General features: G+C 27.1%; 50 protein-coding genes, 5 tRNA genes, 1 other RNA gene and 2 pseudogenes (1 of these 58 running past the window's edge). 41 read left to right on the plus strand and 17 right to left on the minus strand.

Going from position 1 to position 57,671, the window contains the following annotated elements:
- The 6 genes and pseudogenes from dnaA to CCANL266_RS00030 all read left to right on the plus strand — a co-directional run.
- Nucleotides 1-1,332 carry a chromosomal replication initiator protein DnaA gene (gene dnaA, locus CCANL266_RS00005; RefSeq protein ID WP_224316211.1) on the plus strand — a complete coding sequence of 444 codons (1,332 nt, stop codon included), beginning with the start codon at nucleotides 1-3 and terminating at the stop codon, nucleotides 1,330-1,332.
- A 34-nt stretch (nucleotides 1,333-1,366) separates the two neighbouring features.
- Nucleotides 1,367-2,455, plus strand: coding sequence for a DNA polymerase III subunit beta (gene dnaN / locus CCANL266_RS00010; RefSeq protein ID WP_172229577.1), 1,089 nt, complete (start codon nucleotides 1,367-1,369; stop codon nucleotides 2,453-2,455).
- A 9-nt stretch (nucleotides 2,456-2,464) separates the two neighbouring features.
- A complete protein-coding gene (gene gyrB / locus CCANL266_RS00015) occupies nucleotides 2,465-4,780 on the plus strand; it encodes a DNA topoisomerase (ATP-hydrolyzing) subunit B (RefSeq protein WP_172229579.1) in 2,316 nt (771 codons plus the stop codon).
- Nucleotides 4,781-4,784: 4 nt separating this feature from the next.
- Nucleotides 4,785-6,119 (plus strand): EAL domain-containing protein, encoded by a 1,335-nt coding sequence (locus CCANL266_RS00020; protein WP_172229581.1) that lies wholly within the window; start codon nucleotides 4,785-4,787, stop codon nucleotides 6,117-6,119.
- Nucleotides 6,116-6,538 carry a preQ(1) synthase gene (queF, locus tag CCANL266_RS00025; RefSeq protein ID WP_172229583.1) on the plus strand — a complete coding sequence of 141 codons (423 nt, stop codon included), beginning with the start codon at nucleotides 6,116-6,118 and terminating at the stop codon, nucleotides 6,536-6,538. The genes CCANL266_RS00020 and queF overlap by 4 nt, the downstream gene beginning before the upstream one ends.
- Nucleotides 6,538-7,725: pseudogene (locus CCANL266_RS00030) on the plus strand (HD domain-containing protein); the annotation flags it as partial. The gene queF and the pseudogene CCANL266_RS00030, both read left to right, overlap by 1 nt.
- A 6-nt stretch (nucleotides 7,726-7,731) precedes the next feature.
- On the opposite strand, the gene ffs reads toward CCANL266_RS00030, so the two are convergent.
- Nucleotides 7,732-7,828: signal recognition particle sRNA small type (gene ffs / locus CCANL266_RS09745), an RNA gene on the minus strand.
- Between the two features lie 36 nt (nucleotides 7,829-7,864).
- On the opposite strand from ffs, the gene CCANL266_RS00035 reads away from it, so the two are divergent.
- The 4 genes from CCANL266_RS00035 to CCANL266_RS00050 are packed head-to-tail and all read left to right on the plus strand — an operon-like array spanning nucleotide 7,865 to nucleotide 12,136.
- Nucleotides 7,865-8,290, plus strand: a complete 426-nt coding sequence (locus CCANL266_RS00035; protein ID WP_172229587.1) for a hypothetical protein — start codon at nucleotides 7,865-7,867, stop codon at nucleotides 8,288-8,290.
- Nucleotides 8,291-8,331: 41 nt separating this feature from the next.
- Nucleotides 8,332-9,930: a CTP synthase gene (locus CCANL266_RS00040; protein WP_280525487.1), complete on the plus strand. Its 1,599-nt coding sequence runs from the start codon at nucleotides 8,332-8,334 to the stop codon at nucleotides 9,928-9,930.
- Nucleotides 9,918-11,474, plus strand: a complete 1,557-nt coding sequence (gene recJ / locus CCANL266_RS00045) for a single-stranded-DNA-specific exonuclease RecJ (RefSeq protein WP_172229591.1) — start codon at nucleotides 9,918-9,920, stop codon at nucleotides 11,472-11,474. The genes CCANL266_RS00040 and recJ overlap by 13 nt, the downstream gene beginning before the upstream one ends.
- Nucleotides 11,475-11,482: 8 nt before the next feature.
- Nucleotides 11,483-12,136, plus strand: a complete 654-nt coding sequence (locus CCANL266_RS00050; protein WP_172229593.1) for a tRNA threonylcarbamoyladenosine dehydratase — start codon at nucleotides 11,483-11,485, stop codon at nucleotides 12,134-12,136.
- A 474-nt stretch (nucleotides 12,137-12,610) separates the two neighbouring features.
- Here the strand turns inward: CCANL266_RS00050 and CCANL266_RS00055 are convergent, their stop codons facing one another.
- Complete coding sequence (locus tag CCANL266_RS00055; protein ID WP_224316207.1) at nucleotides 12,611-13,540, minus strand: RluA family pseudouridine synthase; 930 nt, start codon at nucleotides 13,538-13,540, stop codon at nucleotides 12,611-12,613.
- Between the two features lie 82 nt (nucleotides 13,541-13,622).
- Here CCANL266_RS00055 and CCANL266_RS00060 point away from each other — a divergent pair, with 82 nt between their 5' ends.
- Together CCANL266_RS00060 and CCANL266_RS00065 are read left to right on the plus strand one after the other, a co-directional pair.
- On the plus strand, nucleotides 13,623-15,998 hold the full coding sequence (locus CCANL266_RS00060; protein ID WP_172229595.1) for a ribonucleoside-diphosphate reductase subunit alpha: 2,376 nt from the start codon (nucleotides 13,623-13,625) through the stop codon (nucleotides 15,996-15,998).
- A gap of 94 nt (nucleotides 15,999-16,092) precedes the next feature.
- A complete protein-coding gene (locus CCANL266_RS00065; RefSeq protein ID WP_172229598.1) occupies nucleotides 16,093-21,330 on the plus strand; it encodes a hypothetical protein in 5,238 nt (1,745 codons plus the stop codon).
- A gap of 34 nt (nucleotides 21,331-21,364) precedes the next feature.
- Here CCANL266_RS00065 and CCANL266_RS00070 read toward each other — a convergent pair whose 3' ends face one another.
- Together CCANL266_RS00070 and CCANL266_RS00075 are read right to left on the minus strand one after the other, a co-directional pair.
- Nucleotides 21,365-22,156 carry a ferritin-like domain-containing protein gene (locus CCANL266_RS00070; protein ID WP_172229601.1) on the minus strand — a complete coding sequence of 264 codons (792 nt, stop codon included), beginning with the start codon at nucleotides 22,154-22,156 and terminating at the stop codon, nucleotides 21,365-21,367.
- A 30-nt stretch (nucleotides 22,157-22,186) separates the two neighbouring features.
- Nucleotides 22,187-23,377: a saccharopine dehydrogenase family protein gene (locus CCANL266_RS00075; protein WP_172229604.1), complete on the minus strand. Its 1,191-nt coding sequence runs from the start codon at nucleotides 23,375-23,377 to the stop codon at nucleotides 22,187-22,189.
- Between the two features lie 135 nt (nucleotides 23,378-23,512).
- On the opposite strand from CCANL266_RS00075, the pseudogene CCANL266_RS00080 reads away from it, so the two are divergent.
- The 3 genes and pseudogenes from CCANL266_RS00080 to CCANL266_RS00090 form a co-directional block, all read left to right on the plus strand.
- A pseudogene (locus CCANL266_RS00080) lies at nucleotides 23,513-25,288 on the plus strand (ribonucleoside triphosphate reductase); the annotation flags it as partial.
- Nucleotides 25,285-25,407, plus strand: a complete 123-nt coding sequence (nrdD, locus tag CCANL266_RS09635) for an anaerobic ribonucleoside-triphosphate reductase (RefSeq protein WP_172229610.1) — start codon at nucleotides 25,285-25,287, stop codon at nucleotides 25,405-25,407. The pseudogene CCANL266_RS00080 and the gene nrdD, both read left to right, overlap by 4 nt.
- Nucleotides 25,404-26,069 (plus strand): anaerobic ribonucleoside-triphosphate reductase activating protein, encoded by a 666-nt coding sequence (locus tag CCANL266_RS00090; RefSeq protein ID WP_172229613.1) that lies wholly within the window; start codon nucleotides 25,404-25,406, stop codon nucleotides 26,067-26,069. Before nrdD ends, CCANL266_RS00090 begins: the two co-directional genes overlap by 4 nt.
- 27 nt (nucleotides 26,070-26,096) lie before the next feature.
- Here CCANL266_RS00090 and CCANL266_RS00095 read toward each other — a convergent pair whose 3' ends face one another.
- From CCANL266_RS00095 to edd, 5 genes are all read right to left on the minus strand, one after another.
- Complete coding sequence (locus CCANL266_RS00095) at nucleotides 26,097-26,729, minus strand: PDDEXK family nuclease (protein ID WP_224315988.1); 633 nt, start codon at nucleotides 26,727-26,729, stop codon at nucleotides 26,097-26,099.
- Between the two features lie 211 nt (nucleotides 26,730-26,940).
- Nucleotides 26,941-27,015: a hypothetical protein gene (locus CCANL266_RS09750; RefSeq protein WP_396021580.1), complete on the minus strand. Its 75-nt coding sequence runs from the start codon at nucleotides 27,013-27,015 to the stop codon at nucleotides 26,941-26,943.
- Nucleotides 27,016-27,020: 5 nt separating this feature from the next.
- On the minus strand, nucleotides 27,021-27,305 hold the full coding sequence (locus CCANL266_RS00100; protein ID WP_263450545.1) for a DNA cytosine methyltransferase: 285 nt from the start codon (nucleotides 27,303-27,305) through the stop codon (nucleotides 27,021-27,023).
- Entirely contained in the window at nucleotides 27,305-27,925 is a 621-nt protein-coding gene (eda, locus tag CCANL266_RS00105) for a bifunctional 4-hydroxy-2-oxoglutarate aldolase/2-dehydro-3-deoxy-phosphogluconate aldolase (RefSeq protein ID WP_172229616.1), read from the minus strand. The genes CCANL266_RS00100 and eda overlap by 1 nt, the downstream gene beginning before the upstream one ends.
- Nucleotides 27,925-29,721 carry a phosphogluconate dehydratase gene (gene edd, locus CCANL266_RS00110; RefSeq protein WP_172229619.1) on the minus strand — a complete coding sequence of 599 codons (1,797 nt, stop codon included), beginning with the start codon at nucleotides 29,719-29,721 and terminating at the stop codon, nucleotides 27,925-27,927. The genes eda and edd overlap by 1 nt, the downstream gene beginning before the upstream one ends.
- Nucleotides 29,722-29,804: 83 nt before the next feature.
- Between edd and CCANL266_RS00115 the strand changes: the two genes are divergently transcribed.
- The 11 genes from CCANL266_RS00115 to corA all read left to right on the plus strand — a co-directional run bounded on the left by CCANL266_RS00115 (nucleotide 29,805) and on the right by corA (nucleotide 42,508).
- Nucleotides 29,805-31,079: a glucose-6-phosphate dehydrogenase gene (locus tag CCANL266_RS00115; protein ID WP_172229622.1), complete on the plus strand. Its 1,275-nt coding sequence runs from the start codon at nucleotides 29,805-29,807 to the stop codon at nucleotides 31,077-31,079.
- Nucleotides 31,076-31,732 carry a 6-phosphogluconolactonase gene (gene pgl / locus CCANL266_RS00120; RefSeq protein ID WP_172229625.1) on the plus strand — a complete coding sequence of 219 codons (657 nt, stop codon included), beginning with the start codon at nucleotides 31,076-31,078 and terminating at the stop codon, nucleotides 31,730-31,732. The genes CCANL266_RS00115 and pgl overlap by 4 nt, the downstream gene beginning before the upstream one ends.
- The gene (locus CCANL266_RS00125; protein WP_172229628.1) at nucleotides 31,713-32,645 is read left to right on the plus strand and encodes a glucokinase; all 933 of its coding nucleotides are present in this window, start codon (nucleotides 31,713-31,715) and stop codon (nucleotides 32,643-32,645) included. Before pgl ends, CCANL266_RS00125 begins: the two co-directional genes overlap by 20 nt.
- Complete coding sequence (pgi, locus tag CCANL266_RS00130) at nucleotides 32,642-34,279, plus strand: glucose-6-phosphate isomerase (protein ID WP_172229631.1); 1,638 nt, start codon at nucleotides 32,642-32,644, stop codon at nucleotides 34,277-34,279. Before CCANL266_RS00125 ends, pgi begins: the two co-directional genes overlap by 4 nt.
- Before the next feature lie 165 nt (nucleotides 34,280-34,444).
- Nucleotides 34,445-34,954: a PAS domain-containing protein gene (locus tag CCANL266_RS00135; protein WP_172229634.1), complete on the plus strand. Its 510-nt coding sequence runs from the start codon at nucleotides 34,445-34,447 to the stop codon at nucleotides 34,952-34,954.
- The gene (locus tag CCANL266_RS00140; protein ID WP_172229637.1) at nucleotides 34,941-36,116 is read left to right on the plus strand and encodes a methyl-accepting chemotaxis protein; all 1,176 of its coding nucleotides are present in this window, start codon (nucleotides 34,941-34,943) and stop codon (nucleotides 36,114-36,116) included. Before CCANL266_RS00135 ends, CCANL266_RS00140 begins: the two co-directional genes overlap by 14 nt.
- 56 nt (nucleotides 36,117-36,172) lie before the next feature.
- The gene (locus CCANL266_RS00145; protein ID WP_172229640.1) at nucleotides 36,173-37,546 is read left to right on the plus strand and encodes an L-serine ammonia-lyase; all 1,374 of its coding nucleotides are present in this window, start codon (nucleotides 36,173-36,175) and stop codon (nucleotides 37,544-37,546) included.
- A gap of 104 nt (nucleotides 37,547-37,650) precedes the next feature.
- Nucleotides 37,651-40,386, plus strand: a complete 2,736-nt coding sequence (locus CCANL266_RS00150; RefSeq protein WP_172229656.1) for a cytochrome c biogenesis protein — start codon at nucleotides 37,651-37,653, stop codon at nucleotides 40,384-40,386.
- A complete protein-coding gene (locus CCANL266_RS00155; RefSeq protein WP_172229658.1) occupies nucleotides 40,374-40,766 on the plus strand; it encodes a hypothetical protein in 393 nt (130 codons plus the stop codon). Before CCANL266_RS00150 ends, CCANL266_RS00155 begins: the two co-directional genes overlap by 13 nt.
- 3 nt (nucleotides 40,767-40,769) lie before the next feature.
- The gene (gene surE, locus CCANL266_RS00160; RefSeq protein WP_172229660.1) at nucleotides 40,770-41,540 is read left to right on the plus strand and encodes a 5'/3'-nucleotidase SurE; all 771 of its coding nucleotides are present in this window, start codon (nucleotides 40,770-40,772) and stop codon (nucleotides 41,538-41,540) included.
- Nucleotides 41,541-41,548: 8 nt separating this feature from the next.
- Nucleotides 41,549-42,508: a magnesium/cobalt transporter CorA gene (gene corA, locus CCANL266_RS00165; protein ID WP_172229662.1), complete on the plus strand. Its 960-nt coding sequence runs from the start codon at nucleotides 41,549-41,551 to the stop codon at nucleotides 42,506-42,508.
- 17 nt (nucleotides 42,509-42,525) lie between these two features.
- On the opposite strand, the gene CCANL266_RS00170 is transcribed toward corA, so the two are convergent.
- From CCANL266_RS00170 to yaaA, 8 genes are all read right to left on the minus strand, one after another.
- Nucleotides 42,526-42,786 (minus strand): EscU/YscU/HrcU family type III secretion system export apparatus switch protein, encoded by a 261-nt coding sequence (locus tag CCANL266_RS00170; protein WP_172229664.1) that lies wholly within the window; start codon nucleotides 42,784-42,786, stop codon nucleotides 42,526-42,528.
- On the minus strand, nucleotides 42,783-44,558 hold the full coding sequence (gene fliK, locus CCANL266_RS00175; protein WP_172229667.1) for a flagellar hook-length control protein FliK: 1,776 nt from the start codon (nucleotides 44,556-44,558) through the stop codon (nucleotides 42,783-42,785). The genes CCANL266_RS00170 and fliK overlap by 4 nt, the downstream gene beginning before the upstream one ends.
- A complete protein-coding gene (locus tag CCANL266_RS00180; protein WP_172229670.1) occupies nucleotides 44,551-45,729 on the minus strand; it encodes an MFS transporter in 1,179 nt (392 codons plus the stop codon). The genes fliK and CCANL266_RS00180 overlap by 8 nt, the downstream gene beginning before the upstream one ends.
- A gap of 8 nt (nucleotides 45,730-45,737) precedes the next feature.
- Nucleotides 45,738-46,157, minus strand: a complete 420-nt coding sequence (locus CCANL266_RS00185; RefSeq protein WP_172229673.1) for a hypothetical protein — start codon at nucleotides 46,155-46,157, stop codon at nucleotides 45,738-45,740.
- Complete coding sequence (locus CCANL266_RS00190; RefSeq protein ID WP_172229676.1) at nucleotides 46,154-46,594, minus strand: copper resistance protein CopD; 441 nt, start codon at nucleotides 46,592-46,594, stop codon at nucleotides 46,154-46,156. Before CCANL266_RS00190 ends, CCANL266_RS00185 begins: the two co-directional genes overlap by 4 nt.
- Nucleotides 46,595-46,669: 75 nt before the next feature.
- Complete coding sequence (locus CCANL266_RS00195; RefSeq protein ID WP_172229679.1) at nucleotides 46,670-47,266, minus strand: nitroreductase family protein; 597 nt, start codon at nucleotides 47,264-47,266, stop codon at nucleotides 46,670-46,672.
- Nucleotides 47,263-47,481, minus strand: coding sequence for a hypothetical protein (locus tag CCANL266_RS00200; RefSeq protein ID WP_172229682.1), 219 nt, complete (start codon nucleotides 47,479-47,481; stop codon nucleotides 47,263-47,265). Before CCANL266_RS00200 ends, CCANL266_RS00195 begins: the two co-directional genes overlap by 4 nt.
- Before the next feature lie 9 nt (nucleotides 47,482-47,490).
- Entirely contained in the window at nucleotides 47,491-48,207 is a 717-nt protein-coding gene (gene yaaA, locus CCANL266_RS00205; RefSeq protein ID WP_172229685.1) for a peroxide stress protein YaaA, read from the minus strand.
- Nucleotides 48,208-48,391: 184 nt separating this feature from the next.
- Here yaaA and CCANL266_RS00210 point away from each other — a divergent pair.
- The 15 genes from CCANL266_RS00210 to rpoC all read left to right on the plus strand — a co-directional run.
- Nucleotides 48,392-48,467: transfer RNA gene (locus tag CCANL266_RS00210), tRNA-Thr, on the plus strand.
- 46 nt (nucleotides 48,468-48,513) lie between these two features.
- Nucleotides 48,514-48,598 (plus strand) — tRNA-Tyr (locus tag CCANL266_RS00215).
- Between the two features lie 3 nt (nucleotides 48,599-48,601).
- Nucleotides 48,602-48,678, plus strand: a tRNA-Gly gene (locus CCANL266_RS00220).
- A 97-nt stretch (nucleotides 48,679-48,775) separates the two neighbouring features.
- Nucleotides 48,776-48,850 (plus strand) — tRNA-Thr (locus CCANL266_RS00225).
- A 68-nt stretch (nucleotides 48,851-48,918) separates the two neighbouring features.
- Nucleotides 48,919-50,118, plus strand: a complete 1,200-nt coding sequence (tuf, locus tag CCANL266_RS00230; protein WP_172229688.1) for an elongation factor Tu — start codon at nucleotides 48,919-48,921, stop codon at nucleotides 50,116-50,118.
- Nucleotides 50,119-50,166: 48 nt separating this feature from the next.
- Nucleotides 50,167-50,325: a 50S ribosomal protein L33 gene (gene rpmG, locus CCANL266_RS00235; RefSeq protein ID WP_172229690.1), complete on the plus strand. Its 159-nt coding sequence runs from the start codon at nucleotides 50,167-50,169 to the stop codon at nucleotides 50,323-50,325.
- A 3-nt stretch (nucleotides 50,326-50,328) separates the two neighbouring features.
- Nucleotides 50,329-50,404: transfer RNA gene (locus CCANL266_RS00240), tRNA-Trp, on the plus strand.
- Between the two features lie 15 nt (nucleotides 50,405-50,419).
- The gene (gene secE / locus CCANL266_RS00245) at nucleotides 50,420-50,599 is read left to right on the plus strand and encodes a preprotein translocase subunit SecE (RefSeq protein ID WP_172229692.1); all 180 of its coding nucleotides are present in this window, start codon (nucleotides 50,420-50,422) and stop codon (nucleotides 50,597-50,599) included.
- 12 nt (nucleotides 50,600-50,611) lie between these two features.
- Nucleotides 50,612-51,145, plus strand: a complete 534-nt coding sequence (nusG, locus tag CCANL266_RS00250; protein WP_172229694.1) for a transcription termination/antitermination protein NusG — start codon at nucleotides 50,612-50,614, stop codon at nucleotides 51,143-51,145.
- Between the two features lie 15 nt (nucleotides 51,146-51,160).
- On the plus strand, nucleotides 51,161-51,586 hold the full coding sequence (gene rplK / locus CCANL266_RS00255) for a 50S ribosomal protein L11 (protein ID WP_172229696.1): 426 nt from the start codon (nucleotides 51,161-51,163) through the stop codon (nucleotides 51,584-51,586).
- A 61-nt stretch (nucleotides 51,587-51,647) separates the two neighbouring features.
- Complete coding sequence (rplA, locus tag CCANL266_RS00260) at nucleotides 51,648-52,349, plus strand: 50S ribosomal protein L1 (RefSeq protein WP_172229698.1); 702 nt, start codon at nucleotides 51,648-51,650, stop codon at nucleotides 52,347-52,349.
- A gap of 179 nt (nucleotides 52,350-52,528) precedes the next feature.
- The gene (rplJ, locus tag CCANL266_RS00265) at nucleotides 52,529-53,011 is read left to right on the plus strand and encodes a 50S ribosomal protein L10 (protein WP_172229700.1); all 483 of its coding nucleotides are present in this window, start codon (nucleotides 52,529-52,531) and stop codon (nucleotides 53,009-53,011) included.
- 3 nt (nucleotides 53,012-53,014) lie between these two features.
- Entirely contained in the window at nucleotides 53,015-53,389 is a 375-nt protein-coding gene (gene rplL / locus CCANL266_RS00270) for a 50S ribosomal protein L7/L12 (protein ID WP_172229702.1), read from the plus strand.
- Nucleotides 53,390-53,480: 91 nt separating this feature from the next.
- Complete coding sequence (gene rpoB / locus CCANL266_RS00275) at nucleotides 53,481-57,611, plus strand: DNA-directed RNA polymerase subunit beta (protein WP_172229704.1); 4,131 nt, start codon at nucleotides 53,481-53,483, stop codon at nucleotides 57,609-57,611.
- Nucleotides 57,604-57,671: the 5' end (the start) of a DNA-directed RNA polymerase subunit beta' gene (gene rpoC, locus CCANL266_RS00280; RefSeq protein WP_172229706.1), read on the plus strand. 4,471 nt of this gene lie beyond the right edge of the window; only the first 68 of its 4,539 coding nucleotides appear in the window; it begins with the start codon at nucleotides 57,604-57,606; its stop codon lies beyond the right edge, outside the window. The genes rpoB and rpoC overlap by 8 nt, the downstream gene beginning before the upstream one ends.

A 57,671-nucleotide genomic window follows, 5' to 3' on the forward strand; every position in this document is an offset into this window, starting at 1 on the left:
ATGGATTTTATAAATGAATTATTAAAAAAAGTAAAAGAAGAAATAGGAGAAAATAATTATAAAAACTATTTTGAAAATATAGAATTTGATAAAGAACAAAATGATATTTTATATTTTAAAGTACCAAATCAATTTTTAGCAAAACATATTCAAACAAAATATTCATCAATAATAGAAAATATTTTAAAAAACATAACAGAAAAAAAGTATAAAATTTCTTTTTTTGAAAAAAAACAAAATACAAAAAGACTAAATTTAAAAGAAAAAGAATTAAATAAAAACTTAAAAGAAATAATCCATTCTTTAAATCCATCTTATACTTTTGATAATTTTATAATTGGAGAAAGTAATAAATTTACATATCAAGCTTGTAAAAATTCAACTTTAGAAAAAAATTTTGGTAAATCTTTTAACCCTATTTTTATTTATTCTAAAACAGGTTTAGGTAAAACTCATTTACTTCAAGCTTGTGGTCATGAATGTTTAGAACTTGGTAAAAAAGTAATTTATAAAACAGCAAAAGATTTTATGAAAGATTATCAAACAGCTTTATTAAATAATAAATTTGAAAGTTTTAATAACGACTATAAAGACTGCAATTTATTATTAATTGATGATATACAATTTTTAGGAAATACAGAAAAAATTCAAGAAGAATTCTTTCATATTTTTAATGATATTATTCAAAAAAATGGGCAAATAATTATGACTTCTGATGTTGCTCCAAAAGATTTAAATGGTATTGAAGATAGATTAAAATCAAGATTTTCTAATGGAATAATAGCAAATATTAGTGTGCCTGATTTAGATACAAGAAAGGCAATTATTAAGAAAAAATGTGAAGTTCATGAAATAGATTTAAATAATGAAATTTTAAATACAATTGCAAATTATATAGGAGAAAGTATTAGAGAAATAGAAGGCATAATAACAAGAATTAATGCAATGAAATTACTTTCTGGTCAAATGATAACCTTAGAATTAGTAAAAAATCTAATAAAAGAATATATAAATGAAGAAAAGCAAAATATAGATATTGATGATATCTTTCAAATGATTAGCAAAGAATTTAATATAAAAATATCTGAAATAAAATCAAATTCTAAAAAGCAAGAAATTGTAAAAGCAAAAAGAATAGTAATATATTTAGCTAAAGAATTAATTTCAAATTCAACAACAGAATTAGCTAAAAATTTTCAAATGAAAGACCATAGTTCAATATCTCATAATATTAAAAAAACCCAAGAATTAATAAAAAAAGATAATGAATTTAAAAACTTAATAGAAAATATAAAAAATAAGATAATTAATCTAAAAAGTAAAGATTTTTAAATATAATTATTCAAATAACAAGTAAAGGATTAAAATGAAATTATTAATTGACAGAAAAAAAGTAGAAAATATTATTTCAATTCTTACAAATTATGTTGAAAAAAAAGATTTAACAAGTATAAATTCAAATATTCAAATTAAAACTTTAGATGATTCATTATTACTAAGAGCTAGTGATACAGAAATTGGAATAGAATATAAAATTAAAGATTGTCAAATAATTGAAAATGGAGAAATTTTTATAAATCCAAAACAATTTAATGATATTTTAAAAGTTCTTAAAAATGATGTTTTAATTAAAATTGAAAAAGATAACAACTGTATAAATATAACTCAAGAAAAAACTAATTTTACCTTAGCACTTTTTCAAGAAGATAGACAATTTAATTTTATAGAAAATGAAAATAATAAAAGTGAAATTAAATTAAGCAATAGTGAATTTAGCAAAGGTATTAAAATGGTAAATAATGCTATTGATAATAGTTCTTTGTCAATGCAATTTAATTGTTGTTATATTGAAATTGCTAAGGATAAATGTTCTTTTGTAGGTTCTGATACAAAAAGATTAAATGTTTTTGATATTTATGTAAATAATAATGAAGAAAGTAAAATTATAATTACAAAAAGAGCTGTTAGTGAAATATCAAAATTATTAAATGAAAATGTAAAATTTTATAAAAATAATGATTATTTTATAATTGAAAATGATAATTTTAAATTCTTTACAAAAAATATTAATTTAGATTTTTTAAGATATAAAGAAATTTTACCACCTCAAGAAGCATCAATTAAAGTTAGTTTAAATACTAAACAAATATTAAATGAATTAAAAAAATTAAATGTAGTTTCAAGTAGGGCAAATATTGTTTTTGATAATAATAAAATTATTTTTTCTTCAATTAAAGAAATAAATCAATTAAGTCAAAGTTCAGTAAAAACTGAAATTGAAAATAATATAAATATTAATAATAATTTTGAAATTAATATTACAAATAAACATATAATTGATTATTTAAATGAAAATGATGAAGAAAATTTTGTTATTGAATATTTTGCTCAAAATAGCCCAATTATTTTAAAATCAACAAACTATTACGCTTTAATAGCAGTAAATAAAAATTAAGGATAAAAAATGCAAGAAAATTATGCTGAAAGTAAAATTAAAGTTCTTAAAGGTTTAGAAGCTGTTAGAAAACGCCCAGGAATGTACATTGGAGATACAAGTTTTAATGGTCTTCATCATATGGTTTATGAAGTTGTTGATAACTCTATTGATGAAGCTATGGCGGGATTTTGTAATACCATTGACATAGAAATTACAAATTATGGTTCTTGTATTGTTAGCGATAATGGTCGTGGAATTCCTGTTGGACTTCACCCAACTGAAAATATTTCAACATTAACAGTAGTTTTAACAGTTCTTCACGCTGGTGGAAAATTTGATAAAGATACTTATAAAGTTAGTGGTGGTTTGCACGGTGTTGGTGTATCAGTTGTAAATGCACTTTCATCTAAATTAATAGCAACTGTTAAAAGAGATGGAAACATTCACAAACAAGAATTTGCTCAAGGAAAACCATTAAGTGATATTGAAATAATTAAAAGTACAAATCGCACAGGAACTACTATTGAATTTTTCCCTGACCCTGAAATTTTTGAAGTTGTTGAATTTGATTATGAAACTTTAGCAAAAAGATTTAAAGAACTTGCATATTTAAATCCACAAATTACTATTAATTTTAAAGATAGCAGAACAAATAAAGCTCAAAGTTATCATTTTGATGGTGGAATTAGCGAATTTGTTAGTGATTTAAATAAAAAAGAAGCATTAACTAATGTAATTCATTTTTCAGATGAAAGTGAAGATGTAATTACAGAAATTGCACTTATGTATAATAATACTTATTCAGAAACTTTATTTTCTTTTGTAAATAATATTAAAACTATTGATGGTGGTACTCACGAGGCTGGTTTTAGAATGGCACTTACTCGTGTTGTTTCAAATTATATTGAAGCAAATGCTAATGCTAGAGAAAAAGATGTAAAAATAACAGGAGATGATACTAAAGAAGGCTTAATTGCTATCGTTAGTGTAAAGGTACCTGACCCACAATTTGAAGGACAAACAAAAGGAAAATTAGGTTCAAGCTATGTAAAAGGCATTGTAAATAAAGCTACAGGTGAAGCTTTAAGTAAATTCTTTGAAGAAAATCCAAACGATGCAAGAGCTATTATGAATAAAGCTTTAACAGCAGCAAGAGGTAGAGAAGCTGCTAAAAAAGCAAGAGAATTAACTCGTAAAAAAGAAAGCATTAGTGTAGGAACCTTACCAGGAAAATTAGCTGATTGTCAAAGTAAAGACCCTGAAAATAGCGAAATTTACTTAGTAGAAGGTGATAGTGCGGGTGGCTCTGCAAAGCAAGGTAGAGATAGAGCTTTTCAAGCTATTTTACCACTTCGTGGAAAGATTTTAAATGTTGAAAAATCAAGACTAGATAAAATTTTAAAATCCGATGAAATTAAAAATATGATTACAGCCTTTGGTTGTGGAATTGCAGAAGAATTTGATTATTCAAAATTAAGATATCATAAAATTATTATTATGACTGATGCTGATGTTGATGGTTCTCATATTCAGACTTTAATTTTAACTTTCTTTTTTAGATTTATGAATGATTTAGTTAAAAACGGAAATATTTATTTAGCTCAACCACCTTTATATCGTTATAGTAAAAAAGGTCAGAAAAAAGAAAAATATTTAAAAGATGAAAAAGCCTTAAATGATTATTTAATTGAAATTGGTATTGAAAATTATGATTTTAAAGATATCGGTGCAAATGATTTAAAAGACTTCTTAAAAATTGTTTCTATTTATCGTAGTATTTTAAATGAGCTTAAAAAGAGATTTAATGTTATTGACTTAATTAGATATTTTATTGAAAATCCAGATATTTTAGCTAAAGATATAAAAGCTATTTTTGATGTTTCTTGTAAATATTTAGAAGAAAAAGGATTTAATATTTTAAATTCTTTTGTAAATGATGAAGAAGCAAGAATTTATATTCAAACTACAAATGGTTTAGAAGAAATAAATATTAATAATGATTTATTCTTAAATCCATATTTTGAAGAAGCATCTTATATTTATAAAAAAATTGAAGAAAGAAATATTTTTACAGATAAAGATTTCTTAGATGTTTTAGAAGAAGTAGAAAAAAATGCTAAAAAAGGTGCAAATATTCAGCGTTATAAAGGTTTAGGTGAAATGAATCCTGAACAACTTTGGGAAACAACTATGAATCCTGAAAATAGACGCTTAATACAAATTAATGTAAATGATTTTGATAGTGCTAGTGGAGTGTTTAACCTATTTATGGGTGATGAAGTTGAGCCTAGAAGAGAATATATTCAAGCTCATGCAAAAGATGTAAAACATTTAGATATATAAATATATGAAGACAATTAAAAAAATTGAAAATAGAAAAAAAATAGATGTTGCATTAAAATTTATAATTCCGATTTTATTATTATTTTTTATATTCATCTATTTTTTTAACAAATCAGAAAATAATATAAGTGATAAGAGTATTTTTTTCTCTTTAATAGCAATATTTTTTTATTTTTATTATTTTATTTTTGTAATTTATAAAGAAGCAAGACAAAATGTTGTTGATGAAAGAACAGGCTGTTTATTAAAAGCTGAATTTGAAAAGCAAATACCAAAATATGAAAATTTATTATTTTTTACAATTTTGAATTTAAATGAATTAAAAATTAGATATGGTTTTGAAAAGATTGATTTTTTAATATCAAAAATTGTTGAAAAATTTGATGCTTTAAACGATGAAATAATAATAGGTAGAATTACAACAAATGATTTTATGATTTTGTCTAATTTAAATCAAAAAATCTTGCAACACGAAAGTAAAAAGATTTTTTTAGAAATAAAAAGAAATAGAATAGATGATATTGATTTTAACATTGAATATTCAATTATTAAAGCTAATAGTGATTTTTCATCTTTGTATTTAGATGCACAAAATAAATTACAAAATTCTATTGATACAAAAACAGAAAATCTTTATGCAACAAGCATTATGCAAGCTATAAAAGATAATAAATATATCTTTAAAATACAAGAATTAAAAGGCAATGAAAAAATTTATTATTTAAATTATAAACTTGAATATGATTATCCTAGCAAAATTAATCAAAGCCAAATTGAAGATATTATTATTAAAAATAATTTAGAATTTTTATATTATAAAAATCTTTTTGAAACTTTAATTAATACTTATGATTTTAAAAATAGACTTATTATAAAAATTAATCCAGATTTTATAAGAAATATGAGTTTTTTATTTTTTATGAAAAATTTTATTGAAAATAATGAAATTATTAAAAATAAAATTATTTTTGAATTTTATGAAAATACTATTTATTATAATATTTCAAGATTTGATGAAATAATAAAAGAATTTAAAAAATTAGGCATTTCTTTTTCTTTAAATCGCATTGGAAGTTCAAGTTCTTTTGAATATTTAAAGAAATTTGATATTGAATTTGGAGTTTTTGATATTGAACTTACAAAAAGTCTAAATAACGAAAAAATAGTTTCAATATACAAACAATTATTACAATTATGTAAGCTTATTAATATTAAAACAGTGATTAGATTTGTAGATAATCAAAAGACTAAAGATAAAATTAGTGAATTTAATTTTGATTTTTTTCAAGGTGATATGTATTACAAAGAAGAAATTTTAGAAAGAAAGGAAAATAAATGAAATACGGTGAAAAAGAAATAAAAAAAATAAAGGGTAAAAAGCTTGAAAGATGGGAAAATAAGCAAAAAAACGATTATGTTATAAAAATTACTTTACCTGAATTTGCTTGTTTATGTCCTAGAAGTGGATATCCTGATTTTGCTACTTTATATTTAGAATATATTCCAAATAAGTGGGTAGTTGAGCTTAAAGCAATTAAACTTTATATTAATTCATTTTATAATAAAAATATAAGCCACGAAGATAGTATAAATAAAATTTATCGCACTTTAAAAAAGCGTTTAAAACCAAAATATATAAAATTAGTAGGTGATTTTAACCCTCGTGGAAATGTACATACTGTGATTGAATGTTGTTCTGATAATGAAATAAAAGAAAGTAAAAAAGAAAAGAAAGAAAAAAATAAAAAGGATAAATAATGATTAGTGCGGAGCTTGTTTTACATATTTTTAAGGCTGCTTCAATTTCAAGATGGAATGATTTTGCAAGAATTAGTAATCTTGTAGAACTTGATAAACAAGCTCATAAAGCAGTAATTGCATATTTTTTAGCAAAGAGTGAAAAAAATATTGATATGAGATTTTTACTTGATGCTATTGTGGTTGAGTTTATTTCTCGTGTAATTGTTACTGATATTCGTCCTGATGTTTTAAATGAAATTAAAAAAACAAAGCAAAAAGAATTAAATCATTGGATTATAAAACAATTTGAAAATATGAAAACTTCTAAGGAATTTTCTGATATTTTTAAAAATTATTATTTAGATACAAGTCATGAAAGAGAAAAATTTATTTTAAAAGCAGCTGGCTTTTTATCAACTAAATATGAGTTTAATTTTATTTATCCAAATGTAAGTAATTATGAAGAAATTAAAAACAAATTAGATGAAGAATTAGAAGATTATTTAGAAATTTTAGCAGTACAAAAAATTGCTTTAAATCAAAAATTAGCAAAGGTAATTGATTTAAGCGGTAGATTAAGATTTCAAAAAAGATGGGCGCAAACTCCAAGAATTCCTGAAACAAGTGTTTTAGGACATATGCTTGTGGTTGCAATTTTAAGTTATTTTTATTGCTTAAAAATAAAAGCTTGTGATGAAAGAATAATAAATAATTTCTTTTGTGCTTTATTTCACGATTTGCCTGAAAGTCTTACAAGAGATATAATTACTCCTGTAAAATATGGAGTTCAGGGTTTAGATGAAATTTTAAGCGATTATGAAGTAAAATTAATTGATGAAAAAATTTTACCAAATGTACCTTATGCTTTACAAAAAGAATTTTCATATTTATTAGGTTTATATAACGATGAAAATAAAATTAAAAAGAATGAATTTACTAATAGAATTTTAGTGGATAATGAAATAAAAATTAATATAGATTTAGATAAATATAATGAAAATAAATATATGGCTATTGATGGAAAGGTTTTAAAAGCTTGTGATAAAACAGCAGCATTTTTAGAAGCTTTAATATCAATTTATTATGGTGTAAAATCAAAAGATTTACTAGATGGAATAAATAAAATAAAAGATTCATTTTTGCAAAATCAAGTTATAGGAAATATTAATTTTTATGATTTAATTTGTGGATTTGAAAATTATTTTTTAGACCCAAGCCAAGACACTTGCGGCACACAAAGTTAAAAAGTGCTCTGCTATGTTCCCATCCTGAAGCTCTGCTTTTTAATTCATTGCACAAGGCTTGACTTGAGAAAAAATATTTTAAATAATAAAGGTTAATAACTTGAATTTTTTTTACAAATTTATTACAAATTTAAGAAATGCGTTTTCAACTACAAATAATTCTTTAAATTTTAGAGCAAAATTATTTGCATGTATGATTTTAGTTTTAAAAGAACCTAAAAATGAAATTTATTTAATCTTAAAACAATTATGTAAAGAAATTTATTCAAAAAAAATAAGACAAGAAATGTTATATTATACAACATTGCAATATATAAATATGAATAAAAATGACCCTTTAGCAGTGGATAAATTACTAAAGGATTTAAGTAAAAATTATTTAAAAATACCAAAATATAGAGCAAAACTTAATTTTGTAAGATTAGAAAAAATGGTTTTAAAAAAAAATATAAAGGAAAATGAAAGCGAAATTGAAGATTATGGGCAAATTCGTGTAATTGAATTTATAAAAAAAGAAATAATTTAGGTTTATTTATGCAAAATAAACTAAAATTAAAAAAACAAAGGATTAAAATGGCTAAATTTATATTTATTACTGGTGGTGTTTTATCTTCTTTAGGAAAAGGTATTGCAGCAGCTTCTATTGCTAATTTATTAAAAGAAAGCGGACTTAAGGTTAATATTTTAAAAGCTGACCCTTATATAAATGTTGACCCAGGTACTATGAGTCCGCTTGAGCACGGAGAAGTATTTGTAACCGATGATGGAGCAGAAACTGACCTTGATTTAGGACATTATGAAAGATTTTTAGATGAAAATCTTAAACAAGTTAATAATTTTACAACAGGAAAGGTCTATCAAAGTGTAATTGAAAAAGAACGCCGTGGAGAATATCTTGGTCAAACAATTCAAGTAATTCCACACATAGTTGGTGAAATTGCACAAAGAATGGAAAATGCTGCTTTAAATCAAGATGTTTTAATAGTAGAAATTGGTGGTACAGTTGGAGATATTGAAGGTTTACCATTTTTAGAAGCAATTAGGTCATTAGGATTAAAATATGGAAAACAAAATACCTTTTTTGCACATTTAACCTTAGTTCCATTTATAAAGGTTGCAGGAGAATTAAAAACTAAGCCAACTCAACATTCAGTAGGAGAATTACGCCGCATAGGAATTAGTCCTGATATGATTATTGCTAGAAGTGAAATTGCATTAGGTGAAGAAATAAAAGAAAAAATTGCTAGAAGTTGTGGAGTTGAGATTGATTGTGTTATTGAAAGTATTGATGCACAAAGTATTTATCAAATTCCGCTTAAATTTAATGAACAAAATATACTTTTACCTATTGCAAAACATTTAAATTTAAAGCTTAAAAATCCAAATTTAAAAAATTATGAAAATTTAGTAGAAAAAATAATTAATCCAAGTAAAAAAACAAAAATTGCCTTTGTTGGAAAATATATTGGCTTAAAAGAAAGTTATAAATCTTTAACAGAAGCTATTATTCACGCTGGTGCAAACCTTGATACAAAGGTAGAAATAAAGTGGATTGATAGCGAAGAAATTACAATTGATGATTTACAAGATTGTAGTGGAATTTTAGTTCCTGGTGGTTTTGGAAGTAGGGGAATTGATGGTAAATTATTAGCAATAAAATACGCAAGAGAAAATAATATTCCTTTTTTAGGAATTTGTTTAGGAATGCAGCTTAGTTTGATTGAATTTTCACGCAATGTTTTAAATATTCAAGATGCAAATTCAAGTGAATTTGATGAAAAAGCTGATACGATTTATTTAATTGATAATTTTATAAATCAAAATGGAAATCAACAAATAAGAACTATAAAAACTCCATTAGGTGGTACTTTAAGACTTGGTGCTTATGCTTGCAATATCAAAAAAGGCTCTTTATTGCATAAAATTTATAATAGTGATTTAATTTATGAAAGACATCGCCACAGATACGAAGCAAATCCAAAATATCGTGAATTATACGAAAAAAATGGGTTAATTATTAGCGGTGAGAGTAATGGACTTATTGAATGTATTGAAAATACTAATAATGATTTTTTTGTTGCTGTTCAATATCATCCTGAATTTACATCAAGACTTAAAAAGCCTAATCCTGTAATTTTATCCTTTATTGAAAAATGCGTAAAATAAATAAAGCTGATATAAATAATTTATTAAGTCAAAGATTTAAAGATGATATTCATAATTGTCTAAAGACTATTCCCCAGCCTGAAGTATTTAAAGATATGCAAAAGGCTACAAAAAGAATAGCACAGGCAATTAAAAATAACGAAAAAATCGCAGTAATTGGAGATTATGATGTAGATGGCATAATCTCTAGCATTATTATGAGTGAATTTTTTGATAAAATTAATAAAAATATTATTATAAAAATTCCAAATCGTTTTTGTGATGGTTATGGAATTAATGAAAATATTGTAAGAGAAATTGATGCTAGTTTAATTATTACTGTTGATAATGGTATAACAGCCTTTGAAGCTGCAAATTTGTGTGAGAAATTAGGTAAAACTTTAATAATAACAGACCACCACGAGGCTTTAGAAGAATTACCAAATGCCTATGCAATTATAAATCCAAAGCAAAAAGATTGTGAATTTAAAAAATATGTAAATTGTGAAATTTGTGGCGCTCAAGTTGCTTGGTATTTATGCGTTGCATTAAAAAAAGAATTAAATTTAAATATTGATATGAGTGAATTTTTAGATATTTTAGCTATTGCTATTATATCTGATATGATGCCTTTACTTGATATAAATAGAAATTTAGTAAAAGTTGGTATGAATAAAATTAATAATTTAAATAGACAAGCCTTTAAAATAATAGCAAATCATTATAAAAAACAAAATTTTACTTATGAAAATATATCTTTTATGATTGCACCTTTATTGAATTCTAGTGGAAGAATGGATGATGCTAGTATTTCATTTAATTTTTTAAAACATAAAAATTATGATGATGCTTATAATGAATTTTTAAAAATTCAGCAATTTAATACAGAAAGAAAAGAAGAAGAAATAAGAGGTTTTGAACAAGCAAAAGAATTTAATACAAATGATAATTTTATCGTTGCTTATTCAAATGATTGGCACAAAGGTGTTTTAGGGATTATTGCATCAAGATTAGCAAAAGAATTTAATAAACCATCATTTGTTTTTAATATTGAAAATAATGTAGCACAAGGAAGTGCAAGAAGTGTTGCAAATATTGATTTATTAGAGATTTTAAATGATGCTGAATATTTATTTGATAATTTTGGTGGGCATAAGGGTGCTTGTGGAATAAAAATTAAAGAAGAAAATATAAAAGAATTTATAAAATATCTACAAAAAATAGATTTAAATTATGATTCATTTTGTAATACAAATAATGTTTTAGGTGAGTTGGAATTAAAAGAAATTGATTATGAACTTATGAATATTTTAAATTTTTATGAACCTTATGGGCAAGCAAATGAAAAACCAGAATTTATTTTAAAAAATATATCTATATTTGATTCTATGCTTATAAATGAAAAACATTTAAAATGTAATATTAATAAGAACTGTGAGGCTATTTATTTTAACCATAATAATATTTATCCTAATGGAAGTAAAATTAATATTCGTTTTACTTTAGGTATTAATAATTTTTATAAAATACCAAAAATACAATTAAATATTTTAGATATTTTCTAGGAAAAATTATGCAAGATGAAAGATTTAACAGAGCAAAATTATTATTTGCTGATAAATATGAAAAATTATGTGAAAAAAAGATTTTAGTATGTGGCTTAGGTGGAGTAGGTGGAGCTTGTTTTTCAAGCTTGGCTAGGGTTGGAATTAAAGTTTATGGAATTGATTGTGATAGTTTTGAAGCAAGTAATCAAAACAGACAATTGCATTCAGAAAATATAGGCAGAAAAAAAGCAGAAGTTTTTAGCGAATTTTATAAATTACCTTGCTTTGATTTTTGTATTAATAAAGAAAGTTTAAAAGATTTTTTAGAAAAATATCATTTTGATTATGTTATTGATTGTATTGATGATTTATATGCAAAATGTGATATTGCAGAACTTTGTTATGAAAAAAATATAAAATTAATCTCAAGTGCAGGTGCAGCAAAAAGGATAGATGTTAGTAAAATAAAGCTAAGTAATTGGGATAAAACAAGGGTTTGTGCTTTAGCTAAGGCATTTAGATTAGAATTAAAAAAAAGGCGTTTTAAAGGCAAATTTAAAGTGCTTTTTAGTGAAGAAGAAGCAATGTGTAAAGAGCTTGGTTCTTTTATGGGTGTTACTTCAACCTTTGGTAATACTTTATCATCTATAGTATTAAAAGAATTGCTAAAAGAAAGTTAATTTTTATAGATTTAAAATAATATAGTTTTTACTAATATATTAGTAATTTATAGCTTTTATAAATTATTTAGGCTTGATATTTAAATTCTATAAATATTTAAAGTAATTTTATAATTTTCTAATAATGCACTATTAAATGATAAAAATATATTTTTTCATTTTAATATTTATAAGTACTAAGTTTTAACTAAAGCCAACTAAGTCTAATTAAAAGGTATTGAAATTATTTTTAATTTTAAAAACTATATAATTTTATCACTATAAAAATATATAGTTATAAAAGGAATAATTATAAAAAAATTTAAATTGCTAAAAATATAAATTAATCTATTCTTAATCTTTTTTTTCACTTTTTACAACCTTTATCATCGCAATAACTCCACCAATACAAACAACAGCCATAAAAATATATTGAAAAATATCTAAATAATTCATTTTTTTCCTTTTTTATAATTTTGTTCCACGTGGAACAATTTAAATTTCATCTAAAAAATTAATATTTTCATCGTTAAAAACATATTCTTTATTATTATAAGTAAATTTTAACATACTAGAATGTAGGCATAATCTTTTAGCCTTGGTTAATAAAAAAATTTCATTTTTACTTAGCTTTTTATCTAAAATATCACAAATTGTTTTTATATCTAAACCATAAATAGTATCACCTAAAATTTTATGATTTACATAATTTAAATGTGCTCTTAATTGATGCTGTCTTCCTGTATATAAAATACATTTTAAAAGAGTAGAATTTGTATAATTTTTTAAAATATGAAATTCTGATTTTGCACTTTTTCCATCATTAGCAATTATCATTTTATTTTTAAAATTTAGGTCATTTTTTAATTTTGCACTAACACAAAAATCTTTAGTAATTATTCCATCAACTAAGGCAATATATTCTTTATAAATTAATCTATCTTCAAACATTTTTTTTATTATTTTTGCTGAATTTTTATTTTTTGCAATTAATAATAAGCCGCTTGTTTGTGCATCTAATCTGTGAGTAACACAAGAATCTTTACCCCAAAGTTTCCATATTTCATCACATAAAGAATATTCACAATTTCTTCCATTAGGATGAGATAACACACCACTTTGTTTGTTAATAACAGCAAAGTCATCATTTTCAAACACAATATCAAGACCACGACTAACACAATCATAAATTAATAAAAAAAATTCCCCATCAATAACATCATTTTTTTTACAAATTACAAAATCGTTAGTATTAATTTCGCTAATATTTATGGAATTTTTTTGAATATTACTAACAGCTTTAATAACTCTATTTTTATCACAAAATCTTTGTGCTTCATTTAAAGATAAATTTAAATTTTCCATAACAACTTTAAAAGCTTTAGTTTTTTTGTTAGTAAAATATTTTTTAAAAATATAAGGCAAAATATATCCTTTTTTTATTAGTTTTTAAGTATATAAAATTATAATACAATCTTTTTCAAAATATTTTTTTAAGGATTATTTTATGAAAGTGTTAAAAAGAAACGGAAGAGTAGAAGAACTTGACATTTCAAAAATTAAAAAATATACAACATTAGCTACTGAAGGTCTAGAAAATGTATCTCAAAGTGAGTTAGAAGTTGATGCAAAAATTCAATTTCGTGATGGAATTTCATCAGAAGAAATTCAAACAACATTAATAAAAACAGCAGTTGATAAAATAGATATTGATAGACCAGATTGGAGTTTTGTTGCGGCTAGATTATTTTTATATGATTTATATCATAAAGTAAATCCACAAAAAGAATATTCTCATATTAAAGAGTATTTTGAAAAGGGCGAAGCAGCAGGTAGAATACATCTTGGTTTAAAAGAAAAATATGATTTAGAAGATTTAAATAATTATATAAAACCAGAAAGAGATTTACAATTTACATATTTAGGAATTAAAACTTTATATGATAGATATTTAATAAAAGATGCAAAAGGTAATCCAATTGAATTACCACAACATATGTTTATGGCTATTGCAATGTTTTTAGCACAAAATGAGTTAGATAGACAAGAATGGGCTAAGAAATTTTATGATTTATTGTCAAAATTTGAAGTAATGTGTGCAACCCCAACTTTATCAAATGCAAGAACAACTCGCCATCAATTAAGCTCTTGTTATATTGGTTCTACTCCTGATAATATTGAAGGTATTTTTGATTCTTATAAAGAAATGGCTTTACTTTCAAAATTTGGTGGTGGAATTGGATGGGATTGGTCTAAAGTCCGTGCAATGGGTGGAAGTATTGATGGTCATAAAAATGCAGCAGGTGGAACGATACCATTTTTAAAAATTACAAATGATGTTGCAGTTGCAGTTGATCAACTTGGCACTAGAAAAGGTGCAATTGCAGTTTATATTGAAACTTGGCATATGGATATAAATGATTTTATTGACCTTAGAAAAAATAGTGGAGAAGAAAGAAGAAGAGCGCACGAATTATTTCCAGCTTTATGGATAAATGATTTATTTATAAAAAGAGTTCAAAATAATGAAAAATGGTGTTTATTTGACCCATTTGATACTCCAAAATTATGTGATTTATACGCAAAAGAATTTGAAGAAGAATATGAAAGATTAGAAAAAGATGACAGTATTCCAAAAATTATCGTAAATGCAAAAGAATTGTGGAAAAAAATTCTTACAAATTATTTTGAAAGTGGAATGCCATTTTTATGTTTTAAAGATAATGCAAATAGAGTAAATCCAAATGCACATTCAGGAATAATAAGAAGCTCAAATTTATGTACAGAAATTTTTCAAAATACAGAGTCAAACTTATATAAAATAAAAGTAATTTATGAAGATAATAGTACTGATGTATTTTTTGAAGATGATATTGTAACTTTATCAAATGGTCAAAAAAAGAGCGCAAAAAAATTAAGCAGCCTTGATATATTAAATAATAAAAAAATATATATAATTGAAAAAGAAAATATTGAAGGCAAAACAGCAGTTTGTAATCTTGCAAGTATTAATCTAAGTAAAATTAATTCAAAAGAAGATATAAAAAGAGTAGTTCCTATTGCAATTAGAATGCTTGATAATGTTATTGATTTAAATTTTTATCCACATAAAAAAGTAAAAGATACAAATCTAAGCACAAGGTCAATTGGTCTTGGAGTAATGGGCGAAGCACAAATGCTTGCAGAAAAACAAATAATGTTTGGAAGCAATGAACACTTAGAATTAATTGATAGAATTATGGAAAATATATCTTATGAAGCTATTAAAACAAGTAGTGAATTAGCAGTAGAAAAAGGTATTTATAAAGAATATGAAGGAAGCAATTGGAGTAAAGGAATTTTTCCAATTGATTTAGCAAATGAAAAAGCAAAAGCATTAACAATGGGAGATAATTTATTTAATCAAAGCGATTGTGATTGGAATGAATTACGCAAAATTGTAACAAAAAATGGAATGAGAAATGGTTATTTAATGGCAATTGCCCCAACTTCGTCTATATCAATTTTAGTTGGAACTACTCAAACAATAGAGCCAGTTTATAAAAGAAAATGGTTTGAACAAAACTTAAGCGGTATGATTCCAAGCGTTGTTCCAAAACTTAGTTTAGATACTTGGAATTATTATAAAACTGCTTTTGAATTTGACCAAAGAGATTTAGTTCGTGCAGCAGCGGTTAGACAAAAATATTTAGACCAAGGTCAAAGTTTAAATATCTTTGTTTCATTAGATAAAGCTAGTGGTGGTTATTTAAATAGTATTTATATGCTTGCTCACGAATTAGGTTTAAAATCTTGCTATTATTTAAGAAGTGAAAGCCCAGCAAGTGAGCATTTAGATAATAAGCCTGTTGATAGAAGTATTGAATGTGAAGGTTGTCAATAAAGATTAATTTTTTATTTGTTTTGCACCAAGGTGCAATATAAATTTATTTATTTTTAGTTTAATTTGCTATGTAATTTCAAAATAGGAGAAATATATGGCAAATGAAGCTAAAGTTGCTAACCTAGTTGGCGAAGCTAAAGTTATAAATAACGATGGCGAAAGAATTTTAAACAATGGCGATGAGCTTATTTTAGGAGATTTAGTTCAATCACTAGATGCAAATTCAAGCTTAGATTTAGAATTAACAAATGGAAAAATCATTCACCTTGCAGGAAAAGAAGTTGTAAAACTTGATTCAAGTGTTTTAAATGATGAAAATCTTTCAGATGTAAGCGAAATTGATGATAAAATTAATGCAGTTTTATCAAATATCTTAGCAAATAACGAAATTCCACAAGAATTAGATGCAACTGCAGCAGGTGATAATGCTGTTTTAGGTGCAGGAGCTAGTTTAAGCCAAAGCGAATTTTTACAATCAGGTAGCGAAAGCAAGGTTAGTGCTGATGTAAATAGCATAAATGCACAAAACATAGCAACAACTAACGCAGCAAATAGCGTAAATACAATTGCAATTAATACAACAAATGCTGTTAATAATGTTGCAAACGAAGGTAATATCAATAACGATAATGCTAACAACGCTAACGAAGATAATACAAATAATGGCACTACCGATAACGGTAACCAAGATAATAATGAAGGTAATGCAGGAAACGAAGGTAATACCGATAACGGAAATACTGAAAACGGTGGCAATACTAATAACGGTAACACTGAAAATGGTGGCAATGCTGATAACGGTAATACTGAAAACAGTGGCAATACTGATAACGGTAGCGATACTGATAACGGTAGCAACACTGAAAATGGTAGCGAAAATAATGGCAACAACACTGAAAACGGTGGCAATACTGAAAACGGTAACAATGAAAATGGCGATAACACTAATAACGGCGGTAACAACAACGACAATACTGAAAAACCAGCTGCAAATATTGATTTAATTAAAAAAGATGGTAGTGTAGCTACAAGTGAAGAAATATTAAAAGATACTGAATATACAGTTAAAATTGAAAATTTAGAAGCAAATAAAACTTATATAGTTGAAATTTATGATATTAGTAATGATAGCAATACCACAACTACAAGAACAATAGAAATTACAACTGATGAAAATGGTGTTGGTTATAAAACTATTGGAAAAGAAAATATTTTAAATATTGACAATTTAGATAATGGTACAATAAGCTTTACAGTAAAAGATAAAGCAACAAATGAAACTATTATTGAAAAAACTTACAACATTGATACAGTTGCTCCAGAAATTCAAATTGAAAATTGCGAGCTTAACAATACACAACCAGCAACAGTAAATGCTGATTTAAATATTAAAAATGCTGATAAGGTTTATTTAGTTAAAGAAGATGGAACTAAGATTGAATTAATTTCATCTGCAACAGAAAATAAAACTTATAATGTAAGTTTTGAATATTCTGAAAATGCAAAAATTATAGCTGTTGATAAAGCAGGAAATGAAAGCAGTGTAAGTGTTGATGAATATTTAAATGCAAATAATCAAGTAGAAGAAAGCCCAGAATATTCATTTATAATAGTTGATAATGTTACAGGAGAAAAAGTTGTTAGTGAAAAAGCTACAAATCATCTTGATTACAGTGTTAAGGTTGTTGGTGCTAAAGCTAATGAAAAATTAACTATTGACATTGCTTATATTGATGAAAACAACCAAATTAAGTCAGTTAAAGTTGAAAATGTAGTTGCTAATGAAAAAGGCGAAGCAAATCTAAATATCGATTTTAGTAAAATTCAAGCAGGTAAATTTGAAGCAGGTCATTTTGAAGGAAATAATTTTGTTGTTAAAGTTAGTGGAGAAACAAGTGGTAGTGCAAATGAATTTGAACACGATTTACAACAAACAATAACAATTGATAATATTTTCAATATGAATTTAGTTAAATTTGAAAGTAATGCTGATTCAAGTACTAAATTTGATTTTTATTTTGATGAAAAAACAACAGCAAATATTATTGACAAAGATGGCAATGTAACTCAAATGGTATTTGAAAAAGGAACACATACTATTGAAATTGCTGATATTAATAATGCTCATATTGACTTTTTTGATAAAGCAGGTAATGAAAAAAGCTATAGCCTAGCTAATGAAGTTAATAACTATTTTGGTATTTATGATGAAAATGGTAATTTAGCAAATGGTAGTTTAAATGCTCAAAATTACACATTTAAAGGTAAAGCTTATCCAAACGAAACTTACAAAATTCACTTAAATGCACAAGATACAACAACAGGTAAATGGACAGAATTTACAAAAGAAGTTAAAGCTGATGCAAAAGGTTATTACGAATTAACAATAGACTTTAAAAAAGACTTCCCAGGTTTTGATGGAGATAAGGCTAATATTAAAATTGACTTTACAGGAAATGATTTAGCTAGCGAACTTCATAAGTCATTTGGTATTGATACAACTGCTCCACAAATTAAAATTGATAGCTATGAAAGCAATGAAGATAATAGCTTTAATTTAATAGTTGATATTAAAGGTAAGGCTGAAAAAGTTGTAGCGATTTTACCAAGTGGAAAAGAAGTTGAATTAACTTATCAAATAATTGATACAAAAAATGGACAAGCAGAAAAATATGTAGCTAATAATATTAGTCCTTTTGAAGAAGGTATTAAAATCATTGCTACAGATAAAGTTGGAAATAAAAGTGAAATCAGCTTAGATGATTTTATTGCTAGTCAAAATCCAAGCGAAGATGTAACACCACCACACCACGAAGAAATCCACGATGGAATTTACGCTTCAAAAATTACTGATTACAACACAGGTAAAGAAATCCACGATACAACAAATAGCAATAATATTACTATCGTTGGTGGTGGTGCAAAAGCAGGAAGTACAATTAGCATTGTTATTAAGTATCCAAATGGTGGAGAAGATGTAACTTATACTTGGCCACAAAGCTTATTTAAAGCAGATAAAGATGGTAACTTTAAATTAGATATTAAAATCTCTCCAGAGCAAGGAAATTATAAAATTTACTTATTTGATGGAAAAATTACAACAGGCGAAGGTTTAACATCTTTAAAACCACAAGTAAGCTTTACTTATGATAAAAATTATACAGAAAGCAATACTCAAGAACAACCTAATAATCCTGATGATATTGTTGATACTAAACCAGAAAATAAACCAGAAGATACTCCAAGTAATGACGCTCAAACAGCAGATTTTAATCATATTAAAATTGATAGCATTACTTATGTTAATGGCGAAGCTTTATCTAATGAAAACAACTCAATGGTATGGCAAATTCACGCAAGTGGAGCTACTCCAAATCATGCTGTTGCTATGAAGATAATTGCTCCAAATGGTAAAGAAGTTTATTGGGGATATGGCGGAGTTATACCACCAATTGTAGCTGATAAAGATGGTAACTTTACTTATAACTTAAAGCTTTATGATGTAAATAATCCTGTATTAAGCGGAGAATATAAAATATCTTTTGTTGATATTCATACTAATACAAATTATGTAGATGATTTTAATGATTCTATTACATTTACAGAAAACTTTGTATCAAACAACGCTCAAGCAGATACAGAATATGCAATAAATAACGATTCACATTCAACTAAGATTGATGAAATCATCAATAATAATGATGGTACTTACACAATCAAAGGACACGGAGCTAATAAAGATGGACTAACCTATGTTAGTATAAATGGAGAAAGCCTAATTGATACAGCTAAAAATAAACATTATTTTGATGCAGATAATAATGGCAATTTCTCATACACAGTTAAATTAAATCCAGGCGATACAATAGTATTATTAAACCCTGATGAAACATTAAATTTCAACACTCAAGCTAGAATTCCAGGCGATGCTAGTGTAGATAACTCACATACAGCAATTAATTCTTATGTTTATGATATTGTAAGCTTTAGTGCAAATAATCAAATCTTAGGCAAAGAAACTAATTCAACCTTTATTGAAGTAAATTGCAAATCAAACGGAGTAAATGGCTTTGCAACTTTATGGGTAAAATATCCAAACGGAGATATTTATTCACTAAATTCAACAGGGGAAATAAATAGCGATGGTTCGTTTAAATTCTATGTTGATTTTGCAACTCTTTATGGAACAAATGAAAATCATTCAACAATAAAAGATGGCAAATATGAATTTGCAGCAGTTAAAAATGGTTATGTTCCAAGTGATGCTGACTTTAAAGGTACAATTATCTTTAATGAACATTATGAAGCAAGTAATACAAATGCTGATTCAAACGGCTTTTACAATGATGGACATATCGTTAAACTTGATAAAATTGAAAACATTAGCGAAGATGCAGTTTATAAAACAATTAAACTTGCAGGACACGGCGGAAGAGATGGAGAATTTGTATGGGTAATGATTGAGCATCCAAACGGACATAAAGATTATATTCCTGATATGTCAGCTCATAAACAATACACAGAAGCAAGAGCTGATGGTAGCTGGGATATTACTTTAAAATTACCTAAAGATGGAACTTATAAGTTCTACTTATTTAATAACGACCAAGCAATGAGCCATGAAACAAATGATTATCATGCAAGCATTGATTTAAAACCTGTTTTAGGCAATGAATTTAACAACGATGCACAATATGGTGTAAAACTAGATGAAATGATAAACAATAATGGCGAAATCATTCTAAAAGGACACGGAGCAAAAGCTTACGATAATGTTTATATTCAAATTAAACATCCTGATGGAAAACTTGATAGTATTGATGATATTTTACATAATAAACACTATGTAGAATCAAATCAAGATGGTAGCTGGCAAACTACAATTAAGCTAAGTACTGATGGTAAATATGAGTTTTATTTATATAATTCTAATGAAGAACTAAGCCATAAAACAAGCCACGCTTCAACAGAAGTAACAGGCGTTAGCACTGTAATTAGCGAAATTGATGTTATTCAATATACCGATGGTTCAACTTCGCAAGAACACGCACAAGATAACTCTAAGCAAATTGATGTTATTCAATACACTGATGGAACACACAATAAAGAAGGTATTTCATTAAATAAAGTAGCTAATATTAGCCTAGCAAGTGAAGAAAGCAAACCAAGCTTAGACAAAGATGACTTACTTGATAGCGCTAAAGATTTATTTGGTGCTAAGATAGCTCCTGCAAGTAGCCATAGCGATGATAGTGTAAGCATTGCAAACTTTGATACAAACAAAGAATTGCATAATCTTAATGATGAATTAAGCAAGCATAATCACTTCTAATCTTTAAGCCTATTAGAAAATCTAATAGGCTTTTTTAATTAAAAATTTTACTTAAATTATCTAATTCTATTTTTGTATATCCAGCAGCTAGTCTTGCTTCGTAATTTATTGTTTTTATTGTTCTTGCGTAGTCTTTGTATTCAATTAAGATATTTTTAAATAGTTCTTCATTTCCACCTAATTTTAAAAACCATTTATTACCCTTACTAACATGAGAAACTTCGTCTTTTAAAATTGTGTTTAAATTTTCAAGCATTTTACTTTTTATAGGGTGATTTATAACTTCAAATTTTTTCACCACAAAAGGATTTGCATCAAGCCCACAAGCTTCAAGATGTCTATGCACTAAACCCATTCTTACTAAAAAATTATTATCACTTGCTCTCATAGCATTAAATAATTCAGAATGAACTGCAAAATCTCCATATTTAAAACCAAGTTCATTTAAACATTCATTTAACATTAAAAAATGCTCACATTCTTCTTTTGCAATTTCTAAAAAATCACTAACAAAATCATTAGAGATGTTAGCAAATCTATAAGCAGCATCAAGCGCTAACTCAATTGCACTAAATTCAATATGTGTTATTTGATGTATTGTTTTTGCTAATGCTAAATCGCTATTTAAACCTTTAGCTCTTCGTATTTTAACAGGGTGTGTAATTTTACAAACTTGTGAATAACTTGCTTCTTTAATCTCTTTTGCTTTATATTCATTTATTTGAATTTTTTTAGATAAAAAATCATCGTAAAAATTATAAAATTCTTGTATTTTTTCAAGTGGATTTTTGTTTGTTAGTATGTTAAATAATCTATCGCTAAACATAGATATTCCTTTAAATAAGCCAATAAAGGCTTATTTAAAATCTTCAATTATTTTAATTGGTAATCCCATTTTATTCATTTGTTCAATAAAGCTTCTTGCAGGGAATTCTTCCATATTGCAAACACCAATTTTCTTCCAAACACCAGTTGCAAGTAAATAACAACCAATTGCCGCAGGAACACCAGTTGTATATGAAACAGCTTGTGCGCCTGTTTTTTCATAACATTTTTCATGTTGGCAAACATTATAAATATAAATTGTTTTTTCTTTATTATCTTTTACACCTTTAATTACACAACCAATATTTGTTTTACCCTTTGTTCTAGCGCCTAAAGATGCAGGGTCAGGCAATAAAGTCTTTAAAAACTCAATAGGAATTATTTCTTGCCCTTTGTGCATTACAGGTTCAATTTTAAGCATTCCAACATTTTGTAAGCAATTCATATGTTGAATGTAGCTATCTCCAAAAGTCATAAAAAAGCGAATTCTTTTTAAACCTTTTATATTTTTTACTAAACTTTCTAATTCTTCGTGATAAAGCAAATAAGAATTTTTTACACCAACTTCAGGATAATCCCAAGCCATTTTTATTTCTAAAGGTTTTGTTTCTATCCATTTTCCTTCTTGCCAATATCTTCCATTTGCGCTAACTTCTCTTAAATTAATTTCTGGATTAAAATTAGTTGCAAAAGCATATCCGTGGTCTCCTGCGTTGCAGTCTAAAATATCAATTTCATGAATTTCATCAAAGTATTCTTGCATAGCTAAAGCACACATAACATTAGTTGCGCCTGGGTCAAAACCGCTTCCTAAAAGTGCAGTTGTGTTAGCTTTTATAAAATCATCATTTCTAGCCCATTGTTCTTTATACTCAAATTTTGCTAAATCAGGATGCTCGTAGTTTGCGGTATCAACATAGGCTATTTTGCAAGATGAACAAGCATCCATTAAAACTAAATCCTGATAAGGTAAAGCTACATTTAATAAAATATCAGCCTTACTTTCTTTAATTAATTTTTTTACCTCTTCTAAATTATCAGCATCTATGCTAGCAGTTTTAATTTCAACCCCTAAACGCTCTTTTATAAAATCTCTTATTTCATTACATTTACTTATTGTTCTACTAGCTAAAACAATATTATCAAAATGTTTGTACTCAGCAATTTTATAAGTAGCAACACGGCTTACACCACCAGCACCAATTATTAAAATATTTTTCATTTTTTCTCCTTTTTTTAAGAATATCAAAATTAAATTACATAAAAATTACCAATTTACCTAATCTTAAAATGCTTTTAACTTTCATTTTCTAACATTTTAAAACTAATTAAATAAGGATAATAAATGAGTGTTAATATTGATTGCATACAAAGTATTGATGAGTATATTTATAAAAGTGATTGGAGAATTAATGCAAATTCTAACACTAGCTATTCTCACGCAGGACTTATAAATAATACAGCAGGAAAGGTTATAGCAAATTACTGGCTACACGAGGTGTATAAAGATAAAATTGCACAAGCACACATAAACGCAGATTTTCATATTCACGATTTAGATTGTCTTAGTGGTTATTGTGCTGGATGGTCTTTAAGAGCTTTGTTAAATGAAGGTTTTAACGGAGTTAGCGCAAGAGTACAAAGTAAGGCACCAAATAATTTTAGAACTGCTTTAGGACAAATGGCAAATTTTTTAGGAATTTTACAAAGTGAGTGGGCAGGTGCTCAAGCTTTTAGCTCTTTTGATACTTATTTAGCACCTTATGTTTTTAAAGATAAGTTAAGCGATATTGAAATTAAAAAGGCACTAACAAGTTTTATTTATAATCTTAATGTACCTGCAAGGTGGGGGCAAAGTCCTTTTACAAATATTACTTTTGATATTACTTGCCCTGATGATTTAAAAAATCAATTTCCTACAAAAAATGACTTACATCTTTTTAAAGATATAGAAGATGAAGAATTGTTAGCTAAAGCAAAACAAAGGGGCGTAAATAAATTAAGCGATTTAACTTATAAAGATTTTGCTAGTGAAATGCAAAGAATAGTGATTATTTTTTATGAAATTTTACAAAATGGAGATAAAAATAATCAGCCTTTTACCTTTCCAATTCCTACTATAAATCTTACCGAAGATTTTGATTGGGATAGTGATGTTGCTAAGGCTATTTTTGAAAACACTGCTAAGATGGGTTCATCTTATTTTCAAAATTTTATTGGTTCTATGTATAAAAAAGATGAATTTGGCAATAAGATTGAAAATGAAAATGCATATAAGCCAAATGCTGTACGCTCAATGTGTTGTAGATTACAACTTGATTTAAGAGAATTATTAAAAAGAGGAGGTGGTTTATTTGGAAGTGCTGAAATGACGGGAAGTATCGGTGTTGTAACTATTAATTTAGCTCGCTTAGGCTATTTATTTAAAAATGATGAAAAAGCACTTTTTAAAAGATTTGATGAATTGTTAGAACTTGCAAAAGAAAGCCTAGAAATAAAAAGACTTTTTATAAAAAAAATGTATGATGAGGGTTTGTATCCATACACGGCTAGGTATCTAAAGCATTTTAATTATCATTTTTCAACTATTGGCATAAATGGAGCTAATGAAATGATAAGAAATTTTAGCGATGATAAATATGATATTTGCAGTGAATTTGGTAAAAATTTTGCCTTAAAAATAGTAAATCATTTAAGAGATAAAATAAAAATATTTCAAGAACAAACAGGGAATTTATATAATATTGAAGCAACTCCTGCTGAAGGAACGACTTATCGTTTTGCAAAGGAAGATAAAAAAAGATTTAAAGATATTTTACAAGCAGGTTATGATGAAAATGTATATTACACAAACTCAACTCAATTACCAGTAGATTACACAGACGACCCATTTTTAGCGCTAAAAATGCAAGATGAATTGCAATGTGCATACACAGGTGGAACGGTTTTACATTTATATATGAAAGAAAGGCTAAAAGATTACAAAGTATGTAAGGATTTTGTAAAAAAGGTGGCAAATAATTTTGCTTTGCCATATTTTACAATCACTCCTGTTTTTAGTATTTGTCCAATTCACGGATATTTAGCAGGAGAATATGAATATTGCCCAATTTGTAGTAAGGAGAAAGAATGAAAAAAACAAAATGTATAGTTTATACAAGAGTGATGGGTTATCACAGACCAATAGATAGCTTTAACATAGGAAAAAAAGCTGAACATAAAGAAAGAAAGTATTTTGAATTTAAAAAATGATTTATGATATAAGTGCATTTACTACGCTAGATTATCCAAATAAACTTGCTTGTATAATCTGGCTTGCTGGTTGTAATTTAAGGTGCAAATATTGCTATAACAATAAGATGATTTTTGCAAAAAAGGCTAATGTTAGCGATGAAGATTTTTATGAATTTTTAAAAAATCGTGTAGGATTGCTAGATGGTGTAGTTTTTAGTGGCGGAGAATGCAGTATAAATAAGAACTTAATAAAATATGTAAAGATAGCAAAAGATTTAGGTTTTTTAGTAAAAATTGATACAAATGCAAGTAATCCCGAGCTTATACGATATTTGCTTAGTGAAAAATTAATTGATTATGTAGCCCTAGATTTTAAGGCTACAAAAGAAAAATATTATAAAATTTGTGCTTATGATTATTATAAAGAGTTTAAGCAATGCTTAAAATTATTATTAAATTCTAATATTGATTATGAAGTTAGAACGACTTGGCATTATGATTTGCTTAGTGTTGATGATATATTGTATATGAATAAAATTCTTAGAAAATTAGGCTATAAAAAGAAGTATTATTTACAAAAATTTTTTCCTGTTGATAATTTTTCTAACTTAAAAGAAAGCAATAAAGAAATAGATTTATCTTTACTAAACGATGATTTTGAACTACGCTTTTTTAACTAACTTGATATATTTTAACTCAAGTTAGTGTTAGTTAGCGTTAGAAAATAACTCACAAGGATTAATTTTAAATTGCAACATATTTGCACTTATTCTTCCATTATCCCCACCTTTTCTTTGCATAGTAATCTTACTTATACTTCCCCTATCCGTAATAAGCACTTCCCCGCTATAAAAATTTATCACTTCATTAATAGGTTTTAAAAGCCATTTTAAATCTTGTTTTTCAATCTTTAAAATCACTAAAAACCATTCGCTAGCAAATTGTCCTCTACCTTTTAAAATATCATTAACAACCAAGGCTTGATTTTTAATAAAGAAGTTTATAACCTGCTCTTGCTCTTCTTTTGTGAATTCAGTTAAAAACATTCTTCTTTTATCTTTAGGATTTTTTATTTTTGGACTTTTTTCACCCGTAAAATATTGTAAAATTTCTAAAAGTTCATCAGGAAAATTCCACAATTCATTATAATTTTTTAACCATCTCTTATCAACTTGATTAAAGCCTTGTGGATTTGATACTAGTTTTACTTGTATATTTTGCACATCTTGCAAATTCTGTAATTTAATTTGAACTAAAATAACAACTTGAACATCAGCTTTAAAATTTCTTTTAATCTTTTGTGCTTTAACATTTTGAATATCGTTTATATTGTAATTCATAGCTTTTAGCCAAGATTGTGCCAAAGTATCAATTTAAAAGCATTAAATACGAAATTTTCATTTTTAAAACCGTTTTTAGCTGTATTTAAGCTAAGCTCTACCTTATTCATCAATTTATTCTTTTAAACTTTTAGCAATGCTTTCTATTTAAGAGCTTTGTGCTTACTTCATAATCTAAAGACTTTAAAAGTTCTAAATTTTTTTGAAATGTTTACCCTTTATCGTGATTTAATAAAGCTTTTACATTTTCAAGTATAAAAAAATTAGCTTGCTTTATCTTTAAAATATCTGCTAAATAATCCGTCCTTTTTCTTTATTATCCAAAGCTTCTCTTTTACCAACGATACTAAAACTTTGACAAGCAAAAGCACTAATTAATAAATCAAAATCAGGTAAAATTTCAGGATTAATTTTAGTTAAATCACCTAATTCAAGTTCATTTTTAGTATCAAACAATCTTTTATAAGTTTTTATAGCAGCCTTGTCAATCTCGCTAAAAGCTATACAAGTAAATCCCGCTTTTTCCAAGCCAAGACGTCCACCGCCAATACCGCTACAAAAATCTATGAATTTCATTATCTTAACTTAGTGCTTTGTTCTGCTAATTTTGTAATTTCATTCCAATTTTTTTCTTGAATTAATTTTTTATCGCAAATCCAAGAACCACCAACACATAAAACATTATCTAAAGCAAGATAATCCTTTGCATTATTTTGATTTATACCACCAGTTGGACAAAATTTTACATCCTTAAACGGTCCGCTAAATGATTTTAATAAATTCACTCCGCCAATTGCTTGTGCTGGAAATAGTTTAAAAGTATTTAAGTTATATTCCATTCCTAACATTAATTCTCCTGCACTTGCTATTCCAGGTATTAAATTTACATCAATCTTGCTTGCTTCTTCTAAGAATTTTACATTTAAACCAGGAGAGATTGCAAAACTAACACCTAAATCTTTTACTTTTTGCAAATCTTTTGCGTTAGTAATTGTACCTGCTCCTACAACAGCGTTAGTGCAATGTTTGCTTATTTCTTCAATCGCCTTTAAAGCTATATTACTTCTTAATGTTATTTCTAACACTCTTACTCCACCATCTAACAATGCCTTAGCTAAAGACAAATAATCATCACCTTCATTAACAGCAATTACTGCTATTACAGGATTTATTTTTAAAATATCTTGTGCTTTCATTAAAAACCTCCAAAAGTTATTGCGCCGTGTTCTACTTCACTAGCGTTATTTTTAAGCGTTACAAATAGTTCTCTACCACTACCTAAATTATGTTTATTTAAATCAATTTTATCACATTCTCTGTTAGCAAAATCATCAGCTAACACATTTAACTTTCCGTTAGCAGCGTCAAACTCAATTATATCGCCTGTTTTTATTTTAGCAATATTTCCACCCATTTGCGCTTCAGGGCTTAGGTGAATTGCAGCAGGTACTTTTCCGCTAGCTCCACTCATTCTTCCATCAGTTATTAAAGCAAGCTTATAACCTTTTTGCATTAAAACTCCTAAAGGTGGAATTAGTTTATGCAACTCTGGCATACCAATTGCTCTAGGTCCGCAAAATCTAACAACGGCAATAAAATCTTTATTTAATTCGTTATTTTCAAATGCTTTTATTAATTCAGCTTGACTATTAAATACAATAGCAGGTGCTTTAATATATAAATTATCTTCACTAACAGCACTAACTTTAATAACAGCCCTTCCTATATTTCCTTGCATTAAATTAATTCCACCACTAGGGCTAAAAGGCTTTTTGAAATCTCTTATTATATTTTCGTCAGCACTTTTACTAACACTAACATATTCTAATTCTTCATTTTTATTTAATACAGGAACTTTTGTATATTCTTCTAAGCCTTTACCCATAACGGTATTTACATCATTGTGCAATAAATCATTTTCCAATAACTCTTTAATAACATAAGCCAAACCACCAGCTTTATGAAACTCATTTACATCTGCACTTCCGTTAGGATAAACTTTTGCTAACAATGGTGTTATTTTTGAAATATCATTAAAATCATCCCAGTTAATAATAATCCCACAAGCTCTTGCAATAGCAATTAAGTGTATTGTATGATTTGTAGAGCCACCAGTTGCCATTAAAGCAACTATTGCATTTACAATACTTTTTTCATCTATCATTTGACCTATTGGTAAAATTGAATTATTTTTAACTCCTTTTGCAAAATAAGATGCGCTATATCTTAAAACTTTTTCTCTTAGTTTTGTATTTGGATTAACAAAGGCAGAATTTGGAGTATGTAAGCCTAAAATCTCTACCATTACTTGATTAGAATTAGCAGTACCATAAAATGTACAAGTACCTTTATTATGATACATTTGCATTTCAGTTTTTAATAAATCATTTTTATTTAATTTTCCTTGAGCGAATAATTCTCTTGCTTTAGATTTTTGAGCATTGCTTAAACCGCTTGGCATAGGACCGCTTGGAATAAACATAGATGGTAAATGCCCAAATCTTAAAGCACCTATTAATAAACCTGGCACTATCTTATCGCATACCCCTAAGAAAAACGCCCCATCAAAAATATTATGAGATAAACCAACAGCAGTACTCATAGCAATAATATCTCTTGAAAATAATGAAATCTCCATTCCATCATAACCTTGAGTAATACCATCACACATACTAGGAGTGCAAGATGCAACCTGAACGCTTACTTTATCTTTTATACATTCTTGCTTTATTATTAATGGATAATCCTTAAAAGGTTCATGAGCGCTTAAAACATCATTATATGATGAAATAATTGCCAAATGCTCATTTTCATTTTTGCTTATTTTTTCCTTTAAATTATCATCTAAAGTCGCATAAGCGTGAGCTAGGTTTGAGCAAGCTAGATTGCTTCTTTTTATTTTTTCTTTATTTTCTATGAAGTTTAGATATTCTTTTCTTGTTTTATTAGAACGCAAAATAATATCATTCGTTATTTGTTTTAATGTTTTCATAAATTGCTCCTTTTTAAAAATTATAAAATATAATTGTTTATCAAAAATTTTTAATATTAAAAAAATTATTGCAAAGGTAAAAAATGAATAAAAATTTTGATTTTATATTGTTTGGTGCTACGGGAGATTTGGCATTAAGAAAGATTTTTCCTGCCTTATATTCAGCTTATTTAAAAGATGAGATTTGTGAATTTAATATTTTTGCTATTGCAAGGTCAAAGTTTGATACGCAAGAATTTTTAGCAAAGCTTGATGAAAAATCAAAAATTCATATAAAAGATTTATCAAAATGGAATGAATTTATAAAAAATATTTCATACACAAGTGTAAATATAAATTCTCTTGATGATTTTTTAAAGCTTTCTTTTAAAAATAAGCAAAAAATAATTTATTTTTCAATATCGCCTGATTTTTTTATTCAATGTTGTGAAAATTTAAGCAAGGCAAAATTAATTGATGCAGATACTCAAGTGATTTTAGAAAAACCGCTTGGAATGAATAAAAAAGAATGCGATGAAATAAATAATCAAGTAGCAAAATATTTTAAAGAAGAGCAGATTTATAGAATTGACCATTATTTAGGTAAATTAATGGTGCAAGAATTATTTAATCTAAGAAAAAATAATATTTTCTTTAATTCTTTTTTAAATAACAATTATGTAAAAAGTATAGAACTTAGTGTTTTAGAAACTTTAGGAGTTTTAAACCGTGGGGAATTTTATGATAGTTGTGGCTGTTTAAAAGATATGCTGCAAAATCATATGCTGCAGATGCTATCTTTATTTATGATTGATATAAATTGTAAAGATATAAGAGCTGCAAAGAGTGAATTTTTTAAGAATTTAAAATGCGATGAATTTATAAAAGCACAGTATTTAGCAAATAAAGATGCTATAAATTACACAGATGAATTAAATGTAAAAAAAGATTCTAAAACCGATACCTTCATTGCAATTAAAATGCACTCTCTTTTAAAGCAATATGAAGGTATAAATATTTATTTAAGAAGTGGTAAAAAAATGCATAAAAATTGCGTTTATTTTGTTGTAAATTTTAAAGATGATTCTTATTTAAGAATACAAATTCAGCCAAATCCAAAGATAGAATTTTTTCTAAAATGTAACGAAAAGTTACAAGTTATGAATTTAAATTTAGAAAATTTAGACGATAAAGAACCTTACGAAAGACTTATTTTAAGTGCTTTAAAGAAGGATTTAAGTCTTTTTAATGAAAAAGAAGAATTAAGCAATGCTTGGCTTAGCATTATGGATATTGTGGATAATACTAATTTTACAATGCAATATTATAAAGCTTATGAAAATACAATACATTTTAATGATTGCGAGTTTAAAGAATGATTATTGATGATGAAAATTTTGATAAATTAAGTAAAGAAATATATCTAAGTTTAAAAAAATACTTAGATTTAAAAGAAAGAGTAAATTTTTTTGTTTCAGGTGGTAAATCGCCTATAAGATTATTTCAAAAACTTAGTAATATGGATTTAGATTGGCATAGAATTAATGTATTTTTAGTTGATGAAAGGGTAGTAAGCACTTTTAGTGAAGATTCTAATTCTAATTTAGTGCAAACTTATCTTTTACAAAACAAAGCAGCAAAGGCAAAATTTTATGGTTTAGATAATAGTCTTTTACACGATGAACTTGCCTTAGTAAGAAATTTTAATAATTATTTTGCTAGTCCTGATGTGCTTGTTTTAGGAATGGGAGAAGATGCTCACACCGCTTCAATTTTTCCAAAAGCTTATAATTTAGATGAGCTTTTAACAAGTAAGCAAAATTATTGTTTAACTTCTAGTGAAGGGGTGAAGTATAAAAGAATTACTCTTAGTAAAAACACAATTTTACAAAGTAAAACTATATTTTTAAGCATCAATTCACAGAAAAAAGAGCAAATGCTAAACCTTGCTTTAAAAGATGAAAGTAAGCTTTATCCTATTAGCTATTTTACAAAAAAATTAAAGGTGTATTATGAAAAAACTTCTTGCTGATATCGGTGGAACTAATGCTAGATTTGCATTATTAAATGAAGATGGAGAATTAGAAAATATTAAAGTTTTACAATGTGCTGATTATAAGCATATTAAAGACGCAGTAAAGGCATATTTAAATTCAATGCCTTGTCCAAAAAACGCAGCCTTTGCAATGGCTTGTCCTATTACTGGAGATTACATTAAATTCTCAAATAACAATTGGGAATTTTCTCAATCTGAACTAAAAAGAGAATTAGGTTTTGATAATTTAATTTTGTTAAATGATTTTAAAGCTCAAGCCTTAGCGCTTTATAAAATTGACAAAACAAAATTATTAAAAATTGGTGGAGCAGAAGTATGCAAAGATAGCCCAAAGGCTTTAATTGGACCTGGTACCGGACTTGGAGTTAGTGTTTTAATACCGCAAAAACACGGTGCAAAGGCTTACGCTACAGAAGGTGGGCATGTTAGCTTTTGCCCTTTTAATGAAGTTGAGCAGCAAATTTTTGATTATGCTAAGCAAAAATTTAAAAAAGATTTTCATCATATTTCAGCAGAAAGATTTTTATGCGGTTCTGGAATTGAGTTGATTTATGAAGCGCTAACAAAGCAAAAAAGGAGCAACAAAGAAATAGTAAGCAATGTAAATAATTGCCCAAATTGCCATCAAACACTAGAGATATTTTGCCAAATGTTAGGCACAATAGCATCAAATCTTGCTTTAAGCATAGGAGCTAAAGGCGGGGTTTATATTTGCGGTGGAATTATTCCTAAGAATTTAGAATTTTTTACTAATTCAGCATTTAGACAAAGGTTTGAAGATAAAGGAAGAATGAGCAATTATTTAAAACAAATTCCAACCTTTGTTGTACTTGAAACTTATTCAGGAATTGTTGGAGCGGCGGTTGCTTTAGAGATGGAGGAGATATGAAGCACTTAAAAACTTATAAAAAACTATTAGAACATTACGAGCAAAGCAAGAATTTACATATGCGTGATTTGTTTAAAGAAGATAGCAAAAGAGCGCAAAGATTTTTTTTAGAAGTTGGTGGGATTAAACTAGATTATTCTAAAAATAGAATTACTAATAAAACAATGGAATTATTAATAACTTTAGCAAGAGAAGCTGGTTTAAATGAGAAAATAAAAGAAATGTTTAGCGGTAAAAAAATAAACACCACCGAAGATAGAGCAGTTTTACACATCGCTTTAAGAAATAGAATTAACACTCCTATTTTTGTAGATGGCAAAAATATAATGGATGATGTAAATAATGTTTTAAGCAAAATGGCTAATTTTACTGATGAAATTAGAAGTGGAAAATGGCTAGGCTATACAAACCAAGTAATTACTGATATTGTAAATATAGGAATTGGCGGTTCTGATTTAGGCCCATTAATGGTATGTGAAGCTTTGAAAAAATTTTCTCATCCACGCATAAAAATGCACTTTGTATCAAATATTGATGCAAGAGGGATAGAAGAATTATTTGCTAATTTAAATCCACAAAGTACTTTATTTATAATTTCATCAAAAACCTTTAGCACTCAAGAGACAATGACAAACGCTCTTGCTGCAAAAGAATGGTTTTTATCTCACGCAGAAAAAAAAGAATATATCAAAAAGCATTTTGTTGCTGTTTCAACAAATAAAGAAGCGGTAAAAGAATTTGGTATTGATGAGAGCAATTGTTTTGAGTTTTGGAATTGGGTTGGTGGAAGATATAGCTTGTGGTCTGCTATTGGCTTATCTATTATGATTTATTTAGGCAAGGAAAATTTTATTCAGTTGCTAGAAGGTGCGTGTTTGATGGATTCGCATTTTATTAGCACTCCTTTTGAAAATAATATGCCTGTAATTTTAGCACTTTTAGGAATTTGGTATATTAATTTTTACGGTGGTGGAGCTCATATTATTGCGCCTTATGATGAGTATTTAAGAAATTTTCCACGCTTTATTCAACAGCTTGATATGGAAAGCAATGGAAAGCAAGTTGATAAAAATGGAAATAAAATTGATTATGAAAGTGGTCCTGTGGTTTTTGGAGAAACAGGAATTAATGCTCAGCACGCATTTTTTCAACTTTTACATCAAGGCACGCATACAAGCCCAATTGATTTTATAGTAAGCTTAAAAAAACCAAAAAGATATTTTAAAAGCCACGATATTTTAATTAGTAATTTATTTGCACAAGCACAAGCTTTTATGCGTGGAATTACTAAAGATGAGGTTTTAAAAGAATTAAAAGGAAAACTAAAAGAAGAAGACCTACAAAAGGTTTTACCGCATAAAGAATTTAGCGGAAATAGACCTTCAAATATAATTTTATTAGAAGAATTAAATCCTAGAAATCTAGGTAGTTTAATATCTTTATACGAGCATAAAATCTTTATTCAAGGTGTAATTTGGAATATTAATAGTTTTGACCAATTTGGAGTTGAGCTTGGAAAGGTTTTAGCAAAAGATATTTTAGCTTCTTTAGATGAAATGAGTGAAGAATTTATTCAAAAAACCGATAGTTCTACTTTAAACTTGATGCAAATTTATAAAAAATACAATTCTTAATTTTAAAATTCTAATCTTTTTTAGGATTAGAATTTTTAAATGATAATTTTTATTAAATAAAAAATATTATAAATATATAATATGAAATTATATATTAATTTCAAAATAATAAGAAATATATACTATAATTTTATAAGCATACTTTAAGGAAGGATAAAATTTAAAATGGAGAAATATTTAGATGATGAGATTTTAATTGTTACAAAAACAGATTTAAAAGCATATATAACTTATGCAAATAAAGATTTTTTAAATATAGTAAATTGCAAAGAAGAAGAAATTTTAGGTAAAAATCATAATATTATTAGAAATAAAGATATGCCAAAGGCGGTTTTTAAACTATTATGGGAAAAATTAAAAAAAGAAGAAGAGGTTTTTGCCTTTGTAAAAAATAATACTTTTGATAATAGTTTTTATTGGGTTTATGCAAATATTAGCCCATCTTATGATGCTAACAATAAATTAATAGGTTATTATTCAGTAAGAAGAAAAATTAATGAAAACGCAAAAGATATAATCATTAGTATTTATAAAAAACTGCTTGAAATAGAACAAAACAGCGGTGTTATTAAATCTTATGAATATTTATTTTCACTACTAGAAAAAAATAATATTTGTTATGATGAATTTGTAATTAAGCTGCAAAAAGAAGAGATTAAAGATGTTAAATTTTAAGGATAAAAATTTAGAGCAAATAATAAGCGTAATAAAAAATGCTTCAAATGGATATTTAGAAAGTAGAGTGGTAAATATAGATAAGAAAAACAAATACAAAGAACTAGCTGATTGCTTAAATGATTTATTAGACCAAGTAGAAGTTTCTCAAAGAGAAATATCAAGCTCTGTAAAAGCAGCTTTTTTAAATAAAGACTTTAGAAACCTTGATAAAAAGGGCTTAAAAGGAAGATTTTATTATAATGCAAATGCTATGTCAAAGGCGGTTGATAGCATTTCAAATAGTTTAAAAGCACAAAAGGCAAATGAATTTGCAGTAAATATTCAAAAAATTAGCCAAGACAATGCCTTTATAAATTCTTTAAGTCAGATTTTATCGCAAAGTTTATCAAGGGTGGATTTAATAAAAGACAGCTCAAGCTCAATGCAAGAAGATGCAAATAATACTCAAGAGCAAATTAAGATTTTAAAAGCAAGTTCAGAGCAATTACAAAATTATATTCAAGAAAGTGAAAATATAATTTTTACTTTAAATGAAAAAACAAAACAAATAAGCTCTATTCTTGCTTTAATAAAAGATATAACAGAGCAAACAGAATTATTAAGCCTAAATGCAGCTATTGAAGCAGCAAGGGCAGGGGATTTAGGTAAAGGTTTTTGGGTGGTTGCAAACGAAGTTAGCAATTTGGCTCAAAGTACTCAAGAAGCAACAAATACAATTAATTTAAATATAAAAAATCTTGAAGAAAGCGTGCAAACTTGTTTAAAATACTCTAAAAATATTAGCAATATTCAACAAGACAATTTACAAAAAACAAATAGCTTTGTAGATGTATTAGAAAAATTTAATACAAATTCAAATAAAAATTTCAACATAGCAACAGATTGTAAAAACATTCAAGAAGATTTTTTTATAAAATTATATTTATTATTTTTCAAAGCAAATGTAAAAGAAAGTTTATTAAATAATAATATTCAATTAAACGAAGAATTTAAAAACTCATTATTAAATAAATTACCTAGCAATAAAATAAACGAATTTAATAATTTAATTGAACTTTACGAAAAAATTAAACAATCTTTAAATATTGAAGAAAAAACAAAATTCCTTGAAGAATTTGAGATAAAAATATTAAAATTATTTGAGCATTTAAATGATTAAATATTTAAAAGTATTTTATATTATTTACTTTTATAAAAGATATTTTAAGGACAAATATGAGTAATTTAAGTATATTTAAAATAGGTATAGGACCATCAAGTTCTCATACTGTTGGTCCTTTTAGTGCGGGTGGGGCTTTTATACAAAATCTTGATATAGATAATGTTAATAAGATAAAAGTAACTTTATTTGGAAGCTTAAGCCTAACTGGTAAAGGGCATTTAAGTGATATAGCAGTGCTTTTAGGACTTAGTGGTCTTTGTGTAAAAACAATTAGCAAGGAAGAAAAAAACGAAGTTTTAAATAAGATGAATAACAAAAAACTTCTTTTAGCAGGAAAAAAAGAAATTGATTTTGTGTATGAAGAAGATATTATTTTTTCAAAAGAATTTAAAAAATTACACGAAAACGCTTTAAGCATAGTTGCTTATGATAAAAATAATAAAGTTTTAAAAGAACAAACTTATTATTCAGTGGGCGGCGGCTTTATAAAAGAAGAAGAGCAAATGCTAAATGAAAATACAAATTCCTCAGCGGATAATGAAAGCAAAGCTTACGAATTTTCAAGCGCTACAGAGCTTTTGTGGCTTTGCAATAAATATAATCAAAACATAGCGCAAATTGCTTTAAATTATGAATTAAACTTTCATACAGAAGAATATGTAAATAATTATTGCAAAGAGATTTATTTAGCTATGAAAGATAGTTATTTAAGTGGTAGAGATTCAAATGAATTAATTTTACCAGGTCCAATTAAGCTAAAAAGACGCGCACCTGCTTTAGCAAAAAAGCTACAAGCATTGCACGAAAAAGGAATGAATAGAAAAGATGATTTAGATTTTATAGATTATTTTAGCCTTTATGCGATGAGCGTTGCTGAAGAAAACGCTGCAGGAAATAGGGTTGTAACCGCTCCAACGAATGGTGCTTGTGCCGTTGTACCTGCGGTTTTATTTTATATTAAAAATCATGTTAAAGATTTAAAAGATAAAGAAATTCGTGATTTTTTACTTGTTGCAATGGCTATTGGCTCATTGTTTAAGAAAAATGCAAGTATAAGTGGGGCTGAAGCAGGGTGCCAAGCAGAAATTGGCTCTGCTTCTTCTATGGCTGCAGCTGCTTTTGCCTTTTCTATGGGTGCAGTGCCGATTGATTGTTGTAGTGCAGCAGAAATCGCAATGGAGCATCACTTAGGGCTTACTTGCGACCCTGTTGCAGGTTTGGTGCAAATTCCTTGCATTGAAAGAAATGTTTTTGGTGCTATTAAGGCAGTAAGTGCTGCAAAGATGGCTATGGATAGAGATAGCGCACCTAGTGTTGGACTTGATGAGGTCATTAAAACAATGTATGAAACAGGTAAAGATATGGACACAAGATACAAAGAAACAAGCCTAGCAGGACTTGCTACAAACTATAAAAGTTTATGCTAATTTTAGGGCAAAAATATTTTGCCCTTTCTTAAAAAAATATAAAAAATCACTTTTAAAATCATACTTTAAACTTATTTGCGTAAAATCAAGCAAAAGGGTAAAAAATGAGAATGTTGATAAGTTTGATTTTATTGTTTATTGTTGCATTTTTATGTGCTTTAGCAACTATTTTAGAGGCAAAATTTAACACTTCTTTTGCTAAAGAATATATTTATAATGCTTGGTATTTTCATATTTTATTTTTATTTTTAGCCTGTATTTTGCTTAGTTTTTTGTATAAAATGAGAAAAAAACTAAGTATATTTTTACTGCACTTATCATTAATAATAATTTTTATTGGAGCTTGTTTAACGCATTTTTTTGCAAAAGAAGGTATTATTCATTTAAAAAACAATGAAAGCACTCAAGAATTTTTAAGTACGCAAACCTTTTTAACTTTTAAAATAAATAATAAAAGTATAAAAAACGAAGATTTTACAAAAAGTATTAATTTAGAAAATAATATCTTAGACTTTGTTGAATTAAGCAACGAAGGCTCTTATGCTAATGTTTTGAGTGATGATTTAAATGATTTAGCACTTTTAAGTTTAAAATTAAATATTGATAATAAAGATTACAGCCTTGAATTAAGGCAAAATGAATGTGCATTAATTAATGATATTAATCTTTGCTTTGATGCAAAAAAAGATAAAAATTACATTATGTTTAGCCTTGAAAATAACGAATTTTTTATAAATAGCGATGAAGAGCTTTTGTTTAAAAATTCTTACAAAGATGAAAAAATTACAAAAAAATCAAAGATTGATTACGGACTTTATTACACAAAAGATTTTTCTTTTTCAATTATTGATGCTTTAAAAAATGCAAAATTAGGCTACAAATTAAGCGGTGGAGATTTAAAAATACTGCATTTAAAATTAAATAAAAAAGATGATATTTATTTAGCATTAAATGAAGAATTTAAAAAAGATAATATCTCTATTTTGTGGGCGCAAGACAGCTTTGATTTGGGTTTTAAAATGTATTTAAAAAGATTTAAGGTTGATTATTATGAATCATCAAAAATTGCAAAAAATTATAAAAGTGAGCTTTTAGTGCTTGATGATGATAAAAAATTTGATTTTGAACTTATGGTGAATAAGCCGCTTGATTATAAAGGTTTTAGATTTTTTCAGCACTCGTTTGATGAAGATTTTAGCGGGACTTATATAAGTGTTAATAAAGACCCAGGTAAAAATATAACTTATCTTGGATATTTTTTGCTTTTTATTAGTGCGTTTTTAAATCTTTTTTCAAAGGAATTTAAGCAGCTTTTAAAGGCAACTTTACTTATTTTTTTGTGTTTTAATACTAATTTAAAAGCAGATGATTTAAACTCTCATTTAAAGATTTTAGATGAAGTTTTAGTGCTTGATTTAAATGAAAGAATTTTGCCTTTTTATAGTTATAGTAAAGATTTGTGCATTAAGCTTAAAAGCTGCAAAAATGAACACAGTTTAAGCGTATTTAAGCTAACAAGCGATGTGGATTTTGTAAATAATGCTAGATTAATTTATATAGAAAAAGGCTTTTTTTCTAAGCTAGGAATCAATAATAATTATGCAAAATTTAGCGATTTTTACCAAGATTCAAAATATAAATTATCAAAAGAATTAAAAAATACCTTGCAAAAAGGAGAAAGTAATTTTAATGAATTTGATAAAAAACTTGTAAAGCTTGATGAAAGAGTAAATATATTTTATTTGATTTTCACAGGAGAATTATTTAAAATTCTTCCTGAGCTTAGTGAAGGAAAACTTGTTTTAAAATCTATTTTTGCACAAGATTTAAGCCTTGAAAATCAAAAAATAGCAAACAAATATATTAATTCTATCTTACTTGCAAAATTAAGCAATGATTATAAAAATGCTAATGAAATTTTGCTAGAAATTAAAAAAATGCAGCAAGCTTATTCATCATTGCCAAGCGATTTAAACATAAAAGCACAGATTTTTTTAAGTAAGATAAATGGCTTTGATTATTTACTTTTTGCATATTTATTTTTGTTTATTTTGGCGTTTTTCTCTTTTAAAAGTGCTTATTTTTTATCGTTATTATCCTTTGTTTGTTTTAGCTTTTTACTTGCTTTAAGAGCTTTTATTGCTGGTTATGCGCCATTTTCAAATACTTATGAAAGCTTAATTTATATTGCCTTTGTTTTGGCTTTAATTATGCTTATTTTTAGGAATAAATTAATATTTATCTTAGCTTCTTTGCTTTGTGTTTGTATTTTACTATCAGTGCTTTTAAATGAAATAAATCCGCAAATAACCAATCTAACCCCAGCCTTAAATTCAATTTATTTAAGCATTCATGTAAGTGTAATTAGTGCTAGCTACAGCTTTTTTGCTTTATCTTGTGCCTTATCGTTTTTATTTTTGTGTAAGGAAAATAAAATTTTTTTAAATCAAGCAAAATTATTTACCCACATAGCTTTATTGCTTTTACTTTGTGGAAATTTTTTAGGTGCAATTTGGGCTAATGAAAGCTGGGGAAGATACTGGGGCTGGGATAGTAAAGAAACTTGGACCTTAGTTAGCATTTTATTTTATAGCATAGTTCTTCATTTAAAATATACTAAAATTTATAGCGATTTTTTATATGCATTATTAAATTTTTATGCTTTTAATAGCATTTTAATGACTTATTTTGGTGTAAATTATTTTTTAAATGGAAAACATTCTTATGCTGGTTTTAAAAGTGAGTTTATTTATTATAAATATTTAATCCTTTATGTTATTTTAATATTAATTTTAAGCTTAATATTTATTTATAAAAGGAAGAAAAAATGCAAAAATTAATGCTTGTTTTCTTAATTATTTTTCTTAGTTCTTGTGCAGATAAAGAAGAAGAAAAGGAGTTAAAATGTTCAATCAATAAAGATGAATTTTGTATAAAAGATAATATTAAATACTCTTTAAAAAATCGTCCAATAAGATTTATGCAAGAAAGCATTTTATTTATTGAAGGCTTAAAAAATTATGATAATTTAAACATTAGAATTTATGGTTTAAATATGGATATGGGAGTGCTTAAAGCTCAAGCTGTTAAAAAGGATAAAATTTATGAAGTTGAGTTTTTACTTAATTTTTGTTTTGTTAAGGATATGAGATATAGAATTGAGCTTTTTAACGGCGAAAAAAGTTTAAAAAAATACATTGACTTTGATATGAAAAGGTAAAAAATGACAACAATTTTATTAACAAATGATGATGGTTATGATGCAAAAGGTATAAATATTTTAAGAAAGCAAATTTTAAAGAAAATAAAAGATGTAAGAGTAGTAATTGTTGCACCTTTTTCAAATAAAAGTGCTTGTGCGCATTCAATTACTTTAAACTCGCCTTTATCTTTTGTGAAAATTAAAAAAGATATTTATGCTTTAAAAGATGGAACTCCAAGTGATTGTGTAAATTTATCTTTTTGTACAATTTTTAAAGATGATTTACCAAACTTAGTTGTAAGCGGTATTAATCACGGAGCAAATCTTGCAGAAGATATAACTTATTCAGGCACGGCTGCTGCTTGTATGGAAAGTGTTTTGTGCGGTGTAAATGCGGTTGCTTTTTCTCAATATTATGAAAAAGATGAAGATATAAATTACAAAAAAGCTGCAAAACTTAGCGTTATTATTATTAAAAAATTACTTAAAAAAAATCCACTTAAAAAAAGAAGATTTTTAAATATAAATTATCCTAGTTTTAATCAAAAGTTCAAGGGTTTTAAAGTATGTAAAATGGGTAAAATGAGATATACTTATAAATCAAAAATGCAAACAAATCCAAGAGGGCTTAAATATTATTGGCTTGATTCATTGTATGATTTAAGCAAGATTAAGAGCAAAAATGATGATATTAATGCAGTAAAAAATAATTACGCAAGCATTACCCCAATTAAACTTGATTTGAGTGCAAAAAAAGAATTTAAAAAAGTAAAAAAATGGCTTAAAAAATAAGGAATATTATGATTTTTATTTATGCTAAAGAAGGCGATTTAATACAAAAAATTATTCTAAACAAAGATGAAGAAATGCCAAAAAATATTTTGTGGATAGATTTTTTTAATTTTTCTAATGAGGAACTTTATTTTATTGAAAAAAGTTTTAATATTAAATTACCAAATGATGAAGAAAAATACAATATTGAAGAAAGTGCAAGATATTGGGAAGATAAAGATTATATAAGAATAAACAATGTTTTTATAAACAAAGACACGCAAAATAACACAAGCACAACCAAAGATAGCCTTGCTTTTTTATTACATAATAAAATATTATTTACCTTAAGAAACAAAGAATTACCAACCTTTAACACAGTATCAAATATGCTTTTAGCAAATCCAAAGCATTTTAATAGCGGTTTTGATATTTTAAATGAAATTTTTGATGTTAGAGTGGATAAAGATGGGGATATTTTAGAATGGATTGATGCACAATCAAGAAAGCTTAGAATGGATATTTTAGAACAAAAGCAAACCCCTGATTATGATTTTTTTCTTGAAAAGATTTCAAATTTGCAAGATTTAAATATGCAGGTTAGATTTTCTTTATTTGAAAAGAAAAAGACAATCTCATCACTAATTAAAAGTGATAAAATTAATGCAAATATAAAAGAAAATTTAGATATCATCTTAAAAGATTTAAATTCTTTTATTGAATTTAATATGTCTTTGCTTGGTATTTTAGATAATATTCAAAGCATACTTACAAATAAAATTGACATAGAGCAAAATAAAATCATAAAACTTTTTACAATAGTAACAGTAGCAATGATGCCACCTACATTAATCGGCACAATTTATGGAATGAATTTTGAAAATATGCCCGAGCTAAAAAGCGAATACGGGTATTTTATAGCCTTAATTGCTATGGTTTTATCTACTATTATTCCAATAATATTTTTTAAGAAAAAAGGCTGGTTGTAAAAATCAACAACAAGCCTTTATTTTTTCTTGCTTGTTTTATAAATAAAAGAAAAGACCTCCGCAACAGCCTTGTACATATTTGTAGGAATTTCTTCTCCTAATTCTAATTTGCTTAAAACTTCGCATAATTCATCATCTTCTTGAATTGGAATTTTATGCTCTTTTGCTAATTCTATAATTTTTTGCGCTACATTATCATTGCCTTTAGCAAGAAGTTTTGGGGCGTTATCTTTATCCTTATTAAAACCTAAGGCTAGTGCTTTTTTTATTTTACTCATACTTTTTTATCCAATCCTACATCTAATCTATAATTTGTTTCATATTCAATATTTTGCAGTTTGCCTATGAAAAAATTTGCCGAAATTAAATCACTATTTTTTAAACTAGCTTTAAATTCTTTTGCATTTGCAATTAATTTTTGTCTAAAACTATCGTTTTCAACCATCATATTAATATCTAAATATTTTTCATTATACAAGGCTAAAAGCACATTTAATTTACCTAAATTCTTAAAATTAAGTTTAATTTGAGCATAAAATTTATCTTCTTTATCAGCCTTAAAGCTAAGAGATGAATCTTCTAAATCTTCAAGTAAATATGGCAAATTAGTTAAAACTTCTTGACTAGCAACAGAAATTAATTGATTTATTTGAATTTGGGTTAGCATTTTTTGACTTAGGTTTAAAAGTGCTTGATTATTTGTATTTTGAGCTATTTCTTTGCTTTGTAATAAAATAGCCTTTGCATCGCTTTGTATGCTTTCTTTAATATCGTTTTGATTTTGCATTTGTATATTTTTAATATCAAGTTTTGCCTTATTGACAGCGTGTTTTAGGTGCTTTACTTCAGAATGTATTAAAAGATTTTTAAAGCTTTCTTCGTTTTTAAAATTTGCACTTAATAATCTTGTGAGATTTTCAATTTTATTTTGAAGGTTTAGATTTTCGTTGTTTAAAGTATTTTCAAAATTTTCATTTATTTGTACGCTTTGTCTTAACAAAGTATTATTTAAAATTGTTGTGCTGCTTGGCAGCTCTTCTTGCATTTTGTTTAATTCAGGGCTTATTTTTTCAAGTGCTTTTATATCGTTTGAGTTTATATTTTCTTGCTTTAAAAGGCTTTTAATATTTTCTTGAATATTGTTTAAATTTATTTTATTGCTAGGCATTGTAAGTTTATTAAAAATAATATTATTTGCTTGAGTATTTAATTCGCTAACACTTTGCTTTAATTGAGAAAACCTATTTAAAATATCTTTTGAATTTTCTATATTTTGATTTTCTGCTATTAGTTTTATTGTATTTTTGTCTAAAAAATCATTAATTTTTGCTGCTGCGATTAAAACATTTTTTGCACTTGGGTTTTTTTGTATAAATTGCTTTGCGTTTTGTAAAAATTGAATAGTTTTTACACTGCTTGATGAATTGATACTTTGTGTTAGCTCCTTAGTATTTATGTTTTTTACTAATTCATCAAGCTTTAAAAGCGAACTTTTAGCATCCATTTTCTCATTTGAAAGAGAAAAAACTAAATTTTTAAGATTAGTATTTTGAATATTTTTAATATTTGAAATTAACCTAAAAAAGCTTTTTGGCAGCTTTTCTTCATTTAAAAATGTTCTTAATTTACTCTCAAAAAAAATTCCTGAATTATTTATTGAATTAATAAGCCCTTTTGTATCTTTTATATTTGTGCTTAATAAATTATCAATTTTTTGAATAATTGCTTTTAATTTTTCATCTTTTTGATTTGTTAGTATTTGCTTTAATTCTTGTAAATCCTTATTTATATTTTTTGAGATTTGTAGCTGCTTTGCTTCTTGCAAGGTTTGATTTAAATCCTTACTGGTTTTTATAGAATCTAAAAGCTTATTAACTATTTGCTTTATGCCTAATTCTAGGGTTTTATCTTGTTCGCTGATAGAATTTAAATTAGGCAAAGAGCCTTTTATGTTTTCTTTTTTACCAACTTGTTGTTTGTTTTTAACATCATTTATTTTTGTATCATTGCTGATGATTGAATTTAATTGAGAATTAACTATCTTATTCACTTAAAACCTTAAATGTATTTTCAAATTCAACTCTTTTTTCAGCTTCAATTTTTGGTTGAGTTAGTGTAAATAAAGATAAAATCCCAAGTAAAATAATATATAAAATTATAAAAGAATTAGGACCAAATTTGCTAATTAAAGCTCCCATAATTATCGGTGCAAAAATAGCACTAACTGAATAAGTAAATAAAAGCGTTCTACCTACTTCTAAGATTGCAGCACTTTCATTAACCCTATCGCTTGCTCTTGCAAGGGCAAGTACATAAATACAAAACAAACCCATTCCAAGACAAAAACATAAAAAATAAATTAAAAATGTTTTAGCAAAAAACAATAAGGCTAAGCTAGCAACAAAGGCTAAAGTAGAGCAGGTTAAAAGTGCTAATTTTCTTCCATAAATATCTGATAGCTTTCCTACATAAAGTTGAGCAATAAAACCTCCAAGCATAGCGCTAAAAACAAAGATAGAAATATCTTTAATCCCATATCCTAAAGCCAAAAAATAACTTTGCGACATAGAATAAAAGCCGTTCATCAAAAAACCGCCTATTAATGCAGCTATGAAAGCAAGTTTTGAGATTGCAAAAACATCAGGGATTTTTATTTTTTCTTTTATGTGTATTTTAGGCTGCTTAATTTTTAGTAAATTGAGTGGGATTGAGCAAAAAAGCATTATAATTGCAGCTAAAACAAAAACATTTGCTTGATTTAATTTAAAATATAAAAATAAAGCCCCAAGACAAAAACCAGAATAAAACACAATCTCATAAACGGCTAAAATTCTTGAGCGATTTTCATTTTTTGCTCTATTATTTATCCAGCTTTCAATCACGACCAATAAAGCATAATAGCAATACCCTAAACAAAATCTAAGAAGGCAAAAAATATATAATTGTTTAGCGTTTATGTGCAATAAAATTGCAATAGCAAAAATAGCACTAAAAAAACCAAAACTTCTAATATGTCCAACTTTTTGCACTATTAAAGGCGATAAAATTGTACTTACAAAGGCACCAAAATAAATACAAGTTGCTACTATTCCTATTTGAAAATCATTAAAACCTAGTTCTTTTAAAATAATTGCATTTGAGTTTAACAAATAAGAATTAGCAATAAAAAGCAAAAAAGCAGCAAAAAATAAAGCCCTAAGAGAATTTATTGTTTTAAACATAATATGCCTTAAAAAAATAATATTGACACAACTAATAAAATTAATGTTAAAAGCGATGTTACAAAAAATGTAATAACACTAAATAAATTATGATTAATTAGCACAAGTATTGCTATGCTAAATATAAAATATGAAAAAAATTTTGTTGTTGAAAAAAATAAATTTGAATGTTTTATATAAGAAAGACTAAAACTTTTTTTCTTTTCTTCTTTACAAACTGGGTGTAAATTTTGTATTAAAAATCTTGGTTTTTGTGCTACTACAAATTTAACTAAGCGTTTTTTTATAGAATAATAGCTAAGTAAGGGGATTATTAAACTAGCTAAAATTGCTAGTAAAGAACTAGCAAAAATTTTAGCTGAAAAAAAATATAAATTCACAATAATTTCAAGCAATAAAAGGCTTAAGATTAATTTTTTGATTTTCATAAATAAAACATAAATTTAGCTAAAAATACTATGCAAATAGCAAGTGTTAATGCTAGTGGATGAATTATTTTTGCTAAAGGGTTTGGAATTTTAAAAATGAATTTGCAAGATAGAGAAAAAATAACCGCTAAAAAGATAATACAAGCTAAGCTTACTTTTATCATAAAAAGTACTTGCAAGCTACTATCAAAATAGCCTAATTCTTTATTTACCCACTTGCTCATCATCATTCCGCCAGTAAGTAAAAGCAATAATACACATATTGGCATAATTTTAATCGCTTTAGATGATATTGCTTTTTCCATTAAATTTGCAGTTTTTTCATCTAAGCTTTTTTTAGCTCTAGAAAAAATTACAACATCAAAAAATAAATAACCAATAAAAATAATAGCACAAAAAATATGTACTAAAAGTGCATAAGGATAAATGTTTTCCATAAAATTTCCTTTAAATTAAAATAAAAAAAGATTATATTTATCTTTTTTTATTTTTTGCTTGATTAGAATTTATTTTTATATAAATTTTACTTTTTCATTAAAAGAAAAACGCATTTTTTTATGTTTTGGCTGCCCGCTAGCCTTGTAACCAAAGGTTAAAACTAAAGCACAAAACTCATCTTTAGGTAAAAATTCTTTATTGATAGATTCCTCATCGTATCCACCGATAATACAAGAATCAACGCCTAAAGTATGAGCGCAATTTACCATATTTGTAGCTGCTATGTAGCATTGTAATGCCCCGTATTCGTGTGCATTTTTACTCTCTAAACGCTTTAAATATGGAGAATATAATTCATAAACTTTATCAAAATCTTCTCTTCTTTTTAAAGCTTTTTGAACTGTTTGTCCTTGTGGTTCAAAATTATTTTTTGAAGCTAAAATAACAGCAAAAGCGCAAGTTTCAAATTGTTTTTTAGAATTGCAAAATTGTTTTAATTTTTCAATTTTTTCAGGACTTTGTAAAACATAAAAAGTCCAAGGTTCAAGACCTAAAGAACTAGGGCTTAAAACCCCAGCTTGTAGTATTTCATGTATTTTTGCAGTGCTTACTTTTTCTTTGTTAAATTCTTTACAAGCAAATCTATTTTGTAATAAATGTAAGTAATTCATTCTATCTCCTCTAATTTTTGTTGATTTGTTTTAATATCTGCTTTGTTTGTTTCAATTAAAATTCTATTTTCGCTGATTAATTTAGAATTGTTTTCTACTTTTTCTTCTAAAACTTGTAATTTTTGCTTTAAAAAATCTATTTTTTTAGTAAAGTGCTGAACTATTAAAAACAGCATTAAAATAAAAATTGCCAACACCAATAAAGACTGTAACATAGCTAATCCTTAAACTTCTATTGTAAAAATATTTTTATTTTTTTTAGTAATATAGCTTTGTATTTTAAAGTTATTTTTTATAAGTTCGGTTAATTCATCTTCGTTTTGAATTTGTTTTTGTGCTATTAGTCTTAGCAATTTACCTCTGTAAAGTTTGCTACTATGAGATAAAACCTTATCGTTTTGTTTAAAAATAAAATTATAACTTTTTATGTTTGTATCATAAAAATCATTGTAAAAACTTGCTCTTAAATCTATGCAAAAATCTTTTATTAGCTCATCTATTTGCATACTTGTTTGTTCTTTGTATAATTTTGCTATATTTAGATTAGTTTTTACACCTTGTTTTAATTTATAAAAAGGTATTTCATCATAAGCTCTTAAGCAGCCAAATAAATTAGAAAAAATAATTGTTTTATCTAGCAAATATTCTTGTTCAATCTTATTTAAACTATCAAAACTCAAAGCTTTATAGCTTACACCTTGATATAATCTAATTGCTTGAATTTTACTTTTTGAAAAAGAATTTAGGATTTTTTCTGTGTTTTTAGTAGCAAAAATATGTTCTAAATTATTAGGAAAAAAACTAAGATAGTCTTTAATAATAACATTTCTCGCATCACATTTAATAGAAAAATTAATATCAAAAAATATTTCATCAAAATTTTTAAAATCAATGTGATTTAAATTAGCTTTTTCTTCGCTTGGGGAAAATAATATTTTCATTACAAATCCTTTTTTTAATATAAAAATCTTTTTTTTACTATAAAATATTAGCTCAAACATTGCTATATTTTAGTGTTAAAATTATGTTTTTTTATATTTTTTTTATTTTTTTTAAAAAAATTCTTGACAAAAAATAAAATTTATAATATGATACACGCTTTTTAAATCAAATTATATTATTTTTGCTGGTTTAGCTCAGTTGGTAGAGCAGCTGCCTTGTAAGCAGCAGGTCGGGGGTTCAAGTCCCTTAACCAGCTCCATTTTAGCAGTGTTTGACCAGAGTCAAGAAAGTATTTTTCAAAATAAGGTGAGTTACTCAAGTGGCCAACGAGGGCAGACTGTAAATCTGCTGGCTTTGCCTTCCGTGGTTCGAATCCACGACTCACCACCATTTGCGGGAATAGCTCAGTTGGCTAGAGCATCAGCCTTCCAAGCTGAGGGTCGCGAGTTCGAGTCTCGTTTCCCGCTCCAACTTTTTTTGAAAGAACTGGGAGCTGTATTATTGCTTCGTTAGTTTTTCCAAAATAATTTTAGTTATGTTAGGTGTCTATATCATTATTTTCTGAGCGCTCGTATGGCTCAGAGGTAGAGCACTCCCTTGGTAAGGGAGAGGTCGCGGGTTCAAGTCCCGCTATGAGCTCCAGTTTAAACATTAATTAGTGATAATAGATTAGAATATGAAGGTTTTTAAATTTACTTAGGAGGCGCCTTATGGCAAAAGAAAAGTTTTCTCGTAATAAACCACACGTAAATATTGGTACTATTGGTCACGTTGATCATGGTAAAACTACATTAACAGCTGCAATTTCAGCAGTATTATCAAGAAGAGGTCTTGCTGAGCTTAAAGATTATGATAATATCGATAACGCTCCAGAAGAAAAAGAAAGAGGTATTACAATTGCTACTTCTCATATTGAATATGAGACAGAAAACCGCCACTATGCACACGTTGACTGCCCAGGTCACGCAGACTATGTTAAAAATATGATTACAGGTGCTGCACAAATGGACGGAGCAATCTTAGTTGTTTCTGCTGCAGATGGCCCAATGCCACAAACAAGAGAGCACATTCTACTATCACGCCAAGTTGGTGTTCCATACATTGTTGTATTTATGAACAAAGCTGATATGGTTGATGATGCTGAATTATTAGAATTAGTTGAAATGGAAATTAGAGAATTATTAAGCTCTTATGATTTCCCAGGCGATGATACTCCAATCGTTGCAGGTTCAGCTTTACAAGCTTTAGAAGAAGCAAAAGCAGGTAAAGATGGCGAATGGTCAGCAAAAATTTTAGAATTAATGGCACAAGTTGATAGTTATATTCCAACTCCAACTCGTGATACAGATAAAGATTTCTTAATGCCAATTGAAGATGTTTTCTCAATTTCAGGTCGTGGTACAGTTGTTACTGGTAGAATTGAAAAAGGTATTGTAAAAGTTGGTGATACAATTGAAATCGTTGGTATTAGAGACACTCAAACAACAACAGTAACTGGTGTTGAAATGTTTAGAAAAGAAATGGATCAAGGTGAAGCTGGTGATAACGTTGGTGTATTACTACGTGGAACTAAAAAAGAAGATGTTATTCGTGGTATGGTTCTTGCTAAACCAAAAACCATTACTCCACATACAGACTTTGAAGCTGAAGTTTATATCTTAACTAAAGAAGAAGGTGGTAGACATACTCCATTCTTTAATAACTATAGACCACAATTTTATGTTAGAACAACAGACGTTACAGGTTCAATTCAATTAGCAGAAGGTACTGAAATGGTTATGCCAGGTGATAACGTAAGAATTACAGTATCATTAATTCAACCAGTTGCACTTGAAGAAGGAACTCGTTTTGCTATCCGTGAAGGTGGTAGAACTGTTGGTTCTGGGGTTGTTTCAAAAATTATTAAATAATTTATTGAGAGCTTTTATGCTCTCAATTTAAAATAGAAAGGCAAAAAAATGAGAATTAAAATAGGTTTAAAGTGTGAAGAAACAGGTGATATCAATTACAGCACTTTTAAAAATTCTAAGAATACAACTGAAAAATTAGAATTAAAGAAGTATTGCCCAAGATTAAGAAAACATACTTTACATAAAGAAGTAAAATTAAAAAGTTAATATAGGGCAATAGCTCCAACGGTAGAGCGCCGGATTCCAAATCCGATGGTTGGGGGTTCGAATCCCTCTTGCCCTGCCAAACAAAGGTTAAAAGATGGAAAAAATAAAAAATTATTTCAAAGAATCAAAATTAGAGTTAGCTAAGGTATTTTTCCCAACAAAGATGCAAGTTAGAAACGCTTTTTTAACTGTGGTTGTGGTTGTATCTGTTATAGCATTATTTTTACTTTTGATTGATTTGGTTGCGTCTTTTTCATTGAGTAAAATTTTATAATAAGGTTTAGTTATGAATCATAAATGGTATGCAATACAAACTTATGCTGGTTCTGAAATGGCTGTTAAAAGAGCTATACAAAAACTAGTATTTGATTTAGGTATAAGTGATAGGTTGCTTGACATATTAGTTCCTACTGAAGATGTTATAGAAACAGGAAAAAATGGAAAACAAAAAATAGTAGCTAGATGCTTATATTCAAGCTATGTGTTTGCTAACATTGATTTAGATATTGAACTGTGGCATAGAATACAAAAATTACCTAAAGTTGGTAGATTTATCGGTGAATCTAAAAAGCCAACTCCACTTAGCGAAAAAGATGTAAAACTAATTTTAGAAAAAGCAAATGTTAAAAAAGCTCCAAGACCAAAAATTAATTTTGAGAATGGTGAAAGTGTTAGAATTATTGAAGGTTCATTTGCTAATTTTACTGGAATAGTTGAAGAATATGATATGAGTAGGGGTACATTAAAATTGAATGTTTCTATTTTTGGTAGAAGCACCCCAGTTGAAATTTTATACTCTCAAGTAGAAAAAATTATTTAATTAAGGAGAAAAGTTATGGCTAAAAAAGTTGTAGGTGAAATTAAGCTTCAAATAGCTGCTACTAAAGCAAACCCATCACCACCAGTAGGACCTGCGTTAGGACAACAAGGTGTTAATATTATGGAATTTTGTAAAGCATTTAATGAAAGAACAAAAGATATGGCAGGTTTTAATATTCCTGTTGTTATCACAGTTTATGCAGATAAGAGCTTTACATTTATAACAAAGCAACCACCAGCTACAGATTTAATTAAAAAAGCTGCTGGAATTTCTAAAGGAACTGATAATCCTCTAAAAAATAAGGTTGGTAAATTAACAAAAGCACAGATTTTAGAAATAGTTGATAAAAAAATTGCAGATTTAAATACTAAAGATAGAGAACAAGCTGCAAAAATTATCGCTGGTTCTGCTAGATCAATGGGAGTTGAAGTAGTAGATTAATAACCTTTACCGCCAAGGTTTATAGGCGGTAGCACTTTAATAAAAAAATGCGGAGAAAAATATGGCTAAAAAAGCAAAAAGAATACAAGAATTATTAAAAAATATAGATGTAACAAAAGAATATAATTTACAAGAAGGTGTTGAAGTAGTTAAAAAATTAGCTTCAGCAAAATTTGATGAAACAGTTGAAATTGCTTTAAAACTTAATGTTGACCCAAGACATGCTGATCAAATGGTAAGAGGTTCGGTTGTATTACCTGCAGGTACTGGTAAAAAAGTTCGTGTGGCTGTAATTGCTAAAGATGTTAAAGCTGATGAAGCAAAAAAAGCAGGTGCTGATATAGTTGGTGATGATGATTTAATTGAAGAAATTCAAAAAGGAAATATGAATTTTGATGTTTTAATCGCAACTCCAAACTTAATGGGTCTTGTTGGTAAAGTAGGTAGAATTTTAGGTCCAAAAGGTTTAATGCCAAATCCAAAAACTGGAACAGTTACAATGGATGTTGCTCAAGCTGTTAATAATGCAAAAAGCGGTCAAGTAAATTTCCGTGTTGATAAACAAGGAAATATTCACGCAGGTCTTGGCAAAGTAAGTTTTTCTAAAGAGCAATTATTAGATAATATTAGCACTTTTGTAAAGGCTATTAATAAGCATAAGCCAGCTGCTGCTAAAGGAAGATATATTAAAAGTGCAGCTTTAAGCTTAACTATGAGTCCTAGTTTAAAACTTGAAACTCAAGAATTAATTGATTTAAAATAATTTTTATTACTTGTTAGCTATTTTGTAATATTTTTATGTTACAAAGTAGCTTTTTTTAAATTTTTATCTAAGTTTTTTTTTGAGAATTTAAATAAAAATTTGATTTGTGATAGCCGAGGTTGTATAACTTAATTGATATTTTTATCGCTCTGCTTAAATCAAGTCGGAAAGGAGAGAAGATGACAAGAAGCCAAAAGCAAGAATTAATAGCACGACTTTCTGATGAATTTAATAATTCTAATGCAATTGTTGTGTGCAATTACAAGGGTTTAATTACAAAAAAACTTGAAGTTCTACGTGACAATGCTAGAAATGCTGGTGTAAAAGTTGAAGTTATTAAAAATACTTTAGCTAATATTGCTATGCAAAATGCACAAAAATCAGGTCTTGAGCTTAAAGATACTAATATTTATCTTTGGGGCGAAGACGCTTTAACTGTTACTAAAGTTGCTGCAAAATTTGCTGAAACAAACGATGCGTTTGAAGTTAAGTTTGGTCACATTGATGGTGAAGTTAGTGATAAGAATAAAATTATCGCACTATCTAAAATGCCATCTCGTGAAGAGTTGCTTGCAATGTTATTGCAAGTTTGGAATGCGCCGATTCAAAATTTCACAATCGGTCTTAATGCTTTAAAAGAAAAAAAAGAAAAAGAAGGATAAAAAATGGCAATTACTAAAGAAGATGTATTAAATTATATTTCAAATTTAAGTGTTCTTGAACTATCTGAATTAGTTAAAGAATTTGAAGAAAAATTTGGTGTTTCTGCTGCTCCTGTAATGGTTGCAGGTGGCGCAGTTGCAGGTGGCGCAGCAGCTGAAGAAGAAAAAACAGAATTTAACTTAGTTTTAGCTGACGCTGGTGCTAATAAAATTAATGTTATTAAAGTAGTTCGTGCTTTAACAGGTCTTGGCTTAAAAGAAGCAAAAGATGCAGTTGAAGGAACTCCATCAACATTAAAAGAAGGTATGAGCAAAGCAGAAGCTGAAGAAGCTAAAAAGCAACTTGAAGAAGCTGGTGCTAAGGTTGAACTTAAGTAATTTTAATAGCCCTTTAATTAAGGGCTATAATTTTTTTATGTGCCTAATTTTAGGTAAAACTATTCTTTCAAAACTTAATTAAGGAAATTTTATGTTAAATAGCTTACATTCAGGAAATAGATTAAGGGTGGATTTTTCTAACGTTCCACAACAAATAGAAATTCCAAATCTTTTACAATTACAACAAAAGAGTTTTGATTATTTTTTAAATATCGGTAATGAAAATAGTGAAAGTGGTATAGAAAAAGTTTTTAAATCATTTTTTCCTGTTAGCGATAGCCAAAACAGATTATCTTTAGAATATGTTTCTTGTGAATTTGTAAAGCCAAAATATACAATCAGAGAATGTATGGAAAGAGGGCTTACTTACGCAGCAAATTTAAGAGCAAAAATTCGCTTAAATATTTATGAAAAAGATGAGAAAACAGGTGAAAAAATAGGTATTAAAGATATTAAAGAACAAGATATCACCATAAGAGATATTCCGCTTATGACTGATAGAGTGTCTTTTATCATTAATGGTGTTGAAAGAGTAGTTGTAAATCAGTTACACAGAAGTCCAGGTGTTATTTTTAAAGAATTAGAAGAAAACGGAAAGCTTTTATATTCAAGCCAAATTATACCTGACCGTGGTGCTTGGTTGTATTTTGAATTTGATAGCAAAAATATTTTATACGCTAGAATAAATAAAAGAAGAAAATTCCAAGCTACATTATTATTAAAAGCTCTAGGATATAGCAAAGAAGATATTATTCAATTATTTTATCCAATTCAAACAATTACATTAAAAAAACATAAATTCTATACAAAATTTAGCACTCAAATGCTTAGTGATAGAATTGAGTTTGATTTAATTGATGAAAAAGGTAATTTAGTTGTTGAAGCAGGAAAAAAACTAAATAAGAAAAAAATTAAAGAAATTGAAGAACAAGGCATAAAATTAGTTGAATATCCTGTTGAAATTTTATCAAATAGACAACTTGCTAAACCAGTATTTGATAAGAATACAGGAGAATTGTTATTTGATACTTTAACAACTTTAGACGGAGATAAATTAATAGACTTATTAAATAATGGTGTTGATTTTGAAATCGCTAACGATGTTGGTTTAAATATTGATGATTCAATGCTTAAAACACTGCAAAATGAGTCTGATTTGTTTAAATCATTTAAAAGAAGTGAAAATTTTGAAACCGAAGAAGAATTTGCTATTGCAAAGATATTTAGAGTTTTAAGACCAGGCGATCCTATCGTTCTTGAAGCTGCAAGAACTTATATTCTTGATATGTTATTTAATCCTGAAAGATACGATATGACTAAGGTTGGTCGTATGAAAATGAACCATAAATTAGGTTTAAACACTCCAGAATATATTACAGTTTTAACAAGAGAAGATATTGTAAAAACAATTCAACATCTTTACAAAATTAAATCAGGTAAAGGCTTTTTAGATGATAGAGACCATTTAGGAAACAGAAGAATTAGAGCAATCGGAGAGCTTTTAACAAATGAAATGCATGTTGGCTTTGCAAAAATTCAAAAGGGTATTAAAGATAAATTAAGCTCAATTAGCACTCCAATTGATGAATTAATGCCAAGTGATTTATTAAATTCAAAAATGATTACAAGTACCTTAATGGATTTCTTTACAGGTGGTCAGCTTTCACAATTTATGGACCAAACAAACCCTTTAAGTGAAGTTACACATAAGCGTCGTTTATCGGCTTTAGGAGAAGGTGGTTTAGTTAAAGAAAGAGCTTCTTTTGAGGCAAGAGATGTACATACAACACACTATGGAAGAATTTGCCCAGTTGAAACTCCAGAAGGTCAAAATATTGGTCTTATCAACTCTCTTTCAACTTATGCAAAGGTTAATGATTTAGGTTTTGTTGAAGCGCCTTATAGAAAGGTTGTTGATGGTAAAATTTCAAGCGAAATAGTATATCTTACAGCAACTCAAGAAGAAGGAATTTGTATCGCTCCAGCTTCAACTAAGGTAGATGAAAACGGCAATATTATAGATGATTTATTAGAAGCAAGAATTGATGGAGAAACAATATTAGCAAAAAGAGAAGATATAGGTTTAATTGACCTTACTTCTGGTGCAATAGTTGGTCTTGCTGCTTCATTGATTCCATTCTTAGAGCATAACGATGCAAACCGTGCTTTAATGGGTTCAAATATGCAGCGTCAAGCAGTGCCATTATTAACAACAATAGCACCGATAGTTGGAACAGGTATGGAAAAAGTTGTTGCAAGAGATGCGTGGGAGGCTATTAAGGCTACTCGTGGTGGTAAGGTTGAAAAAGTTGATGCTCAAAATATCTTTATTTTAGGCGAAGATAACGAAGGCTTATTTATAGACCATTATAAACTTGAGAAAAATTTAAGAACTAATCAGAACACAACCTTTTCTCAACGCCCAATAGTAAAACAAGGAGATATTATTAAAGCAGGACAAGTAATTGCTGATGGTCCATCTATGGATCAAGGTGAGCTTGCTATTGGTAAAAATGCTTTAATTGCCTTTATGCCTTGGAATGGTTACAATTACGAAGATGCTATTGTAATGAGCGAAAAGATGATTCGTGAAGATGCATTTACAAGCGTACATATTTATGAAAAAGAAATTGAAGCAAGAGAATTAAAAGACGGAGTGGAAGAAATCACAAGAGATATTCCAAATGTTAAAGATGAAGAAATCGCTCATTTAGATGAAAGTGGAATTGTTAGAATTGGAACCCATATTAAACCAGGTATGATTTTAGTTGGTAAAGTTTCTCCAAAAGGAGAAGTTAAGCCAACACCTGAAGAAAGATTATTAAGAGCAATTTTTGGTGAAAAAGCAGGTCACGTAGTAAATAAATCTCTTTATGCAGGTGCTAGTTTAGAAGGTGTTGTAGTTGATGTTAAAGTATTTACAAAAAAAGGTCATGAAAAAGATGCAAGAGCAACAGCTGCACAAGAATCAGAAATTTTAGTATTAGAAAAAGATTATCATGATAGATTATTAATGATGGATAGAGAAGAAAACCTTAAGATTTGTTCTTTATTAAAAACCACACCGCTATCAAAAGACCAAGTAATTAACAATGTTGCTTATAAAAAAGGCGATTTAGTTAAAGAAGAAGATTTAGAAAATTTAAATAGATTTTATTTAGGCAATATAATAGATGCTTATTCAAAAGATGTTAAAAAATACTATGAGAATTTAAAGAATTATTTCCAAAATGAGAAAAAACGCTTAAAGCAAGAGCACGATGAGAAAAAAGAAATAATTGAAAAAGATGATATTTTACAAAATGGCATAGTAAAACTTGTAAAAGTTTATGTGGCTACAAAAAGAAAGCTAAAAGTTGGAGATAAAATGGCAGGTCGTCACGGAAATAAAGGTATTGTTTCTTGCATTGTTCCTGAAGTTGATATGCCATACTTACCAAATGGTCGCCATGTTGATATTGTTTTAAACCCACTTGGCGTTCCAAGCCGTATGAATATTGGACAGATTTTAGAAAGTCATCTAGGTTTAGTTGGTTTAAGATTAGGTGAGCAAATTCAAGAAATTTTTGATGCAAAAAGAAAAGATTTTATAAAAGAACTACGCCAAAAAATGATAGATATTTGCGATATTTCAAGACTAATGGATGCAAAAGTGTATCTTAAAGATATGAGCGATGAAGAATTTATTAGACACGCAAGAGATTGGAGCAAGGGTGTTAAGTTTGGTGCCCCTGTTTTTGAAGGTGTTACCGCAGAAGAATTTAAAAAATTATTTGAAATGGCTAAGATTGATGCTGATGGCAAAACTGAGCTTTATGACGGTAGAACAGGTGAAAAAATGAAAGAGCGTGTAAATGTTGGTGTTATGTATATGTTAAAGCTACACCACTTAGTAGATGAAAAAGTGCATGCAAGAAGTACAGGCCCATACAGTCTTGTAACTCAACAACCAGTTGGAGGTAAGGCTTTATTTGGTGGTCAAAGATTTGGAGAAATGGAAGTTTGGGCTTTAGAAGCTTATGGAGCTGCTCATACTTTAAGAGAAATGCTTACTATAAAATCTGATGATGTTGATGGTAGATTTAATGCTTATAAGGCTTTAGCAAAAGGAGAAAATGTTACAAGTGCGGGAATTCCTGAGACATTCTTCGTTCTTACAAACGAGTTAAAGTCTCTTGGTTTAGATGTTGAGATATACAAAGAGGAAAATGACAATGAATAAGCAATACACAAAAATAAAATTAAGTGAAGAAGAAAAACCAAATCAATTTGATGCCATTGG

Origin of the sequence: Campylobacter canadensis (genome assembly GCF_013177655.1) — a bacterium.
GTDB lineage: Bacteria > Campylobacterota > Campylobacteria > Campylobacterales > Campylobacteraceae > Campylobacter_E > Campylobacter_E canadensis.

What these genes read in the sequence shown, in the direction of transcription:
- CCANL266_RS00145 (WP_172229640.1), top strand. Translation starts at nt 36,173, where the DNA reads ATGAGTAATTTAAGTATATTTAAAATAGGTATAGGACCATCAAGTTCT.
- pgl (WP_172229625.1), top strand. Translation starts at nt 31,076, where the DNA reads ATGATTATTGATGATGAAAATTTTGATAAATTAAGTAAAGAAATATAT.
- rplJ (WP_172229700.1), top strand. Translation starts at nt 52,529, where the DNA reads ATGACAAGAAGCCAAAAGCAAGAATTAATAGCACGACTTTCTGATGAA.
- CCANL266_RS00195 (WP_172229679.1), bottom strand. Translation starts at nt 47,266, where the DNA reads ATGAATTACTTACATTTATTACAAAATAGATTTGCTTGTAAAGAATTT.
- dnaN (WP_172229577.1), top strand. Translation starts at nt 1,367, where the DNA reads ATGAAATTATTAATTGACAGAAAAAAAGTAGAAAATATTATTTCAATT.
- CCANL266_RS00100 (WP_263450545.1), bottom strand. Translation starts at nt 27,305, where the DNA reads ATGAAATTCATAGATTTTTGTAGCGGTATTGGCGGTGGACGTCTTGGC.
- surE (WP_172229660.1), top strand. Translation starts at nt 40,770, where the DNA reads ATGACAACAATTTTATTAACAAATGATGATGGTTATGATGCAAAAGGT.
- gyrB (WP_172229579.1), top strand. Translation starts at nt 2,465, where the DNA reads ATGCAAGAAAATTATGCTGAAAGTAAAATTAAAGTTCTTAAAGGTTTA.
- CCANL266_RS00050 (WP_172229593.1), top strand. Translation starts at nt 11,483, where the DNA reads ATGCAAGATGAAAGATTTAACAGAGCAAAATTATTATTTGCTGATAAA.
- recJ (WP_172229591.1), top strand. Translation starts at nt 9,918, where the DNA reads ATGCGTAAAATAAATAAAGCTGATATAAATAATTTATTAAGTCAAAGA.
- rplL (WP_172229702.1), top strand. Translation starts at nt 53,015, where the DNA reads ATGGCAATTACTAAAGAAGATGTATTAAATTATATTTCAAATTTAAGT.
- edd (WP_172229619.1), bottom strand. Translation starts at nt 29,721, where the DNA reads ATGAAAACATTAAAACAAATAACGAATGATATTATTTTGCGTTCTAAT.
- CCANL266_RS00070 (WP_172229601.1), bottom strand. Translation starts at nt 22,156, where the DNA reads ATGTTTAGCGATAGATTATTTAACATACTAACAAACAAAAATCCACTT.
- CCANL266_RS00095 (WP_224315988.1), bottom strand. Translation starts at nt 26,729, where the DNA reads ATGAATTACAATATAAACGATATTCAAAATGTTAAAGCACAAAAGATT.
- corA (WP_172229662.1), top strand. Translation starts at nt 41,549, where the DNA reads ATGATTTTTATTTATGCTAAAGAAGGCGATTTAATACAAAAAATTATT.
- dnaA (WP_224316211.1), top strand. Translation starts at nt 1, where the DNA reads ATGGATTTTATAAATGAATTATTAAAAAAAGTAAAAGAAGAAATAGGA.
- CCANL266_RS00185 (WP_172229673.1), bottom strand. Translation starts at nt 46,157, where the DNA reads ATGAAAATCAAAAAATTAATCTTAAGCCTTTTATTGCTTGAAATTATT.
- CCANL266_RS00065 (WP_172229598.1), top strand. Translation starts at nt 16,093, where the DNA reads ATGGCAAATGAAGCTAAAGTTGCTAACCTAGTTGGCGAAGCTAAAGTT.
- yaaA (WP_172229685.1), bottom strand. Translation starts at nt 48,207, where the DNA reads ATGAAAATATTATTTTCCCCAAGCGAAGAAAAAGCTAATTTAAATCAC.
- CCANL266_RS00155 (WP_172229658.1), top strand. Translation starts at nt 40,374, where the DNA reads ATGCAAAAATTAATGCTTGTTTTCTTAATTATTTTTCTTAGTTCTTGT.
- rpoB (WP_172229704.1), top strand. Translation starts at nt 53,481, where the DNA reads ATGTTAAATAGCTTACATTCAGGAAATAGATTAAGGGTGGATTTTTCT.
- CCANL266_RS00020 (WP_172229581.1), top strand. Translation starts at nt 4,785, where the DNA reads ATGAAGACAATTAAAAAAATTGAAAATAGAAAAAAAATAGATGTTGCA.
- CCANL266_RS00170 (WP_172229664.1), bottom strand. Translation starts at nt 42,786, where the DNA reads ATGAGTAAAATAAAAAAAGCACTAGCCTTAGGTTTTAATAAGGATAAA.
- tuf (WP_172229688.1), top strand. Translation starts at nt 48,919, where the DNA reads ATGGCAAAAGAAAAGTTTTCTCGTAATAAACCACACGTAAATATTGGT.
- secE (WP_172229692.1), top strand. Translation starts at nt 50,420, where the DNA reads ATGGAAAAAATAAAAAATTATTTCAAAGAATCAAAATTAGAGTTAGCT.
- CCANL266_RS00060 (WP_172229595.1), top strand. Translation starts at nt 13,623, where the DNA reads ATGAAAGTGTTAAAAAGAAACGGAAGAGTAGAAGAACTTGACATTTCA.
- pgi (WP_172229631.1), top strand. Translation starts at nt 32,642, where the DNA reads ATGAAGCACTTAAAAACTTATAAAAAACTATTAGAACATTACGAGCAA.
- queF (WP_172229583.1), top strand. Translation starts at nt 6,116, where the DNA reads ATGAAATACGGTGAAAAAGAAATAAAAAAAATAAAGGGTAAAAAGCTT.
- CCANL266_RS00125 (WP_172229628.1), top strand. Translation starts at nt 31,713, where the DNA reads ATGAAAAAACTTCTTGCTGATATCGGTGGAACTAATGCTAGATTTGCA.
- CCANL266_RS00190 (WP_172229676.1), bottom strand. Translation starts at nt 46,594, where the DNA reads ATGGAAAACATTTATCCTTATGCACTTTTAGTACATATTTTTTGTGCT.
- CCANL266_RS00140 (WP_172229637.1), top strand. Translation starts at nt 34,941, where the DNA reads ATGTTAAATTTTAAGGATAAAAATTTAGAGCAAATAATAAGCGTAATA.
- eda (WP_172229616.1), bottom strand. Translation starts at nt 27,925, where the DNA reads ATGAAAGCACAAGATATTTTAAAAATAAATCCTGTAATAGCAGTAATT.
- CCANL266_RS00135 (WP_172229634.1), top strand. Translation starts at nt 34,445, where the DNA reads ATGGAGAAATATTTAGATGATGAGATTTTAATTGTTACAAAAACAGAT.
- CCANL266_RS00075 (WP_172229604.1), bottom strand. Translation starts at nt 23,377, where the DNA reads ATGAAAAATATTTTAATAATTGGTGCTGGTGGTGTAAGCCGTGTTGCT.
- CCANL266_RS00180 (WP_172229670.1), bottom strand. Translation starts at nt 45,729, where the DNA reads ATGTTTAAAACAATAAATTCTCTTAGGGCTTTATTTTTTGCTGCTTTT.
- rpmG (WP_172229690.1), top strand. Translation starts at nt 50,167, where the DNA reads ATGAGAATTAAAATAGGTTTAAAGTGTGAAGAAACAGGTGATATCAAT.
- nusG (WP_172229694.1), top strand. Translation starts at nt 50,612, where the DNA reads ATGAATCATAAATGGTATGCAATACAAACTTATGCTGGTTCTGAAATG.
- CCANL266_RS00200 (WP_172229682.1), bottom strand. Translation starts at nt 47,481, where the DNA reads ATGTTACAGTCTTTATTGGTGTTGGCAATTTTTATTTTAATGCTGTTT.
- CCANL266_RS00115 (WP_172229622.1), top strand. Translation starts at nt 29,805, where the DNA reads ATGAATAAAAATTTTGATTTTATATTGTTTGGTGCTACGGGAGATTTG.
- nrdD (WP_172229610.1), top strand. Translation starts at nt 25,285, where the DNA reads ATGAAAAAAACAAAATGTATAGTTTATACAAGAGTGATGGGTTATCAC.
- rplA (WP_172229698.1), top strand. Translation starts at nt 51,648, where the DNA reads ATGGCTAAAAAAGCAAAAAGAATACAAGAATTATTAAAAAATATAGAT.
- CCANL266_RS00090 (WP_172229613.1), top strand. Translation starts at nt 25,404, where the DNA reads ATGATTTATGATATAAGTGCATTTACTACGCTAGATTATCCAAATAAA.
- rplK (WP_172229696.1), top strand. Translation starts at nt 51,161, where the DNA reads ATGGCTAAAAAAGTTGTAGGTGAAATTAAGCTTCAAATAGCTGCTACT.
- CCANL266_RS00150 (WP_172229656.1), top strand. Translation starts at nt 37,651, where the DNA reads ATGAGAATGTTGATAAGTTTGATTTTATTGTTTATTGTTGCATTTTTA.